The 41,916-nt window shown below is 57.0% G+C and carries 33 protein-coding genes, 5 tRNA genes and 2 pseudogenes (1 of these 40 running past the window's edge); 16 read left to right on the top strand and 24 right to left on the bottom strand.

Features of this window, described 5'->3' with window-relative positions:
• From ACTQ4R_RS08480 to tnpC, 6 genes and pseudogenes are all read left to right on the top strand, one after another.
• Nucleotides 1-403, top strand: a pseudogene (locus tag ACTQ4R_RS08480) (pyruvate:ferredoxin (flavodoxin) oxidoreductase); the annotation flags it as partial.
• Between the two features lie 149 nt (nucleotides 404-552).
• Complete coding sequence (locus ACTQ4R_RS08475) at nucleotides 553-1,677, top strand: redoxin family protein (RefSeq protein WP_441627682.1); 1,125 nt, start codon at nucleotides 553-555, stop codon at nucleotides 1,675-1,677.
• On the top strand, nucleotides 1,674-3,326 hold the full coding sequence (msrA, locus tag ACTQ4R_RS08470) for a peptide-methionine (S)-S-oxide reductase MsrA (protein ID WP_441627680.1): 1,653 nt from the start codon (nucleotides 1,674-1,676) through the stop codon (nucleotides 3,324-3,326). Before ACTQ4R_RS08475 ends, msrA begins: the two co-directional genes overlap by 4 nt.
• Before the next feature lie 412 nt (nucleotides 3,327-3,738).
• On the top strand, nucleotides 3,739-4,089 hold the full coding sequence (gene tnpA, locus ACTQ4R_RS08465) for an IS66 family insertion sequence element accessory protein TnpA (protein ID WP_441627678.1): 351 nt from the start codon (nucleotides 3,739-3,741) through the stop codon (nucleotides 4,087-4,089).
• The gene (gene tnpB, locus ACTQ4R_RS08460) at nucleotides 4,083-4,439 is read left to right on the top strand and encodes an IS66 family insertion sequence element accessory protein TnpB (protein ID WP_441627676.1); all 357 of its coding nucleotides are present in this window, start codon (nucleotides 4,083-4,085) and stop codon (nucleotides 4,437-4,439) included. The genes tnpA and tnpB overlap by 7 nt, the downstream gene beginning before the upstream one ends.
• A 69-nt stretch (nucleotides 4,440-4,508) precedes the next feature.
• Entirely contained in the window at nucleotides 4,509-6,086 is a 1,578-nt protein-coding gene (gene tnpC, locus ACTQ4R_RS08455) for an IS66 family transposase (RefSeq protein ID WP_441627674.1), read from the top strand.
• Nucleotides 6,087-6,127: 41 nt separating this feature from the next.
• Here the strand turns inward: tnpC and ACTQ4R_RS08450 are convergent, their stop codons facing one another.
• Nucleotides 6,128-7,051, bottom strand: coding sequence for a transposase (locus ACTQ4R_RS08450; RefSeq protein WP_441627688.1), 924 nt, complete (start codon nucleotides 7,049-7,051; stop codon nucleotides 6,128-6,130).
• Nucleotides 7,052-8,282: 1,231 nt separating this feature from the next.
• Here ACTQ4R_RS08450 and ACTQ4R_RS08445 point away from each other — a divergent pair.
• The 3 genes from ACTQ4R_RS08445 (at nucleotide 8,283) to ACTQ4R_RS08435 (ending at nucleotide 10,810) form a co-directional block, all read left to right on the top strand.
• Nucleotides 8,283-9,200: a tyrosine-type recombinase/integrase gene (locus tag ACTQ4R_RS08445; protein WP_441627672.1), complete on the top strand. Its 918-nt coding sequence runs from the start codon at nucleotides 8,283-8,285 to the stop codon at nucleotides 9,198-9,200.
• Nucleotides 9,190-9,384: a helix-turn-helix domain-containing protein gene (locus tag ACTQ4R_RS08440; RefSeq protein ID WP_441627670.1), complete on the top strand. Its 195-nt coding sequence runs from the start codon at nucleotides 9,190-9,192 to the stop codon at nucleotides 9,382-9,384. The genes ACTQ4R_RS08445 and ACTQ4R_RS08440 overlap by 11 nt, the downstream gene beginning before the upstream one ends.
• Nucleotides 9,385-9,484: 100 nt before the next feature.
• Nucleotides 9,485-10,810 (top strand): site-specific integrase, encoded by a 1,326-nt coding sequence (locus ACTQ4R_RS08435; RefSeq protein ID WP_441627668.1) that lies wholly within the window; start codon nucleotides 9,485-9,487, stop codon nucleotides 10,808-10,810.
• A gap of 149 nt (nucleotides 10,811-10,959) precedes the next feature.
• Here the strand turns inward: ACTQ4R_RS08435 and ACTQ4R_RS08430 are convergent.
• From ACTQ4R_RS08430 to ACTQ4R_RS08410, 5 genes are all read right to left on the bottom strand, one after another.
• Nucleotides 10,960-11,036, bottom strand: a tRNA-Val gene (locus ACTQ4R_RS08430).
• 61 nt (nucleotides 11,037-11,097) lie between these two features.
• Nucleotides 11,098-11,172, bottom strand: a tRNA-Glu gene (locus ACTQ4R_RS08425).
• Nucleotides 11,173-11,214: 42 nt separating this feature from the next.
• Nucleotides 11,215-11,291, bottom strand: a tRNA-Met gene (locus ACTQ4R_RS08420).
• Between the two features lie 109 nt (nucleotides 11,292-11,400).
• Nucleotides 11,401-12,462, bottom strand: coding sequence for a tRNA 2-thiouridine(34) synthase MnmA (mnmA, locus tag ACTQ4R_RS08415; protein ID WP_441627666.1), 1,062 nt, complete (start codon nucleotides 12,460-12,462; stop codon nucleotides 11,401-11,403).
• Between the two features lie 103 nt (nucleotides 12,463-12,565).
• Complete coding sequence (locus tag ACTQ4R_RS08410) at nucleotides 12,566-13,378, bottom strand: sensor histidine kinase (RefSeq protein ID WP_441627664.1); 813 nt, start codon at nucleotides 13,376-13,378, stop codon at nucleotides 12,566-12,568.
• Between the two features lie 248 nt (nucleotides 13,379-13,626).
• Here ACTQ4R_RS08410 and ACTQ4R_RS08405 point away from each other — a divergent pair, with 248 nt between their 5' ends.
• A complete protein-coding gene (locus ACTQ4R_RS08405) occupies nucleotides 13,627-14,019 on the top strand; it encodes a hypothetical protein (RefSeq protein ID WP_441627662.1) in 393 nt (130 codons plus the stop codon).
• Nucleotides 14,020-14,051: 32 nt separating this feature from the next.
• Here ACTQ4R_RS08405 and ACTQ4R_RS08400 read toward each other — a convergent pair whose 3' ends face one another.
• Nucleotides 14,052-14,645, bottom strand: coding sequence for a PIN domain-containing protein (locus ACTQ4R_RS08400; protein ID WP_441627660.1), 594 nt, complete (start codon nucleotides 14,643-14,645; stop codon nucleotides 14,052-14,054).
• Between the two features lie 136 nt (nucleotides 14,646-14,781).
• Nucleotides 14,782-15,327 (bottom strand): ribosome hibernation-promoting factor, HPF/YfiA family, encoded by a 546-nt coding sequence (gene hpf, locus ACTQ4R_RS08395; RefSeq protein ID WP_441627658.1) that lies wholly within the window; start codon nucleotides 15,325-15,327, stop codon nucleotides 14,782-14,784.
• 388 nt (nucleotides 15,328-15,715) lie between these two features.
• On the opposite strand from hpf, the gene ACTQ4R_RS08390 reads away from it, so the two are divergent.
• Together ACTQ4R_RS08390 and ACTQ4R_RS08385 are read left to right on the top strand one after the other, a co-directional pair.
• A tRNA-Leu gene (locus ACTQ4R_RS08390) sits at nucleotides 15,716-15,801 on the top strand.
• Nucleotides 15,802-15,813: 12 nt separating this feature from the next.
• Nucleotides 15,814-15,889 (top strand) — tRNA-Met (locus tag ACTQ4R_RS08385).
• Nucleotides 15,890-16,115: 226 nt separating this feature from the next.
• On the opposite strand, the gene ACTQ4R_RS08380 is transcribed toward ACTQ4R_RS08385, so the two are convergent.
• Together ACTQ4R_RS08380 and ACTQ4R_RS08375 are read right to left on the bottom strand one after the other, a co-directional pair.
• Nucleotides 16,116-17,273, bottom strand: coding sequence for a tyrosine-type recombinase/integrase (locus ACTQ4R_RS08380; RefSeq protein WP_441627656.1), 1,158 nt, complete (start codon nucleotides 17,271-17,273; stop codon nucleotides 16,116-16,118).
• The gene (locus tag ACTQ4R_RS08375) at nucleotides 17,273-17,578 is read right to left on the bottom strand and encodes a DUF6809 family protein (protein ID WP_441627654.1); all 306 of its coding nucleotides are present in this window, start codon (nucleotides 17,576-17,578) and stop codon (nucleotides 17,273-17,275) included. The genes ACTQ4R_RS08380 and ACTQ4R_RS08375 overlap by 1 nt, the downstream gene beginning before the upstream one ends.
• A gap of 775 nt (nucleotides 17,579-18,353) precedes the next feature.
• On the opposite strand from ACTQ4R_RS08375, the gene ACTQ4R_RS08370 reads away from it, so the two are divergent.
• From ACTQ4R_RS08370 to ACTQ4R_RS08360, 3 genes are all read left to right on the top strand, one after another.
• Nucleotides 18,354-19,640, top strand: a complete 1,287-nt coding sequence (locus ACTQ4R_RS08370) for a hypothetical protein (RefSeq protein WP_441627652.1) — start codon at nucleotides 18,354-18,356, stop codon at nucleotides 19,638-19,640.
• 145 nt (nucleotides 19,641-19,785) lie between these two features.
• A complete protein-coding gene (locus ACTQ4R_RS08365; protein ID WP_441627650.1) occupies nucleotides 19,786-20,748 on the top strand; it encodes a helix-turn-helix transcriptional regulator in 963 nt (320 codons plus the stop codon).
• A gap of 2 nt (nucleotides 20,749-20,750) precedes the next feature.
• Nucleotides 20,751-21,992, top strand: a complete 1,242-nt coding sequence (locus ACTQ4R_RS08360) for a PD-(D/E)XK nuclease family protein (protein WP_441627648.1) — start codon at nucleotides 20,751-20,753, stop codon at nucleotides 21,990-21,992.
• A 176-nt stretch (nucleotides 21,993-22,168) separates the two neighbouring features.
• Here the strand turns inward: ACTQ4R_RS08360 and ACTQ4R_RS08355 are convergent.
• Nucleotides 22,169-22,342: pseudogene (locus ACTQ4R_RS08355) on the bottom strand (tyrosine-type recombinase/integrase); the annotation flags it as partial.
• 111 nt (nucleotides 22,343-22,453) lie between these two features.
• Between ACTQ4R_RS08355 and ACTQ4R_RS08350 the strand changes: the two are divergent.
• Nucleotides 22,454-23,473 carry a Gfo/Idh/MocA family protein gene (locus ACTQ4R_RS08350; RefSeq protein WP_441627646.1) on the top strand — a complete coding sequence of 340 codons (1,020 nt, stop codon included), beginning with the start codon at nucleotides 22,454-22,456 and terminating at the stop codon, nucleotides 23,471-23,473.
• A gap of 464 nt (nucleotides 23,474-23,937) precedes the next feature.
• Here the strand turns inward: ACTQ4R_RS08350 and ACTQ4R_RS08345 are convergent, their stop codons facing one another.
• The 13 genes from ACTQ4R_RS08345 to ACTQ4R_RS08285 all read right to left on the bottom strand — a co-directional run.
• Nucleotides 23,938-25,749: an ABC transporter ATP-binding protein gene (locus ACTQ4R_RS08345; protein ID WP_441627644.1), complete on the bottom strand. Its 1,812-nt coding sequence runs from the start codon at nucleotides 25,747-25,749 to the stop codon at nucleotides 23,938-23,940.
• A gap of 29 nt (nucleotides 25,750-25,778) precedes the next feature.
• A complete protein-coding gene (locus tag ACTQ4R_RS08340) occupies nucleotides 25,779-26,978 on the bottom strand; it encodes a nucleotidyltransferase domain-containing protein (RefSeq protein ID WP_441627642.1) in 1,200 nt (399 codons plus the stop codon).
• Nucleotides 26,975-27,262 (bottom strand): PqqD family protein, encoded by a 288-nt coding sequence (locus ACTQ4R_RS08335; protein ID WP_441627640.1) that lies wholly within the window; start codon nucleotides 27,260-27,262, stop codon nucleotides 26,975-26,977. Before ACTQ4R_RS08335 ends, ACTQ4R_RS08340 begins: the two co-directional genes overlap by 4 nt.
• Entirely contained in the window at nucleotides 27,262-27,993 is a 732-nt protein-coding gene (locus ACTQ4R_RS08330) for a hypothetical protein (RefSeq protein WP_441627638.1), read from the bottom strand. The genes ACTQ4R_RS08335 and ACTQ4R_RS08330 overlap by 1 nt, the downstream gene beginning before the upstream one ends.
• Before the next feature lie 92 nt (nucleotides 27,994-28,085).
• Entirely contained in the window at nucleotides 28,086-28,316 is a 231-nt protein-coding gene (locus ACTQ4R_RS08325; RefSeq protein WP_441627636.1) for a hypothetical protein, read from the bottom strand.
• Between the two features lie 15 nt (nucleotides 28,317-28,331).
• A complete protein-coding gene (locus ACTQ4R_RS08320; protein WP_441627634.1) occupies nucleotides 28,332-32,159 on the bottom strand; it encodes an InlB B-repeat-containing protein in 3,828 nt (1,275 codons plus the stop codon).
• A 395-nt stretch (nucleotides 32,160-32,554) separates the two neighbouring features.
• Nucleotides 32,555-34,006 (bottom strand): pyruvate carboxylase subunit B, encoded by a 1,452-nt coding sequence (locus tag ACTQ4R_RS08315; protein ID WP_441627632.1) that lies wholly within the window; start codon nucleotides 34,004-34,006, stop codon nucleotides 32,555-32,557.
• A 114-nt stretch (nucleotides 34,007-34,120) separates the two neighbouring features.
• Complete coding sequence (locus ACTQ4R_RS08310) at nucleotides 34,121-35,545, bottom strand: sodium ion-translocating decarboxylase subunit beta (protein ID WP_441627631.1); 1,425 nt, start codon at nucleotides 35,543-35,545, stop codon at nucleotides 34,121-34,123.
• 16 nt (nucleotides 35,546-35,561) lie between these two features.
• Complete coding sequence (locus ACTQ4R_RS08305) at nucleotides 35,562-35,951, bottom strand: biotin/lipoyl-containing protein (protein WP_441627629.1); 390 nt, start codon at nucleotides 35,949-35,951, stop codon at nucleotides 35,562-35,564.
• 22 nt (nucleotides 35,952-35,973) lie between these two features.
• Entirely contained in the window at nucleotides 35,974-36,234 is a 261-nt protein-coding gene (locus ACTQ4R_RS08300) for an OadG family protein (RefSeq protein WP_441627627.1), read from the bottom strand.
• A 250-nt stretch (nucleotides 36,235-36,484) separates the two neighbouring features.
• On the bottom strand, nucleotides 36,485-39,793 hold the full coding sequence (locus ACTQ4R_RS08295) for an HD domain-containing protein (protein WP_441627625.1): 3,309 nt from the start codon (nucleotides 39,791-39,793) through the stop codon (nucleotides 36,485-36,487).
• 161 nt (nucleotides 39,794-39,954) lie between these two features.
• A complete protein-coding gene (locus ACTQ4R_RS08290) occupies nucleotides 39,955-40,851 on the bottom strand; it encodes a carbohydrate kinase family protein (protein WP_441627623.1) in 897 nt (298 codons plus the stop codon).
• Nucleotide 40,852: 1 nt separating this feature from the next.
• Nucleotides 40,853-41,916, bottom strand: partial view of a family 4 glycosyl hydrolase gene (locus ACTQ4R_RS08285; RefSeq protein WP_441627621.1) — the 3' portion only. The gene runs 304 nt beyond the window's last position; the window shows 1,064 of its 1,368 coding nt (coding positions 305-1,368); its start codon lies off the right edge, out of view; the stop codon is at nucleotides 40,853-40,855.

The following is a 41,916-nucleotide window of genomic DNA, read 5'->3' as shown; positions in this document are numbered from 1 at the left end:
TGTGGCCCAGGTGGCCATGGGCTGGGATCAGGCCCAGACGCTGAAGGCACTGCGGGAGGCCGAGGAGTACGATGGTCCCGCCATCGTCATCTGCTACTGCCCCTGCCTGGAGCAGCACATCAAGGCCGGCATGGGCTGCTCTCAGGACGAGATGAAGAAGGCGGTGGAGTGCGGCTACTGGCACTGCTACCGCTATGACCCCCGGCTGGCGGAGCAGGGCAAGAACCCCTTCCAGCTGGATTCTCCCGAGCCCGACACCGGCAAGCTCATGGACTTCCTGATGGGCGAGAACCGCTTTGCCTCTTTGAAGAACAACTTCCCCGAGAAGGCCGACGCCCTCTACCAGAAGGAGATCACCGACGTCAAGGCCCGCTACGCCAAGTACCGCAAGATGGCTGAGTAAGACCGATTCGTTTTTCATTTCTCCGTTCATATCATGTACACCCCCCGTTAGAGCACATTCTGGCGGGGGGTGTTCCAAAATTTCTTTAAATGGTTCTTTCCGGAGCCGGAAAACAATCCGACATTTTCCCATCAAGGGAGGCAACATGTATGAATTTTCATCCCGGGCTTTATGCAACTGTGTTTTTCGCAGGAATGCTCTCCTTTTTTTCGCCGTGTATTCTGCCGCTGCTGCCGGTATATATCGGGTATTTTTCTTCTGACGCATCTTCTTCGCAATCTCCGCTTGCAGGCAGAATGAAAAAAACGCTTGCTTTTACAGCAGGTGTTTCCACGGTTTTCTTTTTGATGGGTGTCGGCGCAGGACTTGTAGGCTCCTTTCTTCAAAGCAGCCTCTTTGTCTTGTTTTGCGGCGTGGTGATCGTATTCATGGGAGTCCACCAGATCGGTTTGATCCAAATTCCGATCTTAGACCGGACGAAGACGCTGTCTTCCAAAGCAGTCCCCGGAAAGGGCCTTCTGGGCGCATTTGGACTGGGATTTTTCTTCTCATTTGGCTGGACGCCGTGTGTTGGTCCGATTCTGGCCATGGTGCTTGGCATTTCACTGGAACAGGGTAGCGCCCTGACAGGCGGCATGCTTCTTCTTTTCTATGCTGCCGGATTTGCCATTCCGTTTCTGGTGCTGGCAGCGGGTTCACAGCTGCTTTTGGAAAAAATCCGATGCCTGCATCCGCACCTTGGAAAAATCAAAATCGTTGGCGGAATCCTTGTAGTAGCCATGGGCCTCTGGATGATCGCAGGCCAGATCCCGGTGCTGATGCAGCGGCAAAGCGAAAGCGTACATCCTGAAGGCAATACGCTGAGCGGTGAAATGGTTTCTCTGTCAGATTGGGAGGGGAAAACCGTATATCTGAAATTCTGGGCCACATGGTGCCCGTCGTGTCTGAGCGGCATGAGGGAGTTCCGTGAGCTTGCGGAGGAATATGCCGATTCGGAGAATGTGGTGATCTATTCTGTTGTTGCGCCCGGTTATCAAAACGAGATGGACTTGGAAACATTTACCGACTGGGCGACCGGACAGGGGTTGTCATTCCCAATTCTGTTTGATGAGGGCGGCCACCTGAATCGGCAGTATGGGATTCAGGGATATCCCACCTCAGTATTTCTGGATAGAAACCAGGATGTCATGACAATACACATCGGACATATGAATAACGATGAAATACGAAAACAGATTACCGAACTCACACAGGAAACGGAGGCGCTGGAATGAAACACACGTTGCTGCTGATGGGACTGGCTGGATGCTTGCTGATTTCCGCTTCCGGCTGTGTTTCGGCAAAAACGGAAGATGTCCCGTTGAAAAACGGAGCCGTGAATACTGCCGCAGCGATCGAAGATCAGGAGTGGAGGACCGGCGAGCATGCAGAGCGCCTGAAGGAAATCTTTTATGCGGGCGGCTGCTTCTGGGGAGTGGAGTCCTATTTTTCCCAGATACCGGGTGTTTATGATGTGACGGTTGGCTACGCAAATGGCAGGACTGAGCATCCGACCTATGAAGAGGTATGCAGCACCACCACGGGCCACGCGGAAACAGTCCATGTGCTGTATGATCCGGCTTTTGTCAGTCTGCAGAAATTGACCGAACATTTTTTTATGATCATCAATCCGCTGTCTCTGGATCAGCAGGGAAACGATGTAGGCAGTCAGTATCGAAGCGGTATTTATTATACCGATGATTCTGACAGGAAGGTCTTGCAAGCTGTCATAGACGCAGAGCAGAAGAAGTACAAATCTCCCATCGTGACAGAACTGGTCCCGCTAAGCTGCTATTATCTGGCTGAGGATTATCATCAGGACTATCTGGTGAAAAATCCGGACGGGTATTGCCATGTTGATTTTTCAAGCCTGTCCGATTTGGCCCAGCTGATCGACCCAACTGCGTATGCAAAGCCTTCGGATGCAGAGATCCGGGCAATGCTGACTGAGGAGCAATATAAAATTACGCAGCAGGGGAATACCGAATATGCTTACTCTGGAGAGTATGACAACTTTTTTGAGCCCGGTCTTTACGTCGATATTGTGACAGGCGAACCGTTGTTCCTATCTGCAGACAAGTATGATTCCAGATGCGGATGGCCCAGTTTTTCCAAGCCCATTGCCCCGGAGGTCCTTGTGGAATACTCGGATACCAGCTACGGCCTGACAAGGACGGAGGTGCGCAGCCGTGTCGGCGATACCCATTTGGGGCATGTTTTTAAGGATGGCCCGGCTGAGTTGGGCGGGCTGCGGTATTGTATCAATAGCGCTTCCCTGAGATTCATTCCGTATGAGAATATGGCGGAAGAAGGATATGAGGGACTTATGAATCTGGTGACCGATGCATCGGATGATGTCTTCTCCCTTAATCCAAAGGGAACGGAGCCCATTGCCAGTATTGGAGATTACGAGATCACATACGGAATGCTCTATGCGGAGGTGCTTGCGCAAAAGAACGACTTGGAATACCGCTCACGCAGTGAGTATCAAACGGAATGGCTGCCGGAGACCTGGCTAGATCCTTTCGACGAGAACGAGACCATTGCGGATCATTTCTTTGAAAAGATCAAAAATGAAATCCTGGAGATTTTGGCGGTTGCGGCACATATGGATTCTACGGACGGCCCCACCGAAGACGAAATGAACGTGCTCCGAAATACTGCGCGGAGAGAGTATGCCGCTATGACGCGGGAGGAATTGCGATCATCCGGTCTGACATTGGATGATTATATCCAATACTCACACTATGCAACGCTGTATGAGGAAACGAAAAAGCAGGGGTTGCTAGACTCAAATCAACTGGAAATTTGGATCAATCTCATTACTGTGGACGACGAAACGTTGGCAATCATTCGAGAAACCATTTTTGATGGAACCCCGTGAAATACAAAGAGTGTTGCGGTACGTCTTGCCTCTGGGGCAGATATTAAGAGTGTACAGGATTTGTTGGGCCACGCGACGGCCATTTTACGTTGAATGTCTATGCGCACAGCAGCGATCAGATGAAGAATGACACTGCCGCCCGGATGCAGAGTTAGATAACCTGACATCAAAAAAGGCATAAAGCAGCCCCGCCGGATTTGACCGTCTGGCGGGGTATTTTTCGTTGCTTGGGATAAAGCTGGGGGGTATAGCGAAAATGAGCTGTTATCGATGTGAACATTATTCGCTGGAAAACCGCTGAAATGGCCCATTTTTGCTTAGGCGGTAACTGTCAAAGCTAACGGTGTATAGACTCCTATGGGATAATAGTGGTGGAGCGTTCCACCACTATTAACGTCAGGAGGGATACGCCATGACATCCACAGAGTTGAAGCATCAGGCACGTTTGCAGGAATGGGCAGGAGCAATTCAAGATTGCAGAAGCAGCGGATTGTCAGTCAGGCAGTGGTGCAGGGAGAGAGGAACCACACCAACTACATACTATCGCTGGGAACGAGAACTATTGTCTGTTGCCAGTACAACGAAGGCACTGCCTGAAACACCTGCAGTTGCGTTTGCGGAATTACCAGTACCAAAACAGGTGCCCTGCAATGTTGCGGAACGTTCCGCTACATTGCGTATGGACAATGTCAGCATAGACATTTATCCGCAATGCGGCCCCGAGCAGCTGAAAACACTGGTTGAGATCCTCCGCACATGCTGAACGACTTTGCCGGGGCTGACAAGGTCTACATCGCCTGCGGCTACACCGATCTGCGCAAAGGCATAGACGGTCTGGCCAGGATGGTCCAACAGCAGTTTGAACTGGATGCTTTTACCAACACACTGTTCTTGTTCTGTGGAAGGCGGAGAGACCGCATCAAGGGCCTGTACTGGGAAAAGGACGGCTTCATTCTTCTGTACAAACGTCTGGAACAGGGCACGTACCAGTGGCCACGGAGCGAATCCGAAGTGCGTTCACTGACGCCGCAGCAATACCGCTGGCTCATGGAAGGACTGAAGATCGAGCAGCCAAAGGCGCACCGTCCGGTAACGGGATTGACTGTGCTCTGAATCAAAGAAAATTGCCTGAAAGCATTGAAAACACTGGATTTTTAGTGCGTTTTGTGCTATCATAATCTCATGAAAAACGAGAAGAAAACTGCCGAAAAACAGGCTGAAACCGTGACTATTTCGCGGGCTGAATATGAAGAATTAAAGCTCCAGAACCAATGGCTTCTGGAGCAGCTTGGGCTTGCAAAAAAGCGGCAGTTTGGATCTTCTTCCGAACGGATTCAGGAATGCCTCATGGATCAATTGGGGCTTACGATCAACGAAGTCGAGGCCTATGCGTATGGAACGAAATCCGCCACTCCGGAGCAGATCGCCGTGAAAGCCCATGAACGCAAGCGGCAGTCCGGCAATGTCCTGGAAGTCGTCCCGGAAGGGACACCCACCGAGGTGGTGGAACACCGCCTGCCGGAGAAAGACCTTGTCTGCAAGGTTTGCGGCAGCCAGATGGAGGAGATTGGTAAGGAAGTACATCGAACGCTAAAGATGGAACCGCCAAAGTTCTGGATTCGTGAGGACGTATACTACACCTATAAGTGCAAGAACTGCGAACAGGAGACTGGCGAAGCCAACATTCTGAAAACGCCGAAGGAGCCCGCGCTGCTGCCCGGCAGCTTTGCTTCCGCGGAGGCTGTGGCGCATATTGCGGCACAAAAGTTCGTGATGTACGCGCCTCTGTACCGTCTGGAGCAGGAGTTTAACCGCCAGGGCCTGAAGCTCTCCCGGCAGACCATGTCCAACTGGCTGCTGAATGTCTCGGAAATGTGGCTGCAGCCCATCTACAACGTTCTGCATGAGAAACTCTGTAAAGAGCCGGTGCTGCACGCGGATGAGACCACCCTGCAGGTGCTGAAAGAAGCGGGGCGGCCCTCAACCAGCAAATCCTACATGTGGCTGTACCGGACCAGCGGCTGTGCAGAGCAGGCCGTTGTCCTGTATGAGTACCAGTCCACACGGAAGGCGGAACATGCGGAAACCTTCCTGAAGGACTTTTCCGGCTGGCTCCATGCGGACGGCTACCAGGGCTACCACAGGCTGCCAGAGAATATCCGGGTGGTTGGGTGCTGGGCACATGCACGGCGAAAATTCGATGAGGCGCTGCAAACGCTGCCCAAAGAAAAGCAGAAGGACTCTCCGGCAGCGATTGGAGAATGCTATTGCTCCTGGCTTTTCAAGCTGGAGGAGGCTTTTGCAGAGCTGACGCCGGAAGAACGGTATGAAAAGCGGCTGGAACAGGAAAAACCTGTTTTAGACGCGTTATTGTCATGGGCAAATGAGATGCAGGCGAAAACGGCGCCAAAATCCGCGATGGGCAGGGCCATCCATTACCTGCTGGAGCAGTGGCCGTATCTGATCCGTTATCTGGAGGATGGCCGTCTGGAACTGAGCAACAACCGTGCTGAACGCAGCATTAAGCCCTTCGTGATGGGACGGAAAAACTGGCTCTTCGCCAACACGCCTGGCGGTGCGCAGGCCAGCAGTGTGATCTACAGTCTCATTGAAACGGCGAAAGAAAATGGATTGGATCCGTACCGATATCTGCTCTGGGTCCTGCGGAGTGCTCCTGTCCTGAGCCAGACGGATATGGAGTGGGCAGAACAGCTTACACCCGCCAATGCGCCGCAGGAGTGCAAAATACCACAGAAATGAAATCGTGCCATCCCGACTTGTGTCCCGGGATGGCACGATTTTTATACGCTACCAGATTTGACGGTTACCTTAGGCGGGAGAATTGCCCGCAAAAACGCGAGTAGTTGCAAAATGGCGCACTGAATCTTGCGGAGATTCAGCACCAGCACGGACATGGCAATCACATGGGCAGAGGTCTCCCGCAGTTTTGCGGTCACCAGTCCCATGCCGCATTTGCGCTTCGCCAGGCTGAATCTGCGCTCCACTTCCACACGCTCGCACTCATCACGGTAGTCCTGAGACTTGTCTCTGGGCTCACCCTTCCTGGGACGCCCCAGTGCCGGACCGGATAGCCGGATTCCGTGTTCCTTGCAATAGTTGAGATTCTCACGGTTTCGGTAGATCTTGTCTGCCAGAATGCGGCAGGGATAATGCCCTTCCCGGTCCCGGAACCGTTCTGCCATCTCCTGCAGATTCCCTGCTTCATTGTAGGCATCAAAGGAGCAGCATTCCAGCCGTGTCCACCCATCCACAACACTGATGTCCAGTTTGGCACCAAACTCCACCGGTTTGCCGGCTTTTCCCCGTACAATGGGCCGGATGAAGGGCTGGCTCACACTGACGATTCGGTCATTCACACGGCGGGTTTGGTTATCGTACATGTACTTCTGTTGCTCATAGATGGTGCGAATCGTATCCAGACGTTCCATCTGGCGTGTGGTCAGAGATTTTCCAAGGGACAATTTTCCATCAACGGCATCCAGGTTACGCCGGAGGTAAGTCAGCTGCTTTCCAATTGCTTTGCGGGTCATCTTGGCGGTATGCTTGCGGCATCTTGTGTATTTCAGGTAATCTTTCCGAGCACGCTCACGATAAGTACGGGGCTTCTTTCCATCTGCGGGATCATGGAGAACATCCAGAAGCTTCTCCGCGTTTTCTCTGGCCTCATTGAGCAAAGAAACGTCCTGGGGATGGGGCTTCCACATAAATGCCACATAGATTCTGGTATGATAGCCAACCCGTTGAAATCATGGTAAACTGATACCGTATTTATTCAATGAGCTTCCCCGGAACGGGCCTTGTTATGCAGTGAGCTGAGGATGCGGAGCATCCCGGCAGGTTGAATGGCTTTTGTCAGGAAAGCGCTTGCGTTCTCGAACGGCAACGTTGTGCGTTATTTTCTTTCTGTAAAATGCCAAAAATAATTTCAAATTAGGCACGGATTAACACGAAATAAAACCAGATAAACTCTCAGAAATTTGACATATGCGACATCTTGTGCTAATATAATCTTGTTTTTATTAGATGTGCCCACTCCCGGCCAGTGGAGATTGCTAAGTTGTGAAGTGACCCTGAATGTGGTCGCCATGGCTCTGCACGATTGTGCAGCTTTGATTGCCCCTCAGGGGTATTGGGATCTGTTTCCGTCCGTCTGATGGTTTCTGCGGCTTTGTACCCATAGGACTTCAGCATCTGCTTACATGATCGTGTGCAGGAGTACTGCGTGAATCGGATCGATTTGGGATTTACCTGCTTTTGCAGGGATTGTAGGTATTGGGGAAAGCACTGCTTCGTTTGATTGTGCAATCCCATTTTTAGGATGAATATTGCTTACTAGAGGTCTGAAAAAGGCGAAAGCCGTTTTCAGGCCTTTTTGTATCCATTTTTAGATGAAGAAAGCCCGGTTCCGGTTCAGGATTTGTCTCCCTGAACTGCTGCGGGCGAGGAGGTTTTGTATGTTGATGCTTTTAATTACCAGAGGAAATGATTTCAGGCCGGCCTGGACTACCGGTCACTCCCGCTTCTGGCAAAGCGGGAGGCCCTTTCATTGTGTCATCCAGTTGTGCCAGCAGCTGGGCTTTGTATCCGGGCAGTCAGAGTGTCCGGCCGGTTATGCAAAGCTCTCTCGGCAAATCAGACCTGCACCGGAAGGTCGAAGAACACCAGCGGCATGTATGCTGCAGCCGTTCCCAACGGTCGTGTTCGCCGCAGTCTTACCAGGCAGGGAGTTTCCATCCCTATGCGGCGTTGATACTAAACAGCCAATTTCATAAACAGAGACAGAGAACGGAACAGAGTTCCTAAGTGCTGATACAGCAAGGCTTCCTCAAGTGATCGCTTCCTGTTTCTGCGGAGATCATCCGGAAACGGGATGTTTGTGCCAACGGGTGTACTGCGTCCATTGGGCATTTCAGAACATAGGAGGAACCTTTTCATATGAGGATCAAGATTCAACAAGTCGGCATTTACGAGACACTGGTTGCACAGTTGGATCGTATTTTCCGGCACAATCGGCAAGGCAGCTTTCATACGAAGCGGCGTTATTATGAGGCTATGAAGCGATTCTGTGCCTACTTGGCCGATGTGTACCATCTGCAGAAGCTATCCAACATCAGCGGCAAGCATCTGGTCAGTTATGTGATCTATCTGCAGGACACCGGTAAATCGGCCAGTACCATCAAAACAGATCTGGCGGCCATTCGGTTTTTCCACGACAAGATGGATCACAAGTACACTTTGCCTTCCAATGACGAGTTGGGTATCACATTGGAGCGCCGCAGGTTCGGACAGGATGACCGCACCTGGAGCATGACGGAGTTCAACAAGATGCTGGGTAAGGCTCTGGCGATTGACCGTTATGACTTCATCCTTGCTCTGTACCTGGCCCGCTATGCTGGCCTCCGTATCCATGAGTGTTTTCGCATCGACACCGCCACGGCGGAGCGTGCGCTTCGGGAGAACTCCATCACCATCAAGGGCAAGGGCGGCAAGGTGCGGACGGTCCCCATCAATGAGCAGATCGCCATTGCTATAAGGAAGCAGCTGGAACGCACACCACGGGGACATAAGCTGCTGGTGCCCGATGAGATACCTACGGATAGGGCCATCAACCACCTGCAATTCTTCATTATGAAGCACCGGGACGAAGTGCGGGATGCGGACTCTGACCGCCCTATGACCTTCCATGGGCTCCGTCATACCTATGCGGTGGAGAAGTACCAGGAGCTGGTCGACAGCGGCAAGAGTCCTCTGGACGCTCACTTTGAAGTTTCCCGCCTGTTGGGCCATGAGCGGCCGGATGTGACCAATATCTATCTGGCCTCTGTGAGAAAGGGTGATAAGCATGAGCAGTAATTACCAATCTTTCGATGAACTCCCTCTGACCCTTCGGGTGGAGGACCTGATGCCCATTCTCGACATCGGGAGAAATACAGCTTATGAGCTGGTCCGCTGTGGAACAATCCGCAGCATTCGGATCGGTAAGCAGCTCCGCATTCCCAAACAGGCGCTGATCGACTATCTTTCGGACGATGACTGACTGCCTCGCCAGACTTCACAATTTGTTCGATTGACCGCTTGCCGCGCGGGGAGTATCATGAAACCATGATTTTCTCTGCGCGGCGAAAGGAGGATTTTTCATGATGCCGCGCAAACCAAAAGTAACCAGACGAGGAAAAAACGAGGGCAGCGTCTACCGCTGCAAGGATGGAAAGTGGGTGGGCCAGGTGACGGTCGGATACCGGCCTGACAATGGCAAGCCCATTCGGAAATACACCTACGCCAACACCCGGGAGGAAGCCGCCCGTTGGGTGGCGCTGACGCTGACCACAGAACTGGATAAAGAGACTCATCCGATTTCAGAGGATCTGATCTTGAAGGACTTTCTCCACAAGTGGCTCACCACCTTCAAGGTCCATGAGGTATGCAGCAGGACAATGGAGCTGTATTATTCCAGTGAGCGGCTGCACATCGTTCCGGCCCTGGGCAACTGCACCCTGGATGCGGTGACACCGCTGAAGGTCCAAACGTTTCTGTATCAGCTGCAATCGGAAAAGCAACTGTCCAACCGGACGATCTCGCTGATCCGCAGCGTGCTGATCCAGATGTACGATTACGCCATGGAACTGCGACTGGTGGAGAGCAATCCTGCCCGCAATACAAAGCTCCCCAGACAGCCCCGGAAAGCGGGGGAAGAGGAGAATAAGGTCATCCCCATTGCACAGCGGGAAGCCCTGCTGAAAGCCGCCGCAGAGGATCCCATTATGAGCCCGGCCATCACAACGCTGATGCTGACAGGTATGCGGATCGGGGAACTGCTGGCCCTCCAGTGGAAGCACGTGGACTTCGAGGCCAAGACCATCACCATCCGGCAATCCCTGACCCGGGAGCTGACCTTTGACGAGGACGGCAAGACTCAGAGGATGGTGGATGCTCTGGGTGCCACAAAGACGCGGACATCGCAGCGTGTCATCCAGGCACCGGACCTGGTGCTGACGAGGCTGCGGGAGTGGATGCGCCATGTGGCAACGCTGAAAGGCGGCCTCCAGGTGCTGGTGCCGGAGGGCTTCATCTTCATCAGCACCCGTACCATGAAAATGCGGACGTACTCCGGCTTCCGGGCCAGCTATCGTCACTTCCTGGAGCGAAACGGCTTTGAGGCGGAGGGGCTGAACCTGCACCGATTCCGTCACACTTACGCTTCCATGCTGCTGGAGCAAGAGATCAACCCGAAGATCGTGCAGAAGTTGCTTGGTCACCGGGATGTCAGTACCACACTGGGCGTCTATACTCATGTGGTGCCGGAGGTGTTTTCGGGCGTGACAACAGCTGTGAACGACGCATCGGAGAAGCTGCTGGCAGGAACCTATACACCAAAGATGAACGATGCCCAGGTCCGCAATCAGCTGCGGCAGTTGGACCCGCTGCTTTACGAGGATGTGGAGATCAAGGTGCGCTACGCCTGAAAAGCCGTACAGCTTCATACAGCTACAGACCTAAAATCACCCAACATTTCGTAACACAAGCCGGGAAATTGTCCGTGTACTGAGGACAGATAAAACGGACATAAAAAGTCAGAATCCCTTGCAGTGCAACGACTACAAGGGATTCCGATTGGTGGAGACTACTGGACTCGAACCAGTGACCTCCTGCGTGTGAAGCAGGCGCTCTAACCAGCTGAGCTAAGCCTCCATAACGGATATGCGATTTTGGAAACCCACAAGACGCCGCGATGCCACAGCGTCTTATGGGATGGTGACCCGTACGGGATTCGAACCCATGTTACAGCCGTGAAAGGGCCGTGTCTTAACCACTTGACCAACGGGCCATTGGGAATTCCATGAAGCGCCTCGCGGCGCTTCATGGAATCTGGTAGCGGCACCTGGATTTGAACCGGGGACACTGCGGGTATGAACCGCATGCTCTAGCCAACTGAGCTATGCCGCCAAATCACGCCCACAACGGGCACGAATTAATATATCAGAAGTCCCCGCCTTTGTCAAGGTTCTTTCCAAAAAAAATTCCTTTTTCCCGTTTGCTCCGAAAGACTGCGGCTTTATTCGATGATTCCCCCGCCCACGACTGCCTCGCCGTCATAAAATACCACGGCCTGTCCGGCGGTGATGGCCCGCTGAGGCTCGTCAAACACCGCCCGGACTCTCCCGCCGGGCAGAGGCTCAATGACGGCGGCGGATTCCCGCTGGCTGTACCGGGTCTTGGCGGTGACCGCCATAGGCTCCTCCAGAGAGGGGATGGAGATCCAATTGACGCGGTTCGCCGTCAGCGTCCGGGTGAACAGGGCGCTGTCCGGGCCCAGCACCACGGCGCCGTGAGCCAGGTCCTTGCGCACCACATACACCGGCTCTCCGGTGCTGACGCCCAGGCCCTTCCGCTGGCCGGTGGTGTACCGCTCCAGCCCCTTGTGGCGGCCCAGCACGCGGCCGCTCTCGTCCACAAAGTCGCCGGGGACCATCTCCACTCCCTGGCTTTCCAAAAAGGCGGCGTAATCTCCGTCCGGGACGAAGCAGATGTCCTGGCTGTCGGGCTTTTGGGCGTTGCAAAGGCCGTGGGACGCCGCCAGGGCCCGGATGGCGGGTTTTTCATATGCGCCTACCGGCAGCAGCAGGCGGCTCAGCTGGAACTGGGTCAGCTGGAAGAGAAAGTAGCTCTGGTCCTTCCGCTGGTCCACGCCCCGCAGCAGCCGCCAGCGGCCGCTGGCGGCATCCCGGTCCACCCGGGCGTAGTGGCCGGTGGCCATGGCGTCGGCACCGTGGTTCAGGGCCCAGTCCAGCAGGGCGCCGAACTTGATCTCCCGGTTGCAGTCCACACAGGGGTTGGGGGTCCTGCCTGCCACATACTCGGAGACGAAACGGGCCATGACCGTGTCACGGAACAGGCCGCACAGGTCCACCACCGTGTGGGGCATCCCCAGTGACTCTGCCACGGACCGGGCCAGAGCGATGTCGTCACCGGAGCCGCAGATGCCGGGGCGGTCCGTCTCCCGGTGGAGCCGCAGAGTGACGGCGGACACGTCAAAGCCCGCCTGCCGCAGCAGCAACGCCGCGGCGGCACTGTCCACGCCGCCGCTCATAGCCAGGGTGACATGCTTCAAAGCCATGGGGATTCCTCCGTATCGAAAATGTTCTTCCTGTATTGTATCGCATTTTTCCACAAAAGAAAACAAAAACGAGGCCGCGGCTCTCGCCGCGGCCCATAAAAGCTCAGTCTTGATTGCGCAGCAGGAAGGATTTGGCCGGCAGGGCGTCCGCCAGGGCCAGCAGCGTCTTGTTGAAGCCGCCGGCATATTCCAGCGGGATGTCGGACACGTTGCCGCTGCCCAGGCGCCTGTCCGGCAGGGACACGGTAAACCGGCTCCCCACGCCCACCCGGGACTCCGCCATGACGCTGCCGCCGTGGCCCTCCGCGATGCGGCGGCACAGGGGCAGGCCCAGGCCCAGCCCATGGGGCCGGGGGTCCATGAGGTTTTCATGGAGGTAACGGTCAAACAGGGTCTCCAGCTTATCCTCGTCCATCCCGCAGCCGGTGTCCGCCACGGACAGCCGCACGAAGCCGCCGCCCTTATGCAGCTCCACCGTGACCGTGCCGCCGGCCGGGGTGAATTTAAAGGCGTTGGACAGCAGATGGTACACCAACTGCTCCAAGTGGCGGGGCGACACGGCGCAGATATGGCTCTCCACGGGGCAGATGAAGCGCAGCGTCAGACCCAGCTCCTTCGCCAGGGGCTCGGCCCGGAGGCACAGCTCCTCCAGCAGCTCTACCACGTCCGCGTCCTTCAGCGGCAGAGGCTGGTCATCGGTCAGCAGGGCGGCGTCGGTGAGGTTTGTCACCAGGCGCAGCAGGCGGTAGCAGCTCTGGTCCAGCAGGGCGGCCCTGGCGTCCAGCTCCGGGTCCCGCTCCCGTTCCGCGGCGGGGGCCAGCTGGGCCGCCGCCAGCTGCAGGGTGCTGAGGGTGTTGCGCAGCTGCGAGGCAATGCTGGGAAAGAGCTTCGCGCGGTCCTGGGACTCCTGTTCCATGACGGCCTCCTTTCTGGTGCCAGGGGCACTGGGTTTAGCATTTGCGCAGCCGGGGACGGTCAACCGTGGAAAAGCCTGGCTGCGGCACCAATACGGCACCAATAGGATAGCAAAAGCGTCTGGAAAATACAAGGCGTTTTGTCGAAAAACGTCGTTTTTTGCCGCATGCGGACGCCGGGATTTTTGTGGATTTCCCGGAGGCAGTATGGCATAGTGAAGAAGTATTCGTTTTGTCGCGGGAGGCAGTTATGAAAAAGTACCTTCAAGCAGCCGCTATCTGGCTGGCGATCATCCCTCTGGCCATTTTGAACGGCGGCTTCCGGGACTACGTCCTGGTGGGACTGGGCAGGGCGGCCCTGCCCCTCAGCGGCATGATCTTGAGCGCCTGCATTTTCGCCGTGGCCTTCTGCCTGGTTCCCAGGATCAAAGGCTGCCGGCAGCGGGACTACGCCCTCTTCGGGGTTTTGTGGTTCCTCTTGACCAACCTGTTCGATCTCGCCATGTACTGGCGGGCGGGCGGCGGTCTTTCGGACCTGCTGGCGGCGTACCGCTTCTGGACCGGAAATCTCTGGGCGCTGGTCACGGCCTCCGCGCTGCTGGCGCCCTGGGCCGCCGGAAAGCGCCGGAAAAAGCGCCAATAAAAATCGGCACGGGAAGCTCCCGTGCCGATTTTTCACGTTGTTTCCTCCGGCTTCTCCGCCGCCTTTTTCCGGCGTCCGCCCCGGCGGACCCGGGCGGGCTTCACAGGCTGCGCCTCCTCCGGCGTGGGCTCCGGCCCCTGGAAGATCTCCTTGAGGTGGTTGTACAGAGCGTTGCCCTGGGCCGCGCCGTACTCCTTCACCAGGGCGTTGCACAGCTGGCCGCGGTCAGCCGCCCTGCGCACAAAGGACAGGGGCAGGCACGCCTCGATGGAGGGCCGCAATGCCACCTCCCGGAAGGCGTCGGCATACCGGGCGCGGAGGGCGTCGATGGAGGCCTCGTATCCCTTGTCCTGGCTGATGACGTAGGCGTACTCCGCCTCCCGCTTGCCCACCAGCACCCCCAGCTCCGTGATGATCTGGAAGTCGATGGCGTTTTTGCCGCCCCGGACGCTCTCCACGTACTGCACGTCCGCCTTGGTGCCGGCGCACAGCTTCTGCAGGCGGCTGAGGGCCAGGCCGGTTTTCTGGTAAAACACCAGGACGGCGTCCTGCTCGGAGAGCATGTCAATGCCCTTCAATCCGGTTCCGATGTTGTTGTCGCCGTCCACTAAAAATATCGTTTTCATGAAAAAATAGTTCTTTCTTTTTTGAATTTTTGCCCATTCCCGTGGAAAAGACCCTTGTATTATAGCAGACATCGCCCGCCGGCGCAAGGCGAAAAAAGGGAGGACCGCTGGGCGGTCCTCCCGAAGTGTCGATTCTTTATTCCTCCTCGTCGGTGACGATGAGGCCGTAGCCGCCGTTCTTGCGCTGATAGACGATGCACAGGCTGTCATCCTCGCTGCTGCGGAACACGAAGAAGTCGTGGTCCAGCAGGTTCATCTGCAAAATGGCCTCCTCCGGGCTCATGGGCTTGACGGCGAAGCGCTTGGTGCGGACGATGTTGAACTCCTTCTCCTCGGCCACCTCGAAATCGTCGGCGGGAGCGGCGGGCGGGAAGCCCTCGCTGCGCAGGCGCTTGGCCAGGCGGGTCTTGTTCTTCAAAATCTGGCGCTCGATATATCCCACCGCGGCGTCGATGGCACCGCGCATATCCCCATCCGGCGCCTCAGTCTGGGCGCGCAGCAGCGTGCCGCCGCCGCGGATGGTGATCTCCACCGTGCACAAGTGGTCTTTCTCCACAGAGAAGGTCACAAAGGCGGTGGTGTCCTCCCGGAAATAGCGCTCCAGCTTGGAGATCTTCTTCTCGGCGTACTCCTTGATGGACTCGTTCAGGGAGACTTTCTTGCAGGCGTAGGTGTACTTCATCGAGATCGCTCCTTTCGTGTGGAAGAGAGAGGTCGTCCTCTCTTTGTTACAGTATAGCATAAACATCTGTCCTTGCAAAGAGGAAAGCGTGAGATTCACAAATTGTTTCCAACTGCCCGCTTTCGGCAAAAGAAGTGGTTCTTCGGCAAAGGCTCCCATTTACAAATGGACGAAAAAGGCGTATCATAATCCTCGGAAGCTTTCCAATATCCCACCCGTTTGGGCCGCGCGGCGCTGCGCCGTGCGGCTCCTTTTTATACAGGCGGAGGACAAATTTCCCCAATTTTCGCCGCCGTCGAAACGGCGCGAAAGTTTTTTTGAAAGTTTTTTGCCAGAAACCTTGACACCGCCGGTGTAACTGTGGTATTCTAACAATTGCCGACAAGCTGCCGGTGTGGTGGAATGGTAGACACAGGAGACTTAAAATCTCCCGGTAGCGATACTGTACCGGTTCGAGTCCGGTCACCGGCACCACTTTTTGAATATCGCGGAGTAGAGCAGTTGGTAGCTCGTCGGGCTCATAACCCGGAGGTCGCAGGTTCAAGTCCTGTCTCCGCAACCATAAAACACCTGATTTCATATGAAATCAGGTGTTTTTTTGCACTTTAGGCTCCGAATAGATTAGGTGAAAAATTAAGGTCAGCGGTCTGACCCAAGCCGTGACCCAAACGCGGATAGATTCGGAAAGCACCAGCCGGACTATTTAGCACGTCCGGCTGGTTTTTTTGCTCTTTTCTATCATTTTTTTGTAGAGCATGAGTCAAATTATTTGTCCAGTTTTCGGGGTTTCAGCTATTTGCCGCCACTCTCAGAACTCCTCCCATGGTATTGGCTGCTTCTTTCTGTGCCGCAGTGGTGACATGGGCGTAGGTGTCCAGGGTGAATCCCGCCGAGAAGTGGCCCAGCATCCCGGAGACGGTCTTGATATCTACGCCGTTCTGGAGCGCCAGCGTGGCGAAGGTGTGTCGAAGGTCGTGGAAACGGACTTTTGGCAGACCTGCCCGCTTCAGCACCCGGTGGAGCATATGGAGGACACTGTCCGGAGAGATGGGGCCACCTGTGGGGGATGGAAATACGTATTGGCTGTTGCCGCATTTTTTCTTCTGTGCTTTCAGGACGTCTGTTGCATCCGCCGACAGCGGTAGGGTGCGATAGGCGTTTTTCGTTTTCAAGGGGGCTTCCACGATCTCACCGTCGATGCGGGCGATCTGCCACTGTACCCGGAGGCTGCCATGCTCCAAATCAATGTCGCTCCATTTCAGGCCAAGCAGTTCTCCCCGGCGCAGGCCGGTGGCCAGTTCGATGTAGTACATCTCAAACACACCGCTCTCTTTTGCCTCCCTCAGGAAAGATGTCAGCTGCTCGACGGGGAGCGTTTTCATCTCCCGGTGTTCGAGTTTTGGGAGGGCGCAGGCGTCGGCCGGATTGGTCAGGATGAGTTTTTGCTCGATTGCCAGATTCAAGGCAGAGGAGATGATTTGGTTGATGTTCCGCACTGTTTTCGCACTGAGACCCTTGGGCTGCTTCTTGGATTCGATACGCTCCACTCGCCCATTTCCCAATAGCTTTTTGTAGAGTTTCTGCAGCTCCAACGAGGTCAGCTTGTTCAATGGAATGCTGCCGATGTTGGGTTTGATGTGATTCTCGATGTAACCCCGATAGGTCTGGTGAGAGGATGGCCGCACTTTGATTTTGGCGTAGTTTTCAAACCAGATGTCCATCCATTGTCCTACGGTGTACTGACCCATTTTGCTCATATCCAGCTTCGCGGAATCCTCGATAGCCCGTTTCAGTTTTTCTTTGACCTCCGCCTGAGTCCTGCCAAGGACATTTTTATAGATGGTCTTGCCTGTTGCCGGGTCATGCCCAGCCGTGTAGCGTCCCTCCCATCGACCATCCTTGCGCTTGCGGATACTGCCCTCACCGTTGGCTCGTTTCTTTGCCATCAGTTATCCCTCCTCTGCTGCTGTCCCATCCGGCGTTCCTCTTCCTCGGCGAAAGAGTAGGATGGCTCTGCACTCAGTTCCGCAATGATCCCCCAGGCCAGACGGAAGCCTGCCGCGAAGCTGGCGAGGGAGGTTTCGTCCCGCAGTTCCGCTTCCAGGTCTACCAACTTCAGAAGACTGCGGCGTTCCGGTTTGGCCTTGCCCGCAGTCAATACCTGATGGATTTCGTTGATTTCCTGCCGCAGTTCCGGGAAGTCCGGCTCTTTGAAGAATTGCTGGTGCAGTCCTCTCATGTATTCGTACATCGTATCGCCTCCTTGTCAGCGACACACAATACCATCCTCTGACCTTAATAGCCATCCCAACAAGGCAGAGTTATCAAATTGTTATCAATTGGGTTTTGAACTGAGCCACGGCTTATTCTTTGTTTTGCCACGCAATTTTTGAGGGTGTTCGCCTGCCCAAAAAGGCACCTTCCGCTCTGGCGCTCGGCAGAGCGGAAGATGCCTTTTTGCTCACGATAGCATATCTTTCGGGGCATGACCCCCATTATTTTCTTACAGGAGTAGGCTTTGGGGGATAACGACCGCAGAAGTAATATCATTCTTTCAATTTTGACCCCATTTGGGTACACCCTGAAAACCCCCATAACTGCCCGCATTGCGGGCAGAAGTGACCGAACAGAGCGTCGCACTTGACGCCTGTTCTTTATCCTGCCTCAGCTTTCGTCCTCCGTCGGCTCCCGGAAACCGGCCCAAATCCGTTCTCACAGCCCTGGCCGGTGTCTGTTCCCGATTCTCCCGGCAAAGTCGCACACAACGGCTCACAAGGCCAACCAAGGTGTGAATGGACACTCATCGTTCCCTCCTGTGCCAATAAGTTCTTCTTTGATTACAGCGGTGCATTTTTTGCACCAGCGTTCCGCTGCGTTCATGCACCTTTCTCAGCACTCCGAATCCGAGCTGTACAGATTTTTGTACAAGCCTGTGCTCTATTATGTTTTCACAAAAGCGATTTAAAATCGTAATCTCAGAAACCAACGTTGGCCCAAAAACCGCATGAATCGGAGGGAATATTTCCATGGGGGAAGAATTGATGCGCAAAGTCTGGGGCATCTGCGCAGACCGCTATGGTGCTGCTTTGCCGGATATCATTTTCAACAGACTGCAGCAGGAGCTTCAAAATATTACCGTAAATGGCTTTTCCGAAGACTACTTGTCCACAAGCGGCATCTGCCTGGAGCTCCAGCACCGCAACGCATTACAGATCTGTCTTGGCACGGTTGGCAACTCATTTGTCGCCTACTTGTTAGGTATCACAGAGATCAGTCCCCTCCCGCCACATTACCGCTGTCCTCACTGCAAGCGGGTAACCTTTGTATCGGACGTTTTGGATGGATTTGATTTACCGCCGCAGGATTGCCCTGTCTGCCGCACTCCCATGGAAGGTGACGGACATCATTTGCATACCGCATGGTTCACCGGGTGGGATGGAACTTGCCCACCAGCCTTTGGGGAGTTTAGGATGACTCCGAAGGGAATCCAAATAACAGAGCAGGCTTTGAAAAAACATTCTCCTCTGACACCGCTTGTATTCAGCAATGGCCGGTTCGCAGGCTGGTATCTTTGCAATTCAGAAAACCTGCGTCATGCGGAGTGGATACATCTCGCATATCCCGGACGTCCAAACCATATTGTACCGGGAGTGAAATACGACTGCGATCTGCCTGCGCCGCGTATTCTTGTCCATGACAGTGTTTTTTTAAGAAAGCTGGAATGGCTATCGGACGTTACCGGCGTTGAGCTATCCTCGATCCCGATGAATAACCCGGCTATATATAACGCATTTTGCAGAGCAATTGAGTATGATACCGCTGACGCAGGTAATCTGCTCTGCACAACAGGTCTTTGCGCTTCGGAGGAACTGCTCAGTGACAGATTTACTCTTTGGAGACAGGCTTCCAAGAGCGGATTATCTTTTTCCAGACTTGTCTCGCTGTATGGCGTTATGCATATAAGCGTTCGCCATTCGAGTGCATTGGATTTGTCCACAGCGTTGACATTCAGTGACCGCGATTCCGTGATGGAGTATCTGATCCGTCAGGGTCTGCCCCCAAAGGACGCTTTCCAAACAGCTGACAATATGCGGTACGGGAGATTTGCCCACATGCCAGCAGATGCATACCCCGTTTTTATACAGGGAATAAACGATGACGGCTTCTTTTTTCATGCGGCGCAAAACACGGAATATCTGTTTCCCAGAGCGCATAATTCAGCTGTCGTTATGAATGCTGTGCGACTGGCCTGGTTTTCCATTTATGAACCAAGTGCTTTTCGGGAAGTACAGGACATTGCCCACACTCCATGAGAAATCTTCCGTCCAACTTTGATGCGAAATCATCGGGGCGCTGGTAAACAGTAGCCGCCTATGCTTCTTCGCTCGCAGGCGTTGGACAAATTTACACACATATGTTAAGATACAGGCAACGATCAGAGTGGGAGTGGATGTCATGATGACAGATCGGGCCAACGCCATCTGCCTTCTTCAGATTTTGAAAGAATATTCTGATGAGAACCATATCCTGTCCATGCGGGAGATCATCGGAAAACTGTCTGCTTTGTATGATATGGAACTGGACCGCCGCACCGTATACAGCGCCATAGATCTGCTGTGCAATCTGGGGTATGACATTTCTGTTTACGATGAAAACAAGAAGGGCTATTATCTGCGCAGCCGCGAATTTGAGGCTGCGGAAGTGCGTCTCCTGATGGATGCGGTCTATTCCTTCGATTATATTCCGGCCAAGCAAACACAATATTTGATTCAAAAGCTGCAAGGCTTTCTCAGTGTTCATGAACGAAAGCAGTATAAAAATCTGACAGTTGTAAGGCAGGAGCGAAAAACGCAGAATGCGGAGGTCTTTCTGAATATTGAGCTTTTGGATGAGGCCATCTCAAAAAAGCAAAAAGTCTCATTTACATATCTGGAATATGGGCTGGACAAGCAGCTCCACCCTCGGAGGGAGAAGCCCTATATCGTCAGTCCTTATGGAATGGTATGTGAGAACGAGCATTACTATTTGATCAACATCAAAGATAGTTTTTCAACGCCCAGCCTGTACCGGATCGATTTGATGAGGGACATCTTCCTTCTGAATGAACCTGTTGCCATCGATGCCAAAAACGCCTGTTTGGACTCCGTACAAAAGGTGACCTATGCGTTTGTGGGAAAGCAGGAAGAAATCAAACTGCGCTGTGAGAATTTCACACTTCGGTATGTGCTGGACCGGTTTGGGACGGATGTTCGGATCACGAATAACCATGACGGCACCTTTACCGCCAGTTTCTCCGCTTCTCCGAATGGCGTCAAGTTTTGGGCGCTGCAGTACCTCCCTTATATAGAGGTTCTGTCCCCGCAGTCCTTGCGGGATTCCGTCATCGACAGCATCAAAAACAACAAGTATCTGGAGGTGTAGCCATGTATAGCGGCAGTCCAAGCACATCAAACGAGATCTCAGATAAAGAGGCGCTGCAGAACTTGTTGCTGGACATCCAGTGCCTGGATAAATTGTCAAAATGGAGCAATCGTTTTAATCTTTTTGACGTTCTGAAAATATCCGGCACCGAGATCCGCCACAGCAACGTGCTGGCATGGCTCCTTGATCCTAATGAGAACCACGGTCTCGGGGATGCTGTCCTGCGGAGGCTTTTGCAAACACTGGTGATCAATTCGCCCCAGGCAGATGTTTTTCATTCCCTCCTGATGGACCTGTATGGATTTACCGTTTTGCGGGAGTGGGGGCATATCGATCTGCTTGCAGTCTCTCATGAAGAAAGATTCCTGCTTTGCATAGAAAACAAGGTTTTTTCCGGGGAACACGATCATCAATTGGCCCGATATCAAGAGCTTCTGGAAAAAGAGTACCCTCAATATCACAAAATTTTTGCATTTCTCACGCCGGGCGGTACAGAGCCAGAGGAGGAAAGCGCCTGTGGCACTTGGCAGTCGATCAGCTATGAGCAGATCATAGAGGTGGTAGAGGCTGCCAAGTCCGAAAAGACGCTGTCCGCAGAAGTCTCATTTTTTATTGACCAATATTTGGATGCAGTCAGGAGGCATATTGTGGGAGACCGTGAGCTTGAAAAAATTTGCAGAGAGATCTATGCCAAACACCGTCAGGCGCTGGATCTGATTTATGAAAATCGTCCGGATACTGCTTCGCAGATTTCCTCCATCGTACAGGAATGGTGCAAGGAGAAAGCCCACACAGGCGGGATCAGTTTTGATCCCCAATATTCTGGAAAAGCGTACATTCGATTCACTACACCGTATATGACGAAACTCTTGCCTGAATTTGAAGAGGAAAAGAGCGGTTGGAACTCAAAAAGCATGTACTACTATGAGGTAGTCAACTATGGAAATTCTATCAAAGTTGTTTTGACCGTCGGTCGTGACAATCTCTCCGCACACCAGATGGACTGCTGTGAACAGCTGAGCACACTCTTAAATCAGCCGGACAAAAAAGAGGCGTGGCGTTGGAAACGGTTGTTTGCTACACGTCGGCACAGCATAAAAGCTGATCCTTTAACGGACGATTTGCATAAGGAACTCTTTCAGGCTATGGATCAATATTGGGAACAAATCGCTGATTTTGAGCATAAAACTTGTACAGCGATTGAACAATCTTCCCAAACGCTTGATGGGAACCTTCCCGTTTGATCATGGGAGATTCCTGTCTTCACCGCCACTCTATGGCCTGACCCAAGCCTTGACCCATACGGGAATAATTACAGAAAGCACCAGCCGGACAATTTAGCATGTCCAGCTGGTTTTTTGCTCTTTTCTATCATTTTTTTGTGGAGCATGGGTCAAATTTTCTGTCCAGTTTTCGGGGTTCAGCCATTTGCTGCCACTCTCAGAACTCCTCCCATGGTATTGGCTGCTTCTTTCTGTGCAGAGGTAGTGACATGGGCGTAGGTGTCCAGAGTGAATCCAGCGGAGAAGTGGCCCAGCATCCCGGAGACCGTTTTGATGTCTACGCCGTTCTGGAGGGCTAGCGTGGCGAATGTCTACTGAATAAACCGCTTTGCGGTTTATTCGCGCGGCGGCAGCCGTAGCAGTTTGTGAAAAAACGACGCGCGCACCGGGAAGGGTGCCAACAAACATGAAGGAGAGTTGCTATGAAAGAAGTAAAAGTCGGTATTGTCGGCCTGGGCCGCCTGGGCTCTGTCCATGCTGAAAACCTGGCGTTCAAGATCCCCGGCTGCAAGCTGGTCGCCGCCTGCTCACTGGTTGAAAAGGAGCTGGAGTGGGCGAAGGAGTACCTCAAGGTGGACTTCGTCACCACCGACTACAAGAAGATGGTGGATGAAGCGGACATCGAGGCCGTTGTCATCGTCTCCTCCTCCCCGGAGCACTGCTGGATGATCGAGTACGCCCTGGACGCCGGCAAGCACGTGTTCTGCGACAAGCCTCTGGGCTGCTCCCTGGAGGAGTGCAAGCGCGCCGAGGCCGCCGTGGAGCGGCATCCGGACAAGCTGTTCTTCCTGGGCTTTATGCGCCGCTATGACCCGTCCTACGCCCATGCCAAGGCGCAGATCGACGCGGGCAAGATCGGCAAGCCCTATCTGGTGAAGGCCACCGGCCTGGACCCCGAGGCTCTGGTGGAGAGCTGCATCCAGTTCTCCAAGACCTCCGGCGGCATCTTCATCGACGCGGCCTCCCACGACATTGACCTGATGCGTTGGTTCCTGGACGGCGAGATCACCGAGGTCTACGCGGCCGGCACCACCTTCAAGCACCCGGAGTTTGCCGAAAACGGCGACACGGAGACCGGCATGGCCATGCTGAAGCTGGACAACGGCACCGTCGCCTTCCTGCATGTGGGCCGCACCGCGCCCCACGGCTACCACACCGAGACGGAGATCGTGGGAACCGAGGGCCATATCCGTGTTGCCGGTGTGCCCTGGAAGGACCGCACCATGATCTATGACCAGTACGGCGCGCGGCAGGAGATCGTTGAGAACTTCCCCCAGCGCTTCGCGGAAGCCTACCTGCTGGAGATGGTGGATTTCATCGACTGCATCCAGAAGGACCGCAAGCCCGAGCTGACGGTCTACGACGGCACCAAGGCCACCATTGTCACCTACGCCATCACCGACTCCTTCCACAGCGGCAAGGCCGTCCAGGTGAAATACTGAGCGCCTTTATAAAAAATATCGCCAGCGGCGGACGGGAATACTCCCGTCCGCCGCTTAGGCTGTCGAAAAAGCCCGGCGGACTTTTTCGACAGCCTGCACAATGCCTCGCTTTTTTGTCTGCTTCGCAGTCCAAAAAGCTGCCGCTGTGCGGCGCCAACGCCTGCGGCAGGCGTTGGCAGGCATTCGATTCAACACGAGGGGTCTCCCGCCCCCTCGTACTCCCCCTGCGAAACGGAACGCTTTTTCTCCAAACAGAGGTTTTTCGACAAGCTGAGCGGCGGACGGGAATACTCCCGTCCGCCGCTGCTTTTTGCCCGCGTCGTGGAGGAACGGAGGCGGTTTACCGTGCGGACAGCGATTTGCCATTCCCCGCGGAACGGTGCCTGCAAAAACCAGCATAACACGGAGGGCAGCATCTCTGAAATTTTCGTACTCTCCAAGGGCTATCAGCAGCGGCTGGACCCTCAGAAGTCCATGGCCATGCGGCTGGCTTCGTCCTCATCCAGCTCGGTCACTTGCTTGTCTACCACGCGGTAGACCCGCTGGCACAGGCTCAGAACACTGGGGCGGTGGGTGGTGACGATGCAGGTTTTGTTGGGCTTGCGGGTCACGATGTTTTTCAGCACCCGCCGCTCCGTGGCAACGTCCAGCGCCGAGGTGGCCTCGTCCAGCAGCAGGACCGGAGCGTCCCGCAGCACGGCTCTTGCAATGGCGACCCGCTGCGCCTGGCCCTCGGAGAGGCCGTGCCCCTTTTCACCCAGCTTGAACTGGATGGTGCCCGGCAGTTTTTCAACAAACTCCCAGGCGCAGGCGGTTTTCAGCGCCTCGATGATCTCCTCGTCGGTGGCGTCCTCCCGGACCATGCGCAGGTTTTCCGCGATGGTGCCGGAAAAAACGGTGTTCCCCTGGGGAACGTAGGCAAACAGGTGGCGGGTTTCGGCGTTCATGGGGACCTCCACGCCGTCGGAGGTCTGGATGACCACATCGCCCTTCTGGGGACTGATGAGGCCCAGAAGCAGCCGGATCATGGTGGTCTTTCCTTCGCCGGAGGGACCCACCAGGGCCACGATCTCCCCCGGCTTTGCCGTGAAGCAGGACTGCGCGATCACATTGTCGCCGGGCGCGTACGCGAAATCCATGTCCCGCACGTGGATGGAAAAGCCCTTGTGAGCGTAAGCGTCCAAGGTACTGCTCTGGGGAATGTGGACCTCTTTGGGCAGCTCCACCAGCTCGCGGATGCGGTGGGCGGAAACGGAGCTGCTCAAAAACGACGGGACGATGCCCACCAGGTTGTTGAAGGCGGTGGACAGCCGTGACCGCTGGGTCAGAAACAGCGTCATGGTGCCGTAGGTGATGGAGCGGTTCCACAAAAGCCACAGGCAGTAGAGAAACGCCGCCATCTGCACCAAAAGCCCCAGAATGGACAGCAGGGCGTTGGTCTTGATGGTGAACAGGTTGTACTGCAGGGTGATGTCCTTGAATTTCCGCTGCCAGTCCCGGAGCTTTTGCCCGTACTGGTCGGAGATGCCGAAGGACTTGACGGTGTCGAAGTTATAAAAGGTCTCCACCTCAAAGGACACCATGCTGCTGTTCATTTCCCGGGCCTTCTTCCGGTAGTCCCGCTGCTTTTTGATGAGGAACTTTGACATGAGCAGCATGAACGGGGCGCTGGCCAGGGACAGCAGCGCCATCACACGGCTGTAATGGAAGATCAGGAGGAACGTGGCCAGAAAGCTGTACGCCGCGATGATGACCGTGGGGAGCCAGCTGATGGCGTTGCCGCTGACGGTGGTGACATCGCTGTTGAAGCGGTTCAAAATATCGCCGTTGGAGAACTGGCTGACGGACAGCCAGTCCGCGTCCAGGATCTTGTCGAAGATGTCCGCTTGAATGTCGTTGTTGATAAAAATGCTCAGACGGGCTGAGATCCGGCTGATGACGCTGCTGAACAAAAGGGTAAACAGCGAGCTTCCCACCATGACGCCGATGAGCAGGGAGAGCTTTTCCGTCTGGTAGCCGGTCACGATGTCGATGAGGTACTTGCTGGCCACGCTGCTGACGATCCCGAAGGAGGAGCTGGCGATGCCCAGCAGTGTGTAAAAGAGGATGGCGCCCTTGTAGCGCTTGCTGTACGAGAGGATCCAGCGCCAATCGGCCAGGATCTCGCCGAAGGTCCCGCTTTTCCACCGCTGGAGCAGGATGGCGGCGGAGTGAAACATGGATTCTTTTTTCTGCTCCTGGTCTTTCCCGCTTTCTTCCGGGTCTAACATCGTCATCCGCTCCTTTCCTTGTGGGGCAGCCACTGTCACAGGCCCCAGCGGTCGATGAGCTGTTTGCGCTCTTCGATCACGCTCCGCTTCGCGAAGGGCTCCGCCAGAAGGGCCTTGCTCTGGCTGAACTTGTGGCGGGCGGTATAAAACCACCGGTACACCCAGGCGGCAGGCAGCAGCCAGGGCCGTCCGTCCACAAAATGATACCATGGGACCAGCTGCATGTCCCTGTACGGTGGAAACAGCTTCTGCCAAGTAAGGGCCAGCGCCGTCTGCCAGTAAGGTGCCTCCGCACGGCTGAGCTCCTTGGCGGAATGGGCCGCTTCGTTTTGCCCGTTGTGCAGGCCGAAGGTGCCGTCCCGGAAGACCTTGTCCGTCACTTCTTCGAAGAAGGCCTTCTCCAGCGGGCCGGCGGGCAGCGGCATCTCCACGCCGAACCAGCGCCGGCACAGGGCGAAGCAGGTCCGGGTGAAGTCCAGCAGCTGCAGCCGCTCCAGCTCGGCCTCCAGAAAGGTCCAATCCAGGCCCCGCTCCTCCCGGGTCATGAACACCATGTCCAAAAACGCCCGGAACCCCATGCCGTTGTTGATGATGTGCTTCGCCGTGTGGCACATGAGATAGAGAAAGTGGAGGTTGGGCTCCGGCGCCCAGGCACCGTTTTCGCCTGTGGGGTGCGCAGTGTCCCAGACACGGGCGAAATAGCTCCGGTAATCCACCTGGTTGGAGAGGTATTCGTAAAACATGACATTGTGGACCTCGAACATCATGGTGGGGCTGGTGTAGGTCCAGACCGCGTGATTGTCCACATGCTTTTGGTAGCCCAGCGACAAAAAGACCCTGTCCGCGGCCTCCTTGTCCTGGTCATGGACCAGAATGTCCCGGTCCCCCATGGTCCGAAGCTCCGGGTGGGGCCAGTACCGCCGCAGCACCTCTCCCTTGAAGGGCAGGTAGGGGACCTCTGCTGCGGCCAGACGCTCCCCCGCCTGGGCCAGGGCGGCGGAGCCGTTGACGGAGCCGTACACCGCGCTGTAAAACCCCCGGTGCAGCCGCTTGAGGGCGGCGGAGTCCGGCGGCAGGAACGTCCGGCACTGGACGTAGAGGATACCGCCCAGGGATTGCTCCTCGGCGTACCGCGCCACCGCCTCCCAGTCCACCGCCTCCGCCGGTGGGGCGGAGGGCCGCCGGTGGACGCAGTCCCGCAGCAGCCCCAGAAAACAGCGCTGCTCCGCCGTCATGAGCCGGCCTCCTCTGAAAGCAGATACCCCTTTTCCCGCAGGTCCTTCAAAAACTGCTCCAGGTCCCGGCGGACGATGTCCACCGGTGCGTCGTACTCCGCCGCCACCGCGGCGGCCACGTCCTCCTCCGGGAGCTGCCGCTCCAGCAGGCGCCAGAAGCACGCCGCCGTCTCGTTGACCTGGTACACGTAGGGGCAGTGCCGGGCGGCGTCCAGGGTGGCCAGCAGCAGATATTCGCCGCAGACCTCCGCCAGCACCACGCCGGGTCTGATGGGATACCTCATTACACATTCTCCTTCCCGCACAGGGTGTCGTGGGTCAGCCGGGCGGAGGCCTCGTCCCCCACGTTCACCAGCTTCCAAACGGGGACCGCCCGCAAAAGCCGGTCCAGCATGGCGGCGGTCTGCCGCAGCTCCGCCTCCGCCGCAGGCTCGTAGAGAAACTGGGTGTACAGCGGCACCACGGCCTCCGGGACCGGCAGGGGGCGGATGGAGTTGTCGGGGCCCTGCTCCAGACAGACGATGCCCGCCAGCCTGGCTGCCCGGCCGCCGGGGAGCCGCTCCTTTCCCATCCAGGGGGAGGGATGGACCAGGATGTCTCCGTCCTCCCGGAATTCCAGGATGGGCTTGTCTCCGCAGATGAGGCGGACGCTGTCCCCGAAGAGCTGCTTCCAAAGGCGGTATTGGGTGGTCTTGCCGACGCCGCTGGGGCCGGTGAGCAGATACGCCCGGTCCCCCACGGCCAGGGCCACGCCGTGGAACAGGCAGCGGCCGTAGGGCAGCAGCAGGGAGGCAAAGCGAGCCAGCAGCAGATTGTACTCCGTGAAGGGGAGGCTGCCGAACTCCGGCTGACGGCGCCGCAGCTCTTCGGGGTCCACAGCTACCACGGCCGGGTGGCCCGCCGGACCGGCGGTCGCGGAAAAGTCTTGAAAATAAAGGGCGCAGGCGGGCACCTGGAAACGCAGGCGGAAGCTCACGCCGCCCAGGGTAATGGTCCGCACCAATGGTTCGTTCATAGCCGCCTCCTGCTGCGAGATTGGAAAACGCGGGGGGACGGTTCCCCATCCCCCCGCGGTGCGTCATGGATCAGCCGCGTCTTGCCAAACGCTTATTTCAGAAGCAGTACCCAGGTATCCGGATTCTCCATGTCAAAACCGGCACAGACGACCTTTCCGTCTACGATAACGCCCTCCTTAAGATACCCCCCTACATCCAAAAGCCATCGTGCAAACTCAGGGGAAGCATCAACGACGCCCATGGCGCCATCTTGAGAATGGGTGATCGTAATGCCGCCGGATTCTTCTTTCCATTGCGGCGCTGTATAATCTCCTCTTGCCATCGATCGTCACCCCTCTCAGTTAATGGATACCGCGGTGATATTGGAAGGAATGCCCACCTTGGTAATACCGCTGCCGGCCCACTTTCTAAAGGTGTTGTCTCCCAAGTAGACCTTCATCGTCTTGTTGCCAGTGACTTTCACGCCGTCCAACGTCACAAAGTAGCCCTCTGCCGTATAGCTCTTATCCTTTCCGATATAGCTATGGGCGGTGCTATCGGGGTCTACTCTGCTGGTGGTAACAGCCAGATAGCCCGTTTGGCTCGTAACCTCACTGAATACATCAGGGAGCGTGTAGGTTTCCTTGGCGGCATTTTTGACAGTCCAGCTTGTGGAATACGCCTTGGTGGCCTCAACCTCCGTCGGAGATTCATAATCCGCACTAAGGCCCGAGATTTTGCTGGAAGTAACGTCCAGGCCCACGCCCAGATAGTTTTTGTCGTCAGTGGCCGTCAGCAGGTACAGGTCCACGATTTCGTTGCTGTTATGCGTATCGTATACCACGTACGTAGCGGGATGCAGATAGGTGCTGGGGACTTCTTTCAGATAATAGGTCCTGCCGGCCTCGGGGGTGATGGCTGTGCCATTTGCCGTATCAGCATTGTTGCCGTTCCAGGCGTTTGCCTGGCCGGTGTAGGCAACAGAGCCGCCTACCACATGGTCGGTTTCAACCGAGGGATCCGCTCCACCATAGGCGGAGTAATAGCCGCCGTAGAGGAAGCCTTCCGTGACGCAGGCCGCCAGGTTGTAGGTCTTGCGGTCATTGTTCCAGTGACCACGGTCCTGGTCGTTTGCACTCTCATCATCGTTGGTGCCGTCAATCCGGACCTTCTGCAAAGAGACCGTATCGCTGCCGGCATTGCTGTGGAACACATAGAAATAGCCGGTATTCTTTACGGTGATGTTGACGGTGCTGTTTCTGTAGCTTAGAGTAACCTTACCATTGGTGGGGTCCGAAATCTGGTTGCCCTTTGTGTCACAGAAGTACGCCGTCAGCGCTTGACCGTCGTCGTCGTAAGCGACCTTGAAGCTGAAGGAATCCTTCAAACCTTCATAGCCCTTGGGAGCCTGGGTCTCCTGAATGGTGTAGACAGTATCCGTCTTGATATTATTCTTGCTAAAAGTACCCGCTTCAAACGACTGCGGTTTGCCTTCCGCCTCGGTGATCTGGAATCGCGCCCCACTCACAAGATTTCCGAGGGCATCCACCTTCTGCAACAACAGCGCGTTGTTATCACCCTTGGCCCACTGCGCATACAGGGTGGTATTCTCGTTCAAAGACAACGGATCGCCAGGCTGATATTGCTTACCCGTGCCGTCCTTCTTGGTATTCCATCCGAGGAAATTATATCCAGCAATTTCAGGAGTGGTTACGCTTCCTCCGACCCCGTCGGATTTGCCAACGGTGATCAGCGTACCCGCGTCGACTTCATAACCATTAGGAACGTTAGGAGGCATGTTCACGCCGCTGGGAACATTGGGGTCATAGCTGATCGTGACTTTCCCGCGCTTCAGCAAAACGCCGTCAACGTGCCAAGTGCAATCGTAACGCAAGAACCCAGGCTTCTCATCAAACTTCTGCACATACCAAAGGATATAGTCGGTTTCGGAGTTATAATCGGGATAAACCTTTTCAATATCATCATCAGTGGGCAACTTCCACAAGGCCGCCGCAACATCGTTATCTACATAATTCTGGCCTTCCTTAATCGGCTTTGTCGTATCGTTATCAATAAACCAGCTCTGGTATCTAATGGCGTTGTCAATTTTGATCCCGCCTGAATAGTCACCGGGGTCCTGCCTGGTATTAGGTTCATACGGAATGGCGCCATCAAGGCGGATAAAGAAATAGGCCGTCCTAAAATCATAATACGCATGAACATAATTCTTCCAACCAGTTCTCTTACTATTATCAGGCAAATTCTTCGACCACGCGGCATACAGTGTCGTATCCTGATCCGGCATATCATAAGAGGAGCCGGGGGTATAGACCTTCCGGTAATTCTCGGTTCCCTCATCAAACAAGCCAGATGTTTCCGTCCAGCCCATGAAGGAATAACCGTCCCTTGTGCCCGTGTAACCCGGCAGCGTCACTTTGGAGCCGGCAGCCGCGCGGATCTGCTCGGGTTCATCCGCGCCGGTACCGCCGTTTACGCCTAAGGTCAGGCCCACAAGGCCGTCCGTATAGTCGTAAACGAAGTAGATGGCGGTCAAAATCTTCGGATTAGTACCGTCAGCGGCAGAAGAATACCAGAAACTGCTATTTTGATAGCGGATATACTGAATTGAGCCTCCGGTCTCACTGTTGGCGTAAACATCCACGTATTTGTAACGACCGTCATCGATTGTCGGGCGATATTTATCGATGCTCACCCAGCTATTCTCGATCGTTGTCGAAACAGGATTCGTCACAAGTGCCTCGGGGATCTCTTCGTATTTGTTGCTGACAATGTTCTTGCTGACCACGTGAACAGTCAGAGAGGCAACATTGCTATACGTAATGGTGAAGGTAGAGAAGCTGCTCACGGTGAACTTCGCCACGATAGGCGGATTCTCCTTGAATTCCTTCTGAAGTTCCTTGGCATCTTCGCTGTTCAGCCAGTCTTTCAGGCCTTCCAGCCAGCTCTCGGCTTCCTTCAGCCAGGTTTTGGCCTCCTCCAGCCACTCTTGCACGGCGTCCTCGTCCACGGTGACCATGCCGCTGCTGCCGCCGTTGCGGTTGGTGACGAACTCCAGCACCGGCTCCTCACCGAAGCTCTTGTTCACATGCTGGATGGTGATGCTGCTGTCGGGATTCATGTCCGCAAAGGGCTGGGTCAGCTCGATCTGCACATCCACGGAAGCTTTCGGCTCGATCTTCTCGCCGGCGGCGTCCAGGATGGAGATGTCCAGAGCGACAAAGCCCTTGCCCTCGCCGGGATTCACCAGCTGGTAGGCCTCCTGCCAGGCGTCGTCCGCCTCCGTCAGCGCGGTGACGCTGAGGGTGGAACCTTCGGGGATCTCGGCGTCCTCGTCCAGGGTGACGGTCACATTATAAATGCCGTTGCTGGCGGTGAGCTTGCCGGACATGTAGGAAACGGGCTCTTCGGGCTGCTCCACGGGAACCTCGGGGGTCTCGGCGGGGGTCTCGGGAGTCTCAGTGGGGGTCTCGGGAGTCTCGGCGGGAGTCTCGGGAGTCTCGGCGGGAGTCTCGGGAGTCTCGGGAGTCTCGGCGGGAGTCTCGGGAGTCTCGGCGGGAGTTTCGGGAGTCTCAGCGGGGGTCTCGGGAGTCTCGGCGGGGGTCTCGGGAGTCTCGGCGGGGGTCTCGGGAGTCTCGGCGGGGGTCTCGGGAGTCTCGGCGGGGGTCTCGGGAGTCTCAGCGGGAGTCTCGGGAGTCTCAGCGGGGGTCTCGGCGGGGGTCTCGGCGGGGGCCGCGGGAGTCTCGGCGGGGACCTCGGGAGTCTCCTCAGAGCCAACCGTACCGAAAGAGCCGCCCAGGCCCGCGCCAGGTTCGGTCGTACCCGCGCCGGGCTCGGTCGTGCTCACACCGGGTTCAGTCGTACCCGCACCGGGCTCGGTCGTACCCGCACTGGGCTCGGTCGTACCCGCACTGGGCTCGGTCGTGCTCACACCGGGTTTAGTCGTACCCGCACTGGGCTCGGTCGTACCCGCACCGGGCTCGGCCGTACTCGCATCGGGTTCAGTCGTACCCGCACCGGGCTCAGATGTACCAGCAGAGGGTTCCGCCACAGTCTTCTGGACTGCGGGGCCCTCTTCCACTTCTGCTGCGATCGCCGCCATGGGCAGGCATTGCACGCAAAGTGCCAGTGTCAGCAGCAACACCAGCACCCGTTTCAGTTTCTTCATGTGCTACCTCCTAAAATTGTACTGAACCGCTATTGACCGTGGGATTTGCGGCGGGTCCCCTCCGCGGAGCCTCCTTCACGAAGGGCACTCCGGCGGCCCGGCATACAGCCTCCCCACCGGGAGGCCGCATCCAAAATCCGCCAGCTGCCGCAAACGGCCATTGTAAAAATAAGGATACTGATACTTAGGGTAATTGTATCACAGCTTTTTCAATTAGGCAATCATAAAGACATATAAAAAGTTGATATAAAATTAATTTGTTATGTAGAATTTCTGAGATTTGTGTACATATTAGTCGAAGCACTCGGCCAGGGCCTGCCTCTGCCGGATTAAGGCGGCTGCCGCGGCGGCAAAAAAGGGACACGGTATCGGGAGATACCGTGTCCCTTTCATATTTATCCCTTGTACTCCACGTACAGCTCCCGGACCGCGTTGGGGCCGGCGGGGGCCGCCTGGGGGGCCTCCGGAGCCTTGGCGGGCTCGTCGTGGGGGCCGTCCCGCTGGGCCAGGAATTTGGGCGCCACCTGGGGGAACAGGGCCAGGGAGAGGACGTCCTCGTCGCTCTTGGCAACGTCCTTGTACTCCTCCCGGTACTTCTCCACCTCCGGCTCCAAAAGGTCCGCCGGGCGGCAGGTGATGACATCCTCGGGCTGGATGCCGGCCTTGGCCCGGACCTCCTCGTTGACGGTGCCGGGCAGCCGGCCGTACTCGCCCCGGAGCATGGCCTTGGACTCCTTGGTGAAGGTCTTGTACCGCTCCCCCATGATGACGTTCATCACCGACTGGGTGCCCACGATCTGGCTGGAGGGCGTCACCAGCGGGGGATAGCCGTAATCCGCCCGGACCCGGGGGATCTCCGCCAGCACGTCGTAGTACTTGTCCTCCTTCCCGGCCTGCTTGAGCTGGGAGATGAGGTTCGAGAGCATGCCGCCGGGCACCTGGTACAATAGGGTGTTGGTGTCCACGTTCAAGACCTTGGGGTCCAGAGAGCCCTGGTCCTTCAGCTTCTGGGCCACCTTGCGGAAGTGGGCGGCGGCCTCGCTCATCTTGGTCAGGTCCAGTCCGGTATCCCGGGCGGAGCCCTGGAGGGTGGCTACCAGGGATTCCGTGGCGGGCTGGGAGGTGCCGTTGGCCAGGGGGCTGAGGGCGGTGTCCACAATGTCCACGCCGGCCATGGCGGCCATGAGGTACACCATGTCGCCGGTGCCGGTGGTGTTGTGGGTGTGGAGGTGGATGGGGACGCTGACCGTCTCCTTCAGCCGCTTTACCAGGGAGTAGGCGTCCATGGGCAGGAGCAGGTTCGCCATGTCCTTGACGCAGATGACGTCGGCGCCCATCTGCTCCAGCTCCTTGGCCAGCTTCACGAAGTACGCCTCGTTGTGGATGGGGGAGATGGTGTAGCTCATGGCCGCCTCCACCATGCCGCCGTACTTCTTGGTGGACTTGATGGCCTGCTCCAGGTTGCGCACGTCGTTCAGAGCGTCGAAAATGCGGATGATGTCGATGCCGTTTTCGATGGACTTGCGGCAGAAGGCGTCCACCACGTCGTCGGCGTAGTGCTTGTAGCCCAGAATGTTCTGGCCCCGGAACAGCATCTGCAGCTTCGTGTGGGGCAGGGCCTTGCGGAGCTTGCGCAGGCGCTCCCAGGGGTCCTCGTTCAGAAAGCGCATGCAGGCGTCGAAGGTGGCGCCGCCCCAGCACTCCAGGGACCAGTAGCCGATGGAGTCCAGCACCTCGCAGGCGGGGAGCATATCCTCCAGGCGCATGCGGGTGGCCGCCTGGGACTGGTGGGCGTCACGGAGAATGGTGTCCGTAATGTACAGGGGCTTGTTGGATAAAAATTCCATAGAAAACCTCCAGCTTGCCGCCAGGGTGTCGTTGTCGGGCGCAAAGCCTGCGCAATTTCAAGCCTGGTGGCGCGTTAAAGTTCTTTTTGGTCCTTTTTCTTTCAAGAAAAAGGATCAGCCGAACAGGGAAATGAGGACGCCCGCCGCGATGGCGGAGCCGATGACGCCGGCCACGTTGGGGCCCATGGCGTGCATCAGCAGGAAGTTACCGGGGTTGGCCTCCTGGCCCACTTTCTGGGACACACGGGCGGCCATGGGAACGGCGGAGACGCCGGCGGAGCCGATGAGGGGATTGATCTTTTCCTTGAGGAACAGGTTCATGAACTTGGCAAGCAGCACGCCGCCGGCGGTGCCGCAGCCGAAGGCCACGATGCCCATGACCATGATCTTGATGGTCTGGAGGGACAGGAAGGTGGCGCCGGTGGCGGTGGCGCCCACAGATACACCCAGGAAGATGGTGACGATGTTGATGAGCTCATTTTGCACGGTCTTGCTGAGGCGCTCGGTGACGCCGCACTCCCGGAAGAGATTGCCCAGCATCAAGCAGGCGATGAGGGGACCGGCGGAGGGCACCAGCAGCGCCACGAAGATGGTCACCACGATGGGGAAGATGATCTTTTCCTTCTTGGACACCTGCCGCAGGGGCTTCATGACGATCTGCCGCTCCTTTTCCGTGGTCAGCAGCTTCATGATGGGGGGCTGGATGACAGGCACCAGGGCCATGTAGGAGTAGGCCGCCACGGCAATGGGGCCCAACAGGGCCGGAGCCAGCATGGCGGTGACGAAGATGGCTGTGGGGCCGTCGGCGCCGCCGATGATGCCGATGGAGCCGGCCTCCGCGCCGGTGAAGCCCATGAGGCGGCAGCCGGCGTAGGTCAAGAAGATGCCCACCTGGGCGGCGGCGCCCAGCAGCAGGCTCTTGGGGTTGGCGATGAGGGGACCGAAGTCCGTCATGGCACCCACGCCCATGAAGATGAGGCAGGGATAGATGCCCAGCTTCACGCCTAAGTACAAAATGTCGATGAGGCCGGTGGAGACGGTGACATTGGACAGCTGCGCACCGTAGTAGGCGGCAGCCTGCTCCGCCTGGACCAGGGCCTGGAGCTGCACCTCAAAGGCGCTCAAGGCGCCGTTGGCGGAGGCGGAGATCTCCGCCATCACGCTTTCGATCACTTCCGGCGAGAAGGCGGACTGTGCCGCGGCCATCAGCTGCTCCACATATGGGGCAAGAACGTTTTGTGACACGCCCAGCTCCTGCATCTCCGCCAGGAACTCCGCGGTGACGGGAGCGCCGCCCATGAGGTCCCAGTGGATGTGGCCGCCGGCGAAGAAGATCTCGTGGAACATGCCGGCGCCGGGCAGGTTGGTCATCAGCATGCCGAAGGCGATGGTGCACATCAGCAGGGGCTCAAATTTTTTGCCGATGCCCAGGTACAGCAGGAAGCAGGCAATGACCAGCATCACCAGGCTTTTCCAGCCGCCGTCCTGGAAGAACAGGACGAAGCCGGTGTCGTTGATAAAATTCAGGATAGCTTCCATATGCGCCTCCAGTCTGTCACTGGATGACGCACAGCAGCGTGCCGGACTCCACGGAGGCGCCCTTGGAGGTGTTGACGGAGGCGACCTTGCCGTCGCAGGGGCACATGATCTCGTTTTCCATCTTCATGGCCTCCAGGACCATCAGCACCTGGCCCCGCTTGACGGTGTCGCCGGCGGCCACGTTGACGGACAGGATGGTGCCGGGCATGGGGGAGGTCACCTGCTCGCCGCCGGCGGGAGCAGCGGCGGGGGCAGCGGCGGGGGCGGGGGCAGCGGCGGGGGCGGGAGCAGCGGCGGGAGCGGGAGCAGCGGCGGGAGCGGGAGCAGCGGCGGGAGCGGCATCGGTCAGCTCCTCCAGCTCGATTTCGTAAACGGTGCCGTTGACGGTCACTCTGTATTTTTTCATGGGGAAATCCTCCTTCTCCTTTTTACACTTCTCGAATGGACAAAATGCGGATGCCGGTAATGTCGGTGCCAAGGTCCTCCGCGATGGCGGCGGAGACGGCGGCGATAAGCTCCTGCTGGTCTGCGGCCGGGGCGGGAGCGGGGACAGCTGCCGCCGGCGCGGCATCCTGCCGGCGGTGTCCGCAGACGCGGCCCAGGAGCGTTGTTAAAACGATGAGACAGATCAGACCGAAAAACACCGTCCCCATCCCCATCAGACAGACAAAAATGATGGAATAGTCCATAATACCTCCTGCTCTCTTCTTTTTCATTTTAAAACGCAAGCATCCTTTGCGCCGGCTCCGCCGCCGCCCGGGCGCCTCCGTTTGTGCACGTTGTGCCATGGTCAAATGTGCTGGCCTTTCCCCCGCGCATCGCTCAGCAAGCGGGTTTGCCTGGAAGTATCTTATAAAATACCACGATTTTCCCGATTTCACAAGCCCCCGGTACAGCCGGGAGGGGTGCGCCTGCCGCGAGGACAGCGTCCCCGCCGGCTCAGTCGCCGCCGGCGTCAAAATCCTCGGCTTGCAGAAACAGCGCCTCCGTGACCTCAAAGCGGTTGTTTTGGAACTCCCGCAGCCGCTTTAGAGAGGCGTTGACCGGCTCCATGAGCTGGTCTGAGCCGTCGCCTGAGACCAGCAGCTTCAAAAGGTCGTTGTAGATCCCGGGGACCTGCCGCCGCAGGGCCTCGCCGTGGCGGATGAGCCAGCGGGAAAAACGGTGGTCCCTGTTGTAACAGTTGATGCCGCCGATGTTGTCCCAAAAGTGCTGCGGACCATAGCCGCACAAAGGCGCCTCCGGACGCGGGGACGCGAAGAACAGGGACACGGGAAAATCGAGGGCGCTGCTGTCCCCGGGAGCTCCGGTGATATAGGGGGAGTCCCAGTATTTCGAGCTGTCCTTATAGACGGTAAAGTGTTTTTTCAAAGCAGTTAAGCGGAGGGCGTCATACAAAAAGCCCTTGCGGAAGCTGCCGACATCCACGCTGCTTTCTTCCTGCAGCTGCCGGCGCAGCTCCGCCAGCGAGCGGTCTTGAAACCGGAAGCCCGCTTCCCAGCCGGGGTGCTTTTCCAGCACCAGCCGCAGTTCCCTCTCGGACAGCAGGGCGAACGTTTTTTTGTGGGCGGGCTCCGCTGCGTCCGCGACAAAATGAACGCGCTCTTGAAAGGCGTGCCGCACCAGGGCCAGGGTACAGGCGGCCTCCAGAGGCAGGCTGTCGATGGTGTCCCGGGCAAGATTCACCTCCGGACAAAACGCCCCCCGAAGCAGCAGCAACAGGCCGATACACTGCTCACTTTTTCCCAACAGATCGGATGTGTCCGCCAAGACGCCGTTGTAGGCGGTGCGGGTGAAGCTGCCGGGGGGAGGCGGCTGCGGCCGGGCAGCGTCGAGCGCCGCTATGACGTGCCGGAACACAGCACTCTCTTCCCCGCACAGCTGCGCCAGCAGTTCCTCGTGGGTGATCTCGATGCTGCGCATGCCTTCCAGCCGGTAAAAGTTCTCCACGGCATCGCGGTCCCGCTCAAGCTGCTCCAATTCCCGGATCTTGTCCCAGAGCTGTTTTTGACTGACCTGGTAGTGCTTCAAAATGTAGGTCCGCCAGCCGGGGTCATGCTGAAATTGCGGATATTCGCGGCGGACCTGGTCGTCGAAAGCGCTGGACTTTTGATGAGGGGCCTCCATATGCTGTTCCAGGTACTGGAGCTCTTCCCTTACATCGTATGGAAAATTGTGGGTAAATTTCAGCAGAAAGCTGCGGTAGGAAGCGCTGTTTTCAAGATGACATTCAAATTCCGGCAGGACGTCCTTTCCCTGATACCGGAGGGGGACGGCGGAGACCGACGCCCGAAGGCCTGCGAAAACAGCGACGCCCTTTAGGCTTTCACTGCCCGACAGCCAATCCAGAGGGGCGTATTGCAGCGTGACCGCGGGCCTCTCCTGCCAAACGATGTGGGGCAGCTCCCGCTGCAGCCGGGCAAACGCCGCATCGGATATGGGGTGGACATACGTTTTTATCTCGCCGCCCGGTCCGCCGGGGTTCAAGGCGTGAACAGCGTCCATCAATTGGTCCTGCGTGGCATAGACCGCATGCCCCTCCGGCCCGAAGTACTCCACGGGGACCTCCGGGAACTGGACGTACTTGTCCACGATCTCCTTGAAGGAGCGGTAGCCGCCCAGCTGATACAGGTTCACCCGCACGCAGAGGGTGGTGCCGGTCTCGGAGCGGTAGCCCTCGTTTTCCCCCTGGGGATTGTGCATGGGCTGGAAAAATTCGTCGTCCTCCGCCTGCGCCTGCTCCGCGGCCAGATAGTAATAGCCGTGGAGGCCTGTCACGTTCAGACGGATGGCGGGCGATGGGGAGAGCACATCCTGGGTATAGCGCTTTGTGGACACCTCCAGCAGATTGTGCTCCGGGTCGCTCATAAAGCAGGAGAGGATGCCGATGCCAAAACGGCTGATGGGGTTGTAGTCCGCGCCCCGGCCGTAGTGGCGCTTATCCGCCCGGAACTCGTCGGAGGTATAGTAGGAGCGGCCCACCTTCAAAAAATAGTCGGTGATGATGTGCTCGTCCATGCCGATGCCGTTGTCCTCGATGCGAAACCAGCTGTACCCCTCGCGATCCACCCAGCTGCGGATCACGATCCGGCCGTCCTGTTCCGCGAAGTGGGGGTCCAGGCTGCTTCGGGTCAGCACGGCGTCGATGGCGTTTTGCAGCAGCTCCCGGACAAAGACCCCCGGGTCGCTGTACAGGTTCCGCCCAGTCAGCAGCTTTAGGATGCGGTCCTGGTCCATGGTGAGGCAGAATTTCCCAAATTGATAGCCGTTGCGCTCCACGCAGTCCGTCGAGATCCTCCGGGGCAGTGCCAGCGTCTGCCAGGGTCCCGCGTAGCCGGACAGGTACTCTCCCGCCTCCTCCAGTTCCCGTTGGGTCCAATCCAGGTATGCCTGGACCTCACATTCCAGCTGCAGGCTCGAGAAGCTGGCCGTGAAGGGGATGATGCCGCCCCGAATCTGGCCGAAGCAGCCGGCCCGGTTTTTGGCCCACTCCGCCTGACTGACGGCCTGCTCAAAGTTTTCCGGGTGCTCCAGCCCCAGATGCCGGAACAGGTCGGCGGGGGCCCGGCCGGAATCAAAATCCAGGCTGTCCGCCAGCCGCAGCAGCACGGCGCAAAGGCGCAGGTCGTATGGCTTCCCCCTGGGGACCTGGAGGCTGTCCAGGGCCTCTCCGTGGCTTTGGCACAGGCGCAGCAACACGCCGCGGGAGATCCCCTGCCTTGTCAGCGCGTCGGGCCAGGCCCCGGGCGGGAGCTGCGCCGCGATGCGCTTGTGGTGGTTGACGCGGACAAAGCTCCGCAGCGTCTGGGCGGAAACCGTCCCGGTCCTGCTGAATTCCTCTTCCTCCCGGAGATGCCGCTTGAAGTATTCCTTCCAATCGGCGGACTGGGGATTGCCCCGCAGGGCCTTTTCCTGGTCGGCGGAGACACTCATGCCAATGTCGTGGCAGCAGGCCGCCATGACCAGCAGGGCGGCCTCGTGGGCGGAAAGCTCCCCCTTCCGGTCTCCCAGCAGCCGGACCATCCAGCTGCAGACGTTGGCGATATGGGTCTCATCGTGCAGGGTAAAGGCGGGGAAAAAGCGGATAATATCCTTGGCCAGCGTCACGCCGCGGCCGCAGACGGCGCCTACCGCCTCCAAAAAAGCGGCATCCAGGCCCTCCGCCTCCGATTTTTCTTTCAAAATGCTCCACAGCTCCGTTGTTCCCACAGCCGCGCATTGCCGCTCGAATGATACCTGAACTGACATGTTACGACCTCCCTCGCCCGATCAAGCGGATCTTTGGCCCCATTATAGCAAACAGGCACCATGGCGGCAACAAGCGGACCGCCGCGGCGGAAAACGCCGGGAAAAAGGAGCTGCCGCGGAGAGACTTGCTCTCCGCGGCAGTCGATTTTTTTATTCCGGGGTCAGATGGCCGCCGCCAGCTCCAGCAGCGTTTTTTCATCCACATATTTGGTCAGACACCCGATGCCCTGCACGCAGGTGCCGCCGGTCACGTTGCCGAAGCGGATGCACTGCTCAATGGGATGGCCGTGGAAAAGACCGTACATGAAGCCGCTCATGAAGGCGTCGCCGGCGCCGGTGGAATCCACCGCCGTCACGCCCTTCATGGAGGGAATGAACTGGGTCCCGGCGCTGTTTCTCAGCAGGCAGCCGTCCTTGTCCAGTTTGATGATGGCCTGGGGGAAGTAGGCGGACAGCTTTTCGGCCGCCGCCTCCACCGTATTCGTTCCGGTGATCTTCAAGGCCTCTTTCTGGTTGGGCAGGTAGTAATCCGCCAAACGCAGGTAGTCCTCGTACTTTTCGATGGAGAGGTCGTCCTCCCAGCCGGTATCGAAGATGAGGACCGTGCCCTCCTCCTTCAGCCGCTTGTAAACGTCCAGAAAGCCCACGTGCATGCTGACCAGCTTTGCTCCGGACAGGTGGCGGTAAATGTCCTCCGCCGTGCAGCAGGATGCCGTGGCCTCCTCCCGGTAGGAGGTGAAGCTCCGGTCCTGGTTGCACACCATGACGGAGGTGAGGATCACCGGCATGCCGCTGCCTTGATAGAGGTTGATGATCTCCGCGCCGTACTCCGCGTAGGACTTTTTGGCAAATTCGGAAAAAAAGTCGTTTCCCACAAAGGTCAAGATCTTGGAGGGAACACCCAGTCTGGATGTGTTGATCAGTGTGGCGGGGACGCCGCCGCCAAGATGCATCTCAAAACGCTTGGCAAAAACCTCTTCGCCTGTGTCCGGCAGCCGGTCCATGCCGGAGTAGATCAGATCGATATTGGTGTAGCCCACACCGCCCACAAACTCCATATCAGTGCCAGCCCTCCGTGTAGTCCTTGTTGGACTCCAGATACTCCTGGACCAGCTGGGAGGCCAGGGAGTAGGAGTTCACCAGGGGGTGCACCATCAGGCAGTCCACGGCCTTGGAGATGCTCTTGGTCCGCAGGGCCTCGGAGGCCAGGCGCTCGTACATCTTCACCCGGCGGATGAGCTCCATCTGCAGCTGGCCGGGATGCTCGATCTTGTGGGGGATATAGACGCCGTCCTTCAAGGTGCAGGTGATCTCCACCACGTCGGTGTCCAGCAGGCCGGGAATGGCGCCCTCGTTGGGCACGCAGAGGATCATTTCGCTCTCCTTGCCGCTGTTTTTGGCCCGCATGTACTTCAGCGCCACGCCCGCGTAGCCGCCGGCGTCCTTTTCATAGATGTCGAAGTGGTAGGGCTTCTTGGCACGGCTGACGCCGGTCTCGTTGGACATGTAGGCGTCCTCCCGCTTGCCGTACCACTTGTCGAACACCTTCAGACAGTTGTCGAAGTCGTTTTCAATGTCCATGTGGGACAGCTCTTCCGTCATGTTCTTGTTGACATCGCGGATGACCTCGCCCCGGGTGACATGGGCGTTGAGGATGTTTTCAATGGCCTGCTCCCGGTAATAGAAGTAGTACAGGTACTCGTTGAGGATGCAGCCCATGTGCTCCACCAGGTCCTTTTTGAAAAAGCGCATGTCCGTGTCGGTATAGAGCTTGTCGTTTTGCAGGAGCTCCGGCATGATCTCCCGGCCGTTGAGCTTGACGCTCTCGAAGAAGGACAGGTGGTTGAGGCCGTAGCAGTTGCCGGTGACCGCGTCCTGCTCGACGCCGTAGAGCTTGGCGAAGGAGTGGAGCAGGCTGCTGGGGGCGTCGCAGATGCCGAAGGTGAAATCGTAGCCCATGTCCCGCAGGGTCTGGGACACCACGCCGGCGGGATTGGTGAAGTTGAAGATCTTCACGTCCTTGGAGGCGTACTTCTTGGCCAGCTCACAGTAGTTCACCAGCGCGGGGACAGACCGCATGGCAAAGGAGAAGCCGGCGGCGCCGGTGGTCTCCTGGCCCAGGA

The organism is Dysosmobacter sp. Sow4_B12, from assembly GCF_052116665.1.
GTDB lineage: Bacteria > Bacillota > Clostridia > Oscillospirales > Oscillospiraceae > Oscillibacter.
Note: the sequence above shows the minus strand (reverse complement) of the source record. Positions and strands in the feature narration are given on the sequence as shown.

Bases quoted from the DNA above. Each gene is read 5' to 3' on its own strand.
- ACTQ4R_RS08475 (WP_441627682.1), top strand. From the start codon at position 553: ATGAATTTTCATCCCGGGCTTTATGCAACTGTGTTTTTCGCAGGAATG.
- msrA (WP_441627680.1), top strand. From the start codon at position 1,674: ATGAAACACACGTTGCTGCTGATGGGACTGGCTGGATGCTTGCTGATT.
- tnpA (WP_441627678.1), top strand. From the start codon at position 3,739: ATGACATCCACAGAGTTGAAGCATCAGGCACGTTTGCAGGAATGGGCA.
- tnpB (WP_441627676.1), top strand. From the start codon at position 4,083: ATGCTGAACGACTTTGCCGGGGCTGACAAGGTCTACATCGCCTGCGGC.
- tnpC (WP_441627674.1), top strand. From the start codon at position 4,509: ATGAAAAACGAGAAGAAAACTGCCGAAAAACAGGCTGAAACCGTGACT.
- ACTQ4R_RS08450 (WP_441627688.1), bottom strand. From the start codon at position 7,051: ATGTGGAAGCCCCATCCCCAGGACGTTTCTTTGCTCAATGAGGCCAGA.
- ACTQ4R_RS08445 (WP_441627672.1), top strand. From the start codon at position 8,283: ATGAGGATCAAGATTCAACAAGTCGGCATTTACGAGACACTGGTTGCA.
- ACTQ4R_RS08440 (WP_441627670.1), top strand. From the start codon at position 9,190: ATGAGCAGTAATTACCAATCTTTCGATGAACTCCCTCTGACCCTTCGG.
- ACTQ4R_RS08435 (WP_441627668.1), top strand. From the start codon at position 9,485: ATGATGCCGCGCAAACCAAAAGTAACCAGACGAGGAAAAAACGAGGGC.
- mnmA (WP_441627666.1), bottom strand. From the start codon at position 12,462: ATGGCTTTGAAGCATGTCACCCTGGCTATGAGCGGCGGCGTGGACAGT.
- ACTQ4R_RS08410 (WP_441627664.1), bottom strand. From the start codon at position 13,378: ATGGAACAGGAGTCCCAGGACCGCGCGAAGCTCTTTCCCAGCATTGCC.
- ACTQ4R_RS08405 (WP_441627662.1), top strand. From the start codon at position 13,627: ATGAAAAAGTACCTTCAAGCAGCCGCTATCTGGCTGGCGATCATCCCT.
- ACTQ4R_RS08400 (WP_441627660.1), bottom strand. From the start codon at position 14,645: ATGAAAACGATATTTTTAGTGGACGGCGACAACAACATCGGAACCGGA.
- hpf (WP_441627658.1), bottom strand. From the start codon at position 15,327: ATGAAGTACACCTACGCCTGCAAGAAAGTCTCCCTGAACGAGTCCATC.
- ACTQ4R_RS08380 (WP_441627656.1), bottom strand. From the start codon at position 17,273: ATGGCAAAGAAACGAGCCAACGGTGAGGGCAGTATCCGCAAGCGCAAG.
- ACTQ4R_RS08375 (WP_441627654.1), bottom strand. From the start codon at position 17,578: ATGTACGAATACATGAGAGGACTGCACCAGCAATTCTTCAAAGAGCCG.
- ACTQ4R_RS08370 (WP_441627652.1), top strand. From the start codon at position 18,354: ATGGGGGAAGAATTGATGCGCAAAGTCTGGGGCATCTGCGCAGACCGC.
- ACTQ4R_RS08365 (WP_441627650.1), top strand. From the start codon at position 19,786: ATGACAGATCGGGCCAACGCCATCTGCCTTCTTCAGATTTTGAAAGAA.
- ACTQ4R_RS08360 (WP_441627648.1), top strand. From the start codon at position 20,751: ATGTATAGCGGCAGTCCAAGCACATCAAACGAGATCTCAGATAAAGAG.
- ACTQ4R_RS08350 (WP_441627646.1), top strand. From the start codon at position 22,454: ATGAAAGAAGTAAAAGTCGGTATTGTCGGCCTGGGCCGCCTGGGCTCT.
- ACTQ4R_RS08345 (WP_441627644.1), bottom strand. From the start codon at position 25,749: ATGACGATGTTAGACCCGGAAGAAAGCGGGAAAGACCAGGAGCAGAAA.
- ACTQ4R_RS08340 (WP_441627642.1), bottom strand. From the start codon at position 26,978: ATGACGGCGGAGCAGCGCTGTTTTCTGGGGCTGCTGCGGGACTGCGTC.
- ACTQ4R_RS08335 (WP_441627640.1), bottom strand. From the start codon at position 27,262: ATGAGGTATCCCATCAGACCCGGCGTGGTGCTGGCGGAGGTCTGCGGC.
- ACTQ4R_RS08330 (WP_441627638.1), bottom strand. From the start codon at position 27,993: ATGAACGAACCATTGGTGCGGACCATTACCCTGGGCGGCGTGAGCTTC.
- ACTQ4R_RS08325 (WP_441627636.1), bottom strand. From the start codon at position 28,316: ATGGCAAGAGGAGATTATACAGCGCCGCAATGGAAAGAAGAATCCGGC.
- ACTQ4R_RS08320 (WP_441627634.1), bottom strand. From the start codon at position 32,159: ATGAAGAAACTGAAACGGGTGCTGGTGTTGCTGCTGACACTGGCACTT.
- ACTQ4R_RS08315 (WP_441627632.1), bottom strand. From the start codon at position 34,006: ATGGAATTTTTATCCAACAAGCCCCTGTACATTACGGACACCATTCTC.
- ACTQ4R_RS08310 (WP_441627631.1), bottom strand. From the start codon at position 35,545: ATGGAAGCTATCCTGAATTTTATCAACGACACCGGCTTCGTCCTGTTC.
- ACTQ4R_RS08305 (WP_441627629.1), bottom strand. From the start codon at position 35,951: ATGAAAAAATACAGAGTGACCGTCAACGGCACCGTTTACGAAATCGAG.
- ACTQ4R_RS08300 (WP_441627627.1), bottom strand. From the start codon at position 36,234: ATGGACTATTCCATCATTTTTGTCTGTCTGATGGGGATGGGGACGGTG.
- ACTQ4R_RS08295 (WP_441627625.1), bottom strand. From the start codon at position 39,793: ATGTCAGTTCAGGTATCATTCGAGCGGCAATGCGCGGCTGTGGGAACA.
- ACTQ4R_RS08290 (WP_441627623.1), bottom strand. From the start codon at position 40,851: ATGGAGTTTGTGGGCGGTGTGGGCTACACCAATATCGATCTGATCTAC.